This is a genomic window from Arthrobacter halodurans, from assembly GCF_041877255.1.
GTDB lineage: Bacteria > Actinomycetota > Actinomycetes > Actinomycetales > Micrococcaceae > Arthrobacter_N > Arthrobacter_N halodurans.
The window spans coordinates 169,284-224,526 of record NZ_JBHDLJ010000006.1 but is presented as its reverse complement, the minus strand read 5'-3'; the positions used below and the strand labels follow the sequence as shown (position 1 = coordinate 224,526).

Sequence of the window (55,243 nt, the reverse complement as noted above, 5' to 3'; positions counted from 1 at the left end):
CGCGATCCCCGCGGCAGGCCGTGGCACGACGCCGGGGCACGCCGAGACCAAGACGTGACGCGCGGGCCGTGGCGGGGAGACGGACCGGGGGCGCCGCCGGGCCCGCCGGGCCCGCCGGGCCCGCCGTCCGGCCCTTCCCGGGAGGCGCCGGACGCACCGCTCCCCGCCCGCCGGCCCACGCCGTCGGGCTGGGTTCGCCGTGCTCAGGCCACGCGCACCTGGCCGTAGGGGATCCGCTCGTCGACCAGTGCCTGGGCGTGGTGCGAACCGACCCCCCGAACCAGGACGCCGAATTCGTGCTCGGACACGGACTCGAGGAACGCGGGCCGCAGGGCGTGCGCGGTGTGCTCGTCCAGCGTGGCCAGGTACTGCTCGTAGGCGACAGGAAGTGCTTCCATGCCTCAAGCGTAGGACCGCCGCCGACCGGGGAGAAGACCCCCAACAACCCGGCGCCCCGTGGTTAGAGGTCCGCCAGCACGGCTCCCGGATTCTCGATGGCATCGGCCACGTAGCGCAGGAATCCGCCGGCGGTGCCACCGTCGCACACGCGGTGGTCGAACGTCAGGGTCAGCTCGGTGACCTTGCGCACGGCCAGCTGCCCGTCGACAACCCACGGGCGGTCGATGATGCGCCCGACGCCGAGAATCGCCGCCTCGGGGTAGTTGATGATCGCGGCCGATCCGTCGACCCCGAACACTCCGTAGTTGTTCAGCGTGAACGTGCCGCTCGTGAGTTCCTGCGGCGTGGCCTTGCCGTCGCGGACGACGCCGGTGAGCCGCTTCAGCTCCGCGTCGAGCCCACGCGCGCTCAGCTTGTTGGCCTCGCGGATGCTCGGAACCATGAGGCCGCGGTCGGTCTGCGCCGCGAAGCCCAGATTGACGCCGTCGAACGCGACGATCTCCTGGCTGCCGTCGGCCGCGGTCTCCACGCGGGTGTTCAGCTCCGGGTATTTCGCGAGGCCGGCGAGCACAAAGCGCGCGATGAAGGCCAGCAGCCCGGGCGTGCCGGCCGGGTCCGCCGCCTTGAGCGCCGCGCGCAGGTCCAGCAGCGCGGTGGCGTCGACGTCGACCCACACGGTCGCCTCGGGGATCTCCGAACGGGACCGGGTCATCGCCTGGGCGATGGTCTTGCGCACGCCCTTGAGCGGGGTGCGCGCTGCGACGCCGAGTCCGGAGCGGGCGTCCGCCGGACCGGCGAACGCGGCCGGGGACGTCCCGGCGGAAGCCGGGGAAGGGGACGACGACGCAACCGCCGACTGCGGGGCCGGCGGCTCGGGGGCCCGCACCGCCCCGTTCGAGGAGCCGGAGATCAGCTCCTCGACGTCCCGGCGCAGCACCATGCCGCCGGCGCCGGAACCGGACACCGAGCCGACGTCGATGCCGCGTTCACGCGCGAGCTTGCGCACGATCGGGGACACGACGAGCGGAGCGGCGCCTGGGCGGCGCACCGGGGATTCGCCCGTGCGGACAGCCGCGGGGGGCGGTGTCGCGGCGGGCGGTGTCGCGGCGGGCGGCGTCGCGGCGGGCGACGCCGGCTGCGCGGCGGGCGGCGTCGCGGCCGGGACCGCCGACGCGCGGCCCTTCGGGCGCCGGGTGCGTCCCGTGGCGCCGGACCCGCCGGGGGTGCCGTAGCCGATCAGCACGTTGCCCGATCCCGACTCCGCCACCTCGACGGGCGGCGGGGTCGCGCCGGCGCGCTCCTCCTCGCGGTAGCTCACCGCGGTCTCGGCGGGTCCGCCGTCGGCGGCGTCACCCGGCTCGCCCATCCCGTCGGCGACGGAGATCAACGGCTTGCCGACGTCCATGGTGTCCCCCGCCGCCCCGAAGAGCTGGTGGACGACCCCGGCGAACGGGCTGGGCACCTCCACCATGGACTTGGCGGTCTCCACCTCGGCGATCGGCTGGTCGACGGCGACGGTCTGGCCGACCTCGACCAGCCATGCCACCAGCTCGGCCTCGGTCAGGCCCTCCCCCAGATCCGGGAGCAGGAATGTCTTCACGGCCACGGTCAGTCCTCCCACTGCAGTTCGTCGACGGCGTCGAGGATTCGGTCGACGCTCGGCAGGAAGTGGTGCTCCAGCTTCGGCGCCGGGAACGGCACGTCGAAGCCGGTGACCCGCAGGACGGGCGCCGCCAGCGAGTGGAAGCACCGCTCCTGGACCCGGGCGACGATCTCGCTCGCCACGGAGGCGAAGCCCGGCGTCTCGGCGACGACGACGGCGCGGCCGGTCTTGCGCACCGAGGCGCAGACCGTCTCGTCGTCGAACGGCACGATGCTGCGCACGTCGATGACCTCGATCGAGCGCCCCTCCTCGGCGGCCGCGGCGGCCGCGGCGAGCGCGGTCGGCACGGACGGACCGTAGGCGATCAGCGTCGCGTCGGTGCCGCTGCGGGCGACGGCCGCGCGCCCCTCGGTCGCCGCGGCCTCCCCGGCGTCGTACTCGGAGCGCAGGACGTCCAGGTCCAGGGACTCCTTGGACCAGTAGAGCTTCTTCGGCTCCATGAACAGGACCGGGTCGTCGGAGTCGATGGCCTCGCGGAGCATCCGGTAGGCGTCGGCGACCGTGGCCGGCGTGAAGACCTTCAGGCCGGGAGTGTGGGCGTAGTACGACTCCGAGGAGTCGCAGTGGTGCTCGACGCCGCCGATGCCGCCCGCGTACGGGACACGGATGACCATGGGCATCTTCACGGCGCCGCGGGTGCGGTTATGCATCTTCGCCACGTGCGAGAAGATCTGCTCCAGGGCCGGGTAGGCGAAGGCGTCGAACTGCATCTCGACGACGGGGCGCATCCCGTTCATCGCCATGCCGATCGCCATGCCGACGATGCCGGACTCGGCCAGCGGCGTGTCGAAGCAGCGCGTCTCGCCGAAGCGCGCCGTCAGGCCGTCCGTGACGCGGAAGACGCCGCCCAGGGTGCCGATGTCCTCGCCGAAGAGGACGACGGCGGGGTCGGCCGCCAGCGCGTCGGCCAGCGCGGTGTTCAGGGATTTGGCGAACGTCGTCGGGCGCGGTCCCGGCGCGGTCTCGGCCCCGCGCGCCGCCGCGCGGGCGGTGGCGGCGCTGACGTTGCCGTTGGCCACGGACGAGGTGGTGACGTGGGGGCTCATTTGGCGGCCTCCTCTCGGGAGAGTTCCTCGGCGAGCCGTGCGGACTGCTCGGCCAGCTGGGGGGTCGGGGTGTTGAAGACGAAGCGGAAGAGGTCCAGCGGATCGACCTCGACGTCCTCGTTGAGTCCGTCGCGCAGACGGGTGGCGACGTCCTCGGCCGCGGCCGCGATGCGTGCCGTCTCGGCGTCGTCGAGCAGGCCCTGGTCCTGCAGGTAGGTCTTCATCCGTGCCAGCGGATCCTTCGCCATCCAGGCCTGGACCTCCGCATCCTCGCGGTAGCGCGTGGCGTCGTCGGCGTTGGTGTGCGCCTGCATGCGGTAGGTGTGCGCCTCGACCAGCAACGGGCCGGAGCCCGCGCGGGCCAGCTCGACAGCGCGGCCGAGGACCGCCATGAGGGCCACCAGGTCGTTGCCGTCGACGCGTTCCCCGGCCATGCCGTAGCCGACGGCCTTGTGGGCCAGCGAGGGCGCGACGGACTGCTGCGCCAGCGGCACCGAGATCGCGTACTGGTTGTTCTGCACGAAGAAGACCACGGGGAGGTTGAAGACGGCGGCGAAGTTCAGGGCCTCGTGGAAGTCGCCCTCGCTGGTCGCGCCGTCGCCGCACATGGCGAGGACCACGGTGTCCTCGCCGCGCAGCTTGGCCGCGTGCGCGACCCCGACCGCGTGCAGGAGCTGGGTGGTCAGCGGGGTGCACTGGATGCCGACCTTGTACTTGGCCGGATCGTAGCCGCCGTGCCAGTCGCCGCGGAACAGGACCATGGTCTCCACCGGGTCGACGCCCTTGGACATCACGGCGACGGAGTCGCGGTAGGTGGGGAACATCCAGTCGCCCTCGCCCAGGCAGAGGGCGGCCGCCACCTGGCACGCCTCCTGGCCGTGGCTGGAGGGGTACACGGCCATGCGGCCCTGCCGCACCAACGCCGAGTTCTGGTCATTGACGCGGCGGCCGACGACCAGCTGCTCGTAGCCGCGCAGCAGCGCCTCGTCCGAGGGCAGCGGGTACTCGTGGCCGGGGGCCGTGCCCTGGTCCTCGACCGCGCGGCGCCGGCCGGACTCGTCCACGATCTGGATCTGCCCCCGCGCGGGGAGGAGGTAGTCCTCGACCGTGATGCCGAAGTTCCGGCAGGCCTCGTCGACCGCGGTACCGTGTGCGTGCGCGGCGTGGTGGGCGCGGGTGTGCGCCTGTCGGGCGACGCCGTCGGCGGCGGACGCCGCCGGCGTCCCCGGGTCCCGTGTCTGCTCCGGCTGGGTCATGATGATCCCCTCTATGCGTGGCTTCCGGCCGTGGCGTGACTCAAGCCACACTCCACGGCAATTCTCGCCTCAAGTATGCTGAAAACGCACGGTTCGTATCCAGCTTTCGGCCGAATCGTGGATATTTGAGAATCCACGGCCTATTCTGGTGGACGAAACGATATTGTGAGCCGGGCAACACCGCGAACGCGTGGACGCCCCTTGCGAAAGGACCCCATGGAAGCGACTCCCGTGCCGCTGGACGACGTCGACCAGCGCATCATCGCGGAGTTGACGCGCGACGGGCGCCAGTCGGTCACCACGGTGGCGCAGAACGTGCACGTCTCCCGCGCGCACGCGTATTCGCGGATCAATCGGCTGCAGGAGGAGGGGGTCATCACGCGCTACACGGCGGTGGTGGACCCGGTGCGCGCCGGGCTCCGCTCGTCCGCGTACGTCACGCTGAAGCTGCGCCAGCACTCGTGGCGGGAGCTGCGCGAGCGGCTGGCCGCGATCCCGGAGGTGCACCACATCGGGCTCGTGGGCGGGAACTTCGACGTCATCCTGCTGGTGCGCGCGCGGGACAACGTGGACCTGCGCCGGGTGATCTTCGACAAGCTGCAATCGATGCCCGGTGTCCTGGACACGCAGACGTTCCTGATCTTCGAGGACGTCGACACCCGCTGATCCACCCACCACCACCGCGCCGCCGGACGGGTCCGGCGGCGCCTCCTGATGGCGTCTGGCGCGCTGACCGGGCTGGAACGGCTCGCGCCGCGACCCCCATATGGCCCTCTTCCCGGCCGGTCGGCCAGACCGCCGCGGTGGCGCGCCGCGAGGCGCGTCGACCGCGTCCGACCATGCTACCGACCCGGCGCGGACCGGTGGGCCACGCGTCGGGGCTCCCCCGATTGTGACGCCCGCGCGGGTTACGTGGCGGCGCCGCGGAAGACGGGCTTCCGCTTCTCCTGGAACGCCTTGAACCCCTCGGCGTAGTCCGCGCTGCCGCAGAGCTCGGCCTGGGCGGCGTTCTCCTCCGCCATCGACTCCCACAGCCCCAGCCGGCGGTCGCGGATGGCCGCCACCAGCTCCTTGGAGGCCACGAAGGCGCCGGTGGCGCCGGACGCGGCTCGCGCCACGATGGCCCGCGTGGACTCCAGCAGTTCGTCGGCGGGCATTGCGCGGCTGAACAGCCCCGACCGCACGGCCTCGGCGCCGCCCATGAGCTCGGCGGTGTAGATCAGGTCCAGGGTCCGGTGCGCCCCGAGCCGCTCGGTGAACAGCCAGTGCCCGCCCGAGTCGAGGGTCGCGCCGAGGTTCGCGAACGGCGAGCCGATCTTGGCGTTGTCCGCCACGTAGACGACGTCGGTCGCGATGGCCAGCCCGAGGCCGACACCGAGGCACGCCCCCTGGACGGCGGCGAAGGTGGGCGCGGGGAACGCCGACATCTTGCGCAGCAGCGGTTCCACCAGCCCGCCGAGGTATCCCTGGACGTCGTCGTCCGCGGGCACGACCCCGGAGATGTCCCGGCCGGCGCAGAAGCCGCGCCCCTCGCCGCGCAGCAGCAGCGCCCGGACCTCGCCGCGCGCGGCGGCCGCCGCGGCGTCGTCGTACGCCGACGCGAGACCCGCCAGCGCGGCCTCGTCGAGCGCGTTCATCTTCTCGGGCGCGTTGAGCACCACCTCGGCGACGCCGTCGGCGATCTTCAGGTCGATCATGGGTTCCTTCCGGGGAATCGGCGACGCGGCCTAGGCGTCGAAATCGACGGACACGGCGTCGCTGGTGGGGTGGGACTGGCAGGTCAGCACGAATCCGGCGGCGACCTCGTCCGGCTCCAGGGCGTAGTTCTCGTCCATCTCCACGGTGCCGGAGACCAGTTTGGCGCGGCAGGTGCCGCAGACGCCGCCGGCGCACGCGAACGGGACGTCCGGGCGGACGCGCAGCGCCGCGTTGAGGATCGTCTCGCGGGCCGACACCGGGCTCTTGACCTGGCCCTGCAGCCCGTCGAGGCGGAATTCGATCTCGAAGTTCTGCCCGCCGGCGTCTTCGACGACGGGGCGTCCGACGTGGCCCTCGGGACGCGTCGGCTGCCCGGTGGTGAAGAGCTCGAAGCGCACCTTCTCCGGGTCCACGTCCTGGGCGGCGAGGTTGTCGCGCACCAGCTGCACCAGCTCGAAGGGGCCGCAGAGGAACCACTCGTCGACCTGGTCGGTCCGGATGACGGACCCCAGCAGGGTGGTCAGCTTCTCGGAGTCGATCCGTCCGGACAGCAGCGGCGAGATGCGCTGCTCGCGGGACAGGACGTGGTGCAGCGCGAACCGCGCGGGGTAGCGGTCCTTCAGGTCCGCCAGCTCCTCGAGGAACATGACGTCCATGGCGGCCTTGTTGGCGTAGACCAGATCGAAGTGCACGTTCTCGTTCGCGGCCAGCACCGTCCGCGCGATCGCCAGGACCGGCGTGATGCCGGAGCCCGCGGCGACCGCGACGAAGACGTGGTCGCGGTCCGTGTCGATGGAGCCGGGGTCGTTCAGGCCCGTCATCTTGTGCTTGGAGATGAATGCGCCGGAGGGGCTCATGACGTCCATCTCTTCGCCGGCCGCCAGGCTCTCGTTCGCCCACGTGGAGAACAGGCCGCCGAGGTCCCGCTTGATGGCGACCTTGATCTCGCCGGGCCGCGGCTCGGCGCAGATGGAGTAGCTGCGCCGGACCTCGTGGAGGTTTCCCTCCGCGTCGGCGAGCTCCTTGCGGAGCGCCACGTACTGCCCCGGGAGGTAGTCGTACTCGCCCTCGAGGTCGGAGGGCACCGCGAACGTGACCTCGATGGCGTCGGCGGTGAGCCGACGGACCTCGGACACCTTCAGCGTGTGGAACGCCGCGCGGCGCCGCGCCTCCGGGACGGCCGCGTCGCCGTCGGACGGGGCGCCGGGGGTTGCCGCGGTCGCGAATGCGCTGGTTTCTGTCATGAGAGCACCTTGAAGTAGTCGAAGGGTTCCAGGCAGTCCCGGCACTGGTACAGCGCCTTGCAGGAGGTGGAACCGAAGCGGGAGAGTTCTCGGGTGTTGAGCGAATGGCAACGGGGGCACTTGACCGTGAGGCCGAGGGTCACCGGGCCGCGGTGCCCCTTGCCCGTGGGCGGCGCGATCCCGTATTCCTCGAGCTTGGCCTTCCCGGACTCGCTCATCCAGTCGGTCGTCCAGGCCGGCGAGAGCACGAGGTTCACGCGGACCCGGCCGAAGCCGGCCTCGCCGAAGGCCTTCTCCAGGTCCTCCCGGATGGCGTCCATCGCCGGGCAGCCCGAGTAGGTGGGCGTGATGGTGACGACGACGCCGTCCTCGCCCTCCGCCTCGACCCCGCGGAGGATGCCGAGGTCCTCGATGGTGAGGACGGGAATCTCCGGATCGGTGACACTCGAGGCGATGCGGAGCAGTTCCGACGCGGTGGCGGACACGGTGACCCCTACCAGCTCGCGCCGGGGTGCTTGCGGGCGAGGACCTGCATCTCGGCCAGGATGAAGCCGAGGTGCTCGGAGTGCTCGCCCAGGCGGCCACCGCACATCGCGAACGGGACCGTCGGGATCTCGAGGCCCGCCTCGTCCAGGACGGCCGAGAACTCGCGCTCCCACTCGTCCCTGAGCGTCGAGGGGGCTACGCCGGCGTCGCCGAGCTCCGCGTGCAGCGGCTCGTCGAGGAAGATCTCCTCGACGAACGGCCACAGCGTGGTCAGCGCGTGGCGCATGCGCCGGGCCGACTCCTCGGTGCCCTGGCCGAGCCGCAGCGTCCACTGGATGGCGTGGTCGCGGTGGTAGTCGACCTCCTTGACCGCCTTCGCACTGATGGCCGCGATGGTGGCGTCGCTGGAATCCAGCAGGCGGGTGTAGAGCAGGTGCTGGTAGATGGAGACGATGAGCTCCCGCGCGATGGTGGCCGCGAAGTCCCCGTTCGGCTGCTCGACGATGTGCAGCGAGCGGAAGTCCTCCTCCTCGCGCCAATACGCGAGGTCGTCCTCCGACTTGTCCCACGCCAGGCCGGCGTAGCTGAGGAACGACCGGGCGTGCCCGAGCTGGTCCAGGGCGATGTTGCCCAGGGCGATGTCCTCCTCCAGTTCCGGACCGCGGGAGATCCAGTGGGAGAGACGCTGCGCCAGGATCAGCGCGTCGTCGCCGAGGCGGACGGCGTAGCGCGCCACGGCGTCCGAGGGCCGGTCCTGCTGGAGCTGGATGTCCTCGGGACGCAGCGCGTTGCCCGGGGTGACGCGGGTGGCCGAGGCGGACGCGTCGCCGAAGCTGTCCAGGCTGTGGTCGGCGGCGTGGCCCCCGTGGGAACCGTGCAGGTCGGTCTCTGGCGCGCTCACAGGTGCTTCACCCCTTCGCTCTTCTTGTAGTAGGTCGCGTGGCGGTAGTCCTTGCCCTGCGGGGACTCGAAGAACTGGTCCTTGGCGTCGGGGTCCGACGAGACGATGTCCGTGGAGGCCACGACCCACAGGGAGACGCCCTCGTTGCGGCGCGTGTAGAGGTCGCGGGCGTTGCGCACGGCCATCTGCGCGTCGGGCGCGTGCAGGGAACCGGCGTGCACGTGGGACAGGCCGCGCGAGGAGCGCACGAAGACCTCCCAGAGCGGCCAGCCGCCCGCGGCGGCCCCGTCGGTGGCGTTCGGGCCCGTGGGGTTCTGCGCCATGGCTAGGCCACCTCCGTCTTGCGTGCCATCTTCTCGGCGTAGGCCGCCGCGGCCTCGCGCACCCAGGCGCCCTCGCTGTGCGCGACCCGGCGCCGTTCGAGGCGCTGGGCGTTGCAAGGGCCGTTGCCGGCGATGACCGCCTTGAACTCGACCCAGTCGAGTTCCTTGTGGATCCACTTGCCGGTCTCCTCGTCGAAGCGCAGCTCAGGATCCGGCAGGGTGAGGCCGAGGACCTTGACCTGCTCGGCGATCATGCCGACGAAGCGCTGGCGGAGCTCGTCGTTGGAGAAGCGCTTGATGTTCCACAGCATGGACTGCGAGGAGTGGGGGGAATCGCTGTCCGGCGGGCCGAACATCATCAGCGCCGGATCGTAGAAGCGGTTGATGGCGTCCTGCGCCATCTTCTTCTGCGCCTCGGTGCCGTGGGCGAGTTCGAGCAGGATCTCGAAGCCCTGCCGCTGGTGGAAGGACTCCTCCTTGCAGACGCGGACCATGGCCCGGCCGTACGGGCCGTAGGAGGCGCGGCAGAGCGGAACCTGGTTCGCGATGGCGGCGCCGTCGACGAGCCAGCCGATCGCGCCCATGTCGGCCCAGGAGCGGGCCGGGTAGTTGAAGATCGAGGAGTACTTGGCCTTGCCCGACAGCAGCTGCTCGTTGAGCACGTCCCGCGGGGTGCCGAGCGTCTCGGCCGCCGAGTAGAGGTAGAGACCGTGTCCGGCCTCGTCCTGCACCTTCGCCATGAGGATGGCCTTGCGCTTCAGCGAGGGGGCGCGGGTGATCCAGTTCGCCTCCGGCTGCATGCCGATGATCTCCGAATGCGCGTGCTGGGAGATCTGGCGCGTGAGGGTCTTGCGGTATCCCTCCGGCATCCAGTCGCGCGGCTCGATGCGCGAATCCTGGGCGATGACCGCGTCGAAGCGGGCCTGGCCCTCCTGCTCCTCGGGAGTCAGGACGGCGGCAAGATGCCCGCCGGCGTCGTTCTGTGCACCCATCGTGCTCACCTCACTGTGACAAGTTTGAATTACTGACCGTTCGTTCAGGATATGCGGTGGCGCCGCCGCAGTCAACACCCGCGGACACCCGGAGGCGCTGGTCCTTGACAGGCAATCTAGTTAGACACACAATCTAGTTATGCAGACATCGCGGCAATCCCCGGACGAGGGCCCCGGGCGGCGCGGGCCGTGGCCCAGCGACTGGCTGCGCGCCGCGCTGGGCCTGTGCGCGCTGCGCGCGCTCGAGGCCGGTCCCTCCTACGGCTACGCGATCATCGCCGAGCTGGAACGGGCGGGCCTCGGCACGGTCAAGGGCGGGACGCTGTACCCGCTCCTGACCCGCTTCGAGTCCGCCGGGCTCGTGCGGACGCGGTGGGAGGCCGGCGACGGCGGTCCCGGACGCAAGTACTTCGCGCTGACCGACGCCGGGCGCGCCGAGCTCGACGCCCAACGCGGCCGCTGGGGCGGGTTCGCCGCCACCACCACCCACTACCTGGACCCCACGCGGGACGGGAACGACGACGGGAGAACACCATGAACGGCACCGCGCACGGCAAGTGGTTCGACGAATTCGTCCTGGAGCTGCGGCTCCGCGACGTCCCGGGCGACGCGATCGGGGACGCGGCGGCGTCGGTCCGCGAGTTCGTCGCGGACTCCGGCCAGGCGCCGGCCGAGGCCTTCGGTCCGGCCCGCGACTACGCCGCGAGCCTGGACCTGCCGCGGAAAGCGGGGCCGGCGCTGGACGCGGCGGCCGTGGCGGGCTCGGTGGTCGGCCTGCTGGCGTTCCTGGTCCTGGTCTCGACGTTCGTCCCCCTCGCCCGCGGCGAACAGCTGCACTTCTCGGGTCCCCAGGTGCTCCTGCTGCTGGTGCCCGTCGCGGCGGCGGCCGCCCTTCCGGCGTACCTCAACGCCCTGTTGCGCAACCGGTGGGTGCTGGCGGGCGTCCTCTCCGTGGCGGCAGCCGCCGGCGTCCTGTCCAGCGTCGTCGCGCCGGGTCCGGGGGACTCCGCCTGGCTCTCGCTCCCGTCGGCAACGGTGGCCGCCATGGCCGGTGCGGTGCTGCTGGCCACGGCGGTCAGCGGCACGGTGGCCACGCTGCGCGACGCCGGGGACCCGCTGGTGGATCCGATGACCGGCCCGACGCCGGGCCGCGGCGCCACGGCGCTGGCCGTGGCCGGCCACTGGGTCCTGCCGGTCGGTGCGGTGTTCTTCTGGTTCATCGCGCTGGCGCTGCGGTAGTCGCGGGGACACCTCCGAGGCGTCCCGGAGTGCGGAACCCCCGGCACCCCGCGCACGACGGCGGCCGCGCCCTTCGCTCGAGGGACGCGGCCGCCGTCGTGCGCGCCTGGGTGTCTGGGTGCCTGGGGCCCCGGATCACGGGGCCCGCCGCGGGACCACGAACTACAGGACCTTGGAAAGGAACTCCTGCGTGCGCGCCTGGCGCGGGTTGCCGAACAGCTCCGCGGGGGAACCCTCCTCGCAGATCACGCCGTCGGCCATGAAGAGCACGCGGTCGCCGACCTCGCGGGCGAAGCCCATCTCGTGCGTCACGAGCACCATGGTCATGCCTTCCTCGGCCAGATCGCGGATGACCTGCAGCACCTCGCCGACCATTTCCGGGTCCAACGCGGACGTGGCCTCGTCGAAGAGCATGATGCCGGGGTTCATCGCCAGCGCCCGGGCGATCGCGACGCGCTGCTTCTGGCCTCCCGACAGCGACGCCGGACGGGCGTCGGCCTTCTCGGCCAGGCCGACACGCTGCAGCAGTTCGAGCGCCTGCTTCCTCGCCTCCGCCTTGGTGGCCTTCTTCAGCTCCACGGGCGCCAGCATGATGTTCTCCGCGACGGTCATGTGCGGGAACAGGTTGAAGTGCTGGAACACCATGCCGATGCTGCGGCGGACCTGGTTGATGTCCACCGTGGGGTCGGCCAGGTCGAAGCCGTCGACCACCACGTGGCCGGCGGTGATGTCCTCCAGCTTGTTCAGGCAGCGCAGGAAGGTGGACTTGCCGGACCCGGAGGGCCCGATCACGCAGACCACCTCCCCCTCGGCCACGTCGGCGTCGATGCCCTTGAGCACCTCGTTGGGACCGAAGGACTTGTGCAGTCCCCGGACCGTGATCTTGCTGGGCTTCGTGCCAGCGGCCGGGCCCGGGGCGGGGCTCGGCGGTGTCGCCTGGGAATCGCTCACTTGTTGAACCTCCGGTCTACGGCATTGGCCAGCTTGGTCAGCAGCATGATCGCCACGAAGTAGATGACCGCCACGATGAACAGCGTCTCGGTGATCCGGAAGTTCGCGGCGTAGATCTGCTGCCCCTGGTAGAGCAGCTCGGCGAAGCCGATGGCGAGCAGCAGCGAGCTGTCCTTGAGCATGATGATCAGCTGGTTGATGAGCGAGGGCGTCATCATCTTGAAGGCCTGCGGCACCACGACCTTCTGCATGGACTTGCCGTAGCCCAGGCCCAGGCTGCGGCTGGCCTCGAGTTGTCCGGGGTCCACGGACTGGATGGATCCGCGCACGATCTCGGTGATGTAGGCGGCGGAATTCAGCGACAGCGTCAGCACCGCGGCCACCCAGATGTTGATGGGCTGGCCCGTCAGCTGCGGGATGCCGAAGTAGAAGAAGAAGGCCCAGACCAGCAGCGGCGTGCCGCGGAAGATGTTCACGAACGTCGTCGCGATGCCCCGCAGCACGACATTGCGGGAGACCTTGAAGAAGCCGAAGACCAGGCCCAGCACCATCGCCAGCGCGAAGGAGATCGCCGTGACCAGCAGCGTGTTCCCGAGGCCCTTCATCAGCGCCGGCATGGAGCTGGTGAGCAGGTCCAGGAACGTGGACGGCTGCGCGGCCGCCGGATCCGCGAGGTACTCGTCCAGGATCCGCTGGTACTCCCCGCTGGCCTTCAGCTCGGCCAGCCCGTCGTTGAACGCCGCGAGCAACTCGGGGTTCTGCCCCTTGTCCACCGCGAAGCCGTACGACCCGCCCGGCACCTTGTCCGTGACGGTCTTCAGGCCGTTGTTCTGGGCGATGCCGTACGCCAGCACCGGGTAGTCGTCGAAGACGGCGACGGCGTTGCCGGACTTCACCAGCTCGTACATCGTCGCGGACTGGTCAAGGGAGTTGACCGTGAAGCCGTACTGCTCGGCGATGGACTTCGCGTAGGCCTCGCCCTCGGAGCCGGTCTTGGCGGTGACCGTCTTCCCGGCGAGGTCCTCGTAGCCCCGGGTCTCGTCGTCGTTCTCGTCGACGGCCATCTGCACTCCGGACTCGAAGTACGGCTCGGAGAAGTCGTAGATCTCCTGGCGTTCGTCCGTGATGGACATGCCGGCGATGACGCCGTCGACCTGGCCGGAGGACAGCGCCTGGAGCGCCGCGTTGAAGCCCAGCGAGCGGATCTCGACGTCGAAGCCCTGGCTCTCGCCGATGGCCCGGATCAGGTCCATGTCGATGCCGGTCATCTCGCCGGAGGAGTCGCGGAACTCGAACGGCGCGAACGTGGTGTCCGTGCCGATGACGTAGGTTTCACCCTCCGCCGATGCCGGGAGCCCGGCCGGTTGGGCCGCTGCGCCCGTGGCGCCGAACAGCAGCGCGGCAACGGCCGCGAGGGCGGCCACCACCGCCCCGGTCCGACGCCGCAGGCCGCGCGCCTGGGTCTGTGTCTGCAAGGTGTTTGCCCTTCTGGTGGTGGCGCGGCCGCCGTTGGCCCGCGCCGGGTTCCCCTCGAGACTAGGCGCTGGGCCGGGTCCGCGGAAAAGCGGCGGCGGGCACGACGGCCTACGGAAGACTGACGCGCCCGGGCAGCCGGAAGTCCCCGTGCCGCACGGAGCGCATCCCGGCGGGGCCCCGCACGGCCGCCGCGCCGGCGTCGTCGAACTCGAAACGCAGCGTCTCGCCGTATCCGCCGAAGCCGTTGGGGTCCACGGAGCGCAGCGTCGTGCCGTCCACGCGTTCGAGCGGCACGAGGTGCTCCGGATCCAGGCCGCCGACGAGCGGGATCGCGAACAGCTTCCCGCCCAGCTCAACGATGTCCTGCGTCCCCCACAGCCCGGAGAAGCGGCCCTCGAAGCGCCGCAGTTCCTCCGCCGAGGCTCCCGCGTACGACGCCGGCGCGTCCCGCGCGGCGAGGCCGGCCAGGGCGAACAGCGCCTCGCCCCACGCCGCCGCCGGACCGTCCACCGCGTTCGTCAGGACGCTCAGCACCACGCCCGTGTCCGGCACGGCCCAGGTGCGGGTGCTGTGCCCCGGATACCCGCCGCTGTGTCCCAGAGTCGCCGCACCGTGGACCTCCTCCAGGATCAGGCCCAGTCCGTAGGCGCGCCCCGGGATGCCCGATTCCTCGACGCGCCGGCGCATGCGGCGCTTCCCGGCCTCGCTCAGCAACGCGCCGGTCACGCCGCCGCCCTGCGCCGCGGGCCGATGGGCGGACGGCAGAGGCGCGGACGGCAGGTGCGCGGAGAAGAAGCGGACCATGTCCGTCGCCGTGGAGTAGAAGCCGGTCGCGGCCGCCAGGGCGCCGGTGTCGATGTGGTCGATCGGGACGCGCTGCCCGAGCCCGTACGGCTCGCCGCCGGCCGCGAGCGACGCGTACCCGGACGCGAGCTCGGCCGCACGCGCGTCGAGCTCCGGGCCGGTGTCCGCCAAGCCGAGCGGCTCGAGCACGCGGCTCCGCAGGTGCTCGTGGTACCCGCGGCCGGTGACCGCCTCGATGACCAGGCCGAGGAGCCCGTAGCCCACGTTCGTGTACTTGAAGCGCTCGTTGCGCTCTACCACCCGTCCGGCCCGGGCCATGTCCACGAGCTCCGCGCGATCGGGGAAGGGACGGGCCAACGACCAGAAGTCCGAGTCCGCACCGTCGCGCACGACGCCGGCGGAGTGCGAGAGCAGCTCGCCGACCGTAGCCTCCGCCAGATCCGATCCGGCGAGTTCGGGCAGGTGCGCGGAGAGCTCGTCGTCCAGGCGCAGGGCCTTGTCCTCGACCAGCTGCATCACGGCGGTGGCCGTGAACGACTTCGAATGCGACGCGACGCGGAAGAGGTGGCGATCGGTCATCGGGGTACGGTCACCCAGGTCGGCGAATCCCCCGCTGAACGATCCGAGCGGCGCGCCGTCGACCGCGACGGCGACCTGGAAGCCGGGCTGGCGCCCGAACGCCCGCTGGAACTCCAGGTAGCGCGGGGCGTAGCGCAGCACGGACTCCCACGGCGCCGCCGCGGGGTTTGCCGTGTCCGCACCGGGGGCGGACGGGTTCGGGGCGGACATGGAAGAGATGGAGGTGGTGGGCATGGGTCCATCCTGCCATCCGCGTTTCGGGCGGGTTCCCGGCCCCGGCGCGGTGCGGACCGGCCCGCCGACGGCCGGGCATGCCGACGGCGAACACCCGGCGCGGACCGGCCCGCATGCAGTTGAATGGTGCCCATGAGCGAAACCACCGCACACCGCCAGCCTTCCGAGGGCCCGCGCCCGCCCGTCGCCCGGAAGCTGCCGGTCGAGCGCACGCACCACGGCGACACCTTCGTCGACGACTACGAGTGGCTCCGCGACAAGGAGAGCCCCGAGGTCGTGGCGCACCTGCGCGCCGAGCACGAGTACATGGAGGCGGTCACCGCCCACCAACAGCCGCTGCGCGAGGCGATCTTCGCGGAGATCAAGGAGCGCACCGAGGAGACCGACCTCTCCGTGCCGGCCCGCAAGCGGGGCTGGTGGTACTTCACCCGGACCGAGGAGGGCAAGCAGTACGCCATCCACTGCCGCGTCGCCGCCCGCGACACCGGCGACGCCGCGGCGGACTGGACGCCGCCCGTGGTCCAGGCCGGCCGTAAGTTCCAGGGCGAGCAGATCCTGCTGGACGGCAACGCCGAGGCCGAGGGGAAGCCGTTCTTCGCGCTCGGCGGCATGGCCGTGACCGAGGACGGAAAGCTGCTCGCCTACGCGGAGGACAACGCCGGCGACGAGCGCTTCTCGCTGCGCTTCAAGGACCTGGACACGGGCCGGCTGCTCAGGGAGTCCATCGAGAACGTCTTCTACGGGCTGGCCTTTTCGCCCGACGGGAAGCGCGTCTACTACACCGTCGTCGACGACTCCTGGCGCCCGCACCAGATCAAGGTCCACGTGTTGGGCACGGACCCGGCGGGCGACGCCGTTGTGATCCAGGAGGACGACCCGGGCATGTGGCTCGGCTTCGACCTCTCCCCCGACCGGCGCGAGCTCATGATCGGGATCGGCAACTCCGAGTACAGCGAGACGCACTCCCTGGACCTCGTGGATCCCGCCGCCGCCCCCCGCCTGCTGCTGTCCCGGGACGAGCGCATCCTGCACGGCATGGATCCCGTGCTCATCGACGGCGAGCGCGCCTACCTCGTGACCCACAACCGCGAGGCCGTCAACAACATGGTCTCGCTGGTGCGCGGCGAGGAGTTCGCCAAGCCGCTGGCCCGGCAGCGGTGGGACACCGTCGTCGAACACCGGGACGACGTCAAGGTGGAGGGCACGGCGGTCACCTCGACGCACGTGGCCCTGTCCGTGCGCAAGGACACCACCGAGCGGGTCCAGGTCCTGCCCATCGCGGGGCTGGGCACGCCGGCCCAGGCCGCGGCGACCGAGCCCGCCTTCGACGAGGAGCTCTACACCTGCTCGCTGGCCAACGCGGAATTCGATGCGCCGATGATCCGCCTGAGCTACACGAGCTACCTGGTGCCGCCGCGCGTCTACGACTACGCGCTGTCCGACGGCGCGCTCAGCCTGCGCAAGGAGACCGCCGTCAAGGGCGGCTACGACCCGGCGAACTACGTCGCGGAGCGGGAGTGGGCCCGCGCCGCCGACGGGACGCGGATCCCGGTCAGCATCGTGCGCCGGCGTGAGGTCGCGCGCGACGGAACCAATCCGGCGCTCGTCTACGGCTACGGCAGCTACGAGATCAGCATGGACCCGGGCTTCGCCATCCCCCGGCTGAGCCTGCTGGACCGAGGCGTGGTGTTCGCCGTCGCGCACGTCCGCGGTGGCGGCGAGCTGGGCCGTCCCTGGTACGACGACGGCAAGAAGCTGGCGAAGAAGAACACCTTCACCGACTTCGTGTCGGTCACGGAGCACCTGGTGGCCGCGGGCTGGGCCGACCCGCGGCGTGTCGCCGCCATGGGCGGCTCCGCCGGCGGGCTGCTGATGGGCGCGGTCGCGAACCTCGCCCCCCACCTGTACCGCGCCGTTGTCGCGCAGGTGCCGTTCGTGGACGCGCTGACCACGATCCTGGACCCGGAGCTGCCGCTGTCCGCCCTGGAATGGGAGGAGTGGGGCAACCCGATCACGGACCCCGAGGTATACCGGTACATGAAGTCGTACGCGCCCTACGAGAACATCGCGGAGCTGCCCTACCCGAAGATCGCCGCGGTCACGAGCTTCAACGACACGCGCGTCCTCTACGTGGAGCCGGCCAAGTGGGTGCAGAAGCTGCGCGAGAGCAACACCGGCTCGGAGCCCGTCGTCATGAAGATCGAGATGGACGGCGGCCACGGCGGGGCCTCGGGTCGCTACGAGGGGTGGAAGGACCGCGCCTGGGACTACGCCTTCGTCCTCGACGCGCTGGGGGCCACCCAGCGGATCTAGCCGGAGGATCCGGGGCGCCGTGGACGCGGGCTGCGGGTCGGCGCGTGGCGGAGGCCGAGGACGACGGCGGGGCGGGAGCGGGATGCTCCCGCCCCGCCGTCGCCGCGTCCGCTGCGGGACCCGTCGCCGCACCTCGGGAGGCCGTCCCTTCCCACCCGTCCGGGCCGCGTCACACGGCGTCCACGGGCCACGATTCGCTTGACTTTCGTGACCGAACCGGATTACCTAATGAACATTCGGTAAAGAACAGTGAAGGGCATCACATGACCGACATCGACGTCGATTCCTCCGCCATGACGGCCTCCCCGGATCGGACCGCCGGACCGGCGACCGAGTACGCCCACCCGCTCCTCGAGAACGACTTCGCGTCCGAATGGATGGGCATCGAGGTGGTCCGGGTCGCCGACGGGCACGCCACCATCACCATGACGCTGCGCCGCGAGATGCTCAACGGTTTCGGGATCGCCCACGGCGGCATGATCTTCGCCTTCGCAGACACCGCGTTCGCGCTGTCCTGCAACCCGCACACGGGGTCGGCCGACAGCATGACCGTCGCCGCCGGCGTGGACATCACCTTCCTCAAGCCCGGCATCCCGGGCCGGACCCTGACGGCCGTGGCCGACCGTCGCCAGCAGGCAGGGCGCAGCGGCCTCTACGACATCCAGATCCTTCAATCCGTCCCCGGCGCCGACGACGAGGTCATCGCCGAGTTCCGCGGGCGCTCCCGCACCGTTCCCCGGCGCTGATCCCGTCGCCGAACCCCCTCCCCCGCCCAGCTACCCGAAGAGGCCGACGATGACCGAGACCCTAGCCCGCACCGAACTGCCCAACCCGCTCGACCCCGAAGAGACGATGAGCCGGGACGAGATCGAATCGATCCAGTTGGCCCGCCTGCAGGAGACCGTCGCCTACGCCTACGACCGCGTGCCGCTGTACAAGGAGAAGTACGACACCGCCGGCGTGCACCCCTCGGACCTCAAGGAACTTTCCGACCTCGGCAACTTCCCGTTCACGGAGAAGGAGGACCTGCGCAGGACCTACCCGTTCGGCATGTTCGCCGTGCCGCAGCACGAGGTCGCCCGCATCCACGCGTCCTCCGGCACCACCGGGCGCCCCACCGTGGTGGGCTACACCAAGCAGGACCTCGAGGACTGGGCGAAGCTCGGCGCGCGCTGCCTGCGCCTCTCCGGCGTCAAGCCGGGCTGGAAGGTACACAACGCCTACGGCTACGGCCTGTTCACGGGCGGCATGGGCGCCCACGCGGCCGCCGAGCACCTCGGCACCACCGTGATCCCGATGTCCGGCGGCCAGACCGAGAAGCAGATCCAGATGATCCAGGACTTCGCCCCGGACGCCATCCTCTGCACCCCGACCTACCTGTTGACCATCGCCGACGCCATGCAGCGCCAGGGCATCGACCCGCGCACCACCTCGCTCAAGGTCGCCGTCCTCGGTGCGGAGCCGTGGACCGAGGAGATGCGCCACGAGCTTGAGGTCACGATGAACATCGACGCGTGCGACATCTACGGACTGTCCGAGGTCATGGGGCCCGGCGTCGCCGGCGAATCCAACGAGTCCAAGGACGGCAGCCACATCTGGGAGGACCACTTCCGCCCGGAGATCATCGACGCGTTCGACGAGACCCGCGTGCTCGGCGACGGCGAGCCGGGCGAGCTGGTCTTCACCTCGCTGACCAAGAAGGCGCTGCCGGTCATCCGCTACCGCACGCACGACCTCACGCGCCTGCTGCCGGGCACCGCCCGCCCGGGGCATCGCCGCATGGGCCGCATCACGGGCCGCAGCGACGACATGATCATCCTGCGCGGCGTGAACCTGTTCCCGTCGCAGATCGAGGAACTCGCGCTCAAGGTCGCCGGGCTGTCCCCGCACTTCCTGCTCGAGATCACGCGCCCGAACCGCATGGACGAGCTGGCGGTGAAAATCGAGCGCCGCGAGGACTGCGACACCGGACGCGCCGAGGAGGCCGGACGCGAGCTGCAGAAGTCCATCAAGATCAACATCGGCTCGTCCTGCCGGATCGACGTCGTCGATCCGGGCACGCTGGCCCGTTCCTCGGGCAAGCTCCGGCGCATCTACGACCTGCGGGACAAGTAGTCCCCCGGGGGCCGTGAAAGAATCGATCCCATGCCCAAAACCGCTGTGAAACCCACCGGCGCCAAGCGCGGCCGTCCCGGCTACGACCAGGAGTCCGTGCTGGACATCGCCGTGCAGGTCTTCAACAAGCACGGCTACGACGCGACGTCGATGGGCACGCTGGCGGACAACCTCGGCATCAGCAAGTCCGCGATCTACCACCACGTGCCCTCCAAGGGGGACCTCCTGCGCCTCGCGCTGGACGAGGCGCTTGTTCCGCTCGAGGCCATCGCCGAGGACGAGCGTGCGCAGCGGGGCACCGCGGAGGAGCGGCTCGAGTTCATTCTCCGCTCGACCATCCGCGTGCTGATCCGCCGCCAGGCCTATGTGACCCTGCTGCTGCGCCTGCGCGGGAACACGGAGATCGAGCGGAATGCGCTGGAACGCCGGCGCGCTGTCGACCGCCACGTCACCCACCTGGTGACGCAGGCCCAGCAGGAGGGGACGCTGCGCCAGGACATCGACCCCCGGACCACCACGCGGCTGCTGTTCGGCGCCATCAACTCGATGGTCGAGTGGTACCGGCCGGACGGCCCCGTCAGCGCCGAGCAGGTCGAGGAGAACGCTATCGCGATGATGTTGGACGGTCTCCACACGCGCAACGGCTGAGGCACCGGCGGACGGGGGCCGGTCCGACGTCCGCGCCGGGTCGAGGCCGTCGGGGCGATACCATCGAGACTGCGCCGTCGCCGGCGCCGACCCCCGCCGCAGCACGCGGCCCGAACCCCGTTGGATAGGCAGAACCCCCTTGGACCAGCTTTTCTTGGACCTCTTCGGACAGCAGCCCGGAGGCTCGAGCGCCACGATCGTGGCCCTCAGCGCGCTGAGCTCGCTGCTGACCGGCGTCGCGCTGCTGCTATTGGCCCGGCGCAACGACCTGGGGTGGTGGGTAAAGGTCCTCGCCGTGTTCGCCGGCCCGCTCGTCACCGCGCTGCTCTTCGGCTACGACGGGCTCGTCGGGGCGCTCCCGGCGATGGCGGTGGCCGCCTACGGGCTCTGGCGCTTCAGCAAGTACCCCGCCTTCGGCCGCTTCGGCCGCGTCGTCGCCGTCCGCGGCGCCACGCCCGCGTCCGTGGCCTGGGGGTTCGGCCTGACGGCCGTCCTCACCGCGCTCAACCTCGGCCCGCTGCTGTGGAGCGGCCTGGTGTTCGGGGGCGGCACCTCTTCGATCTGGTTGAACGCTTTCTTCGGGGCGATGATAACGGCCGCGCTGGTGGGCATCGCGAACGGGTTCCGCTGGGCCTGGCTCGCCGTGGCCGCGTCGTCGGTCGGCTACGTGGCCGTCTTCTTCGCGAGCGCCCCGGCGCGGGCCACGCTCGGCGTCCTGGTCCTGCAGTTCGGGGCGGCGCTCTACGGCTGGTGGTCCTGGCGCCAGGCCCCCGCCGAGGCCGACGCGGAACCCGCCGAGACGTATCCCCCGCACCCCTACGCGGAGTAGGCGCCCTCACGCCTCAACCCTGCCCGCACGCTCCCCGACTTCAGCGCGCCATCGGCCGCCCAGAGGCTGCACATCCCGGGGAGCATCCACCCTGCCCGCACCCTCCCCGACTTCAGCGCGCCATCGGCCGCCCAGAGGCTGCACATCCCGGGGAGCATCCACCCTGCCCGCACCCTCCCCGACTTCAGCGCGCCATCAACCGCCCAGAGGCTGCACATCCCGGGGAGCGTCGCGGGTGCGCGCGACACACGCGACACGCGCACCGTCAACCGAAAGTGACGGGCGTCGCATTCGTGACCGCTACGTGTCGGGCGACACTGCCCGGTAACCCATTCGTCGGGTATTTTGGGCCCACCACGGCGTTTTCCACCGTCGCGCGCTGCACTGCGCCGCCGTGGCCTGTGACGGGTTTTTTCAAAGGCGAAAGAGGTCACCCAGTGACGCAGACAGTTACGGCTCCCGACGACACCGAGGAATCCGGCGCTCTCAAGTCCGCCGGCCACGTCATCGTGGACACGCTCGTCGCCCACGGCGTCGAGCGCACCTACATCGTCCCGGGCGAGAGCTACCTCGACGTCCTGGACGGACTGCACGACTCCTCCATCCAGACCGTGGTCTGCCGGCACGAGGGCGGCGCCGCCTACATGGCCGAGGCCGACGGCAAGATGAACGCGATCCCGGGCATCGCGATGGTCACCCGCGGGCCGGGCGCGGCCAACGCGCACGTCGGACTGCACACCGCCTGGCAGGACTCGACCCCGATGGTGCTCTTCGTTGGGCTCATCCCGTTCGAGCACCGCGACCGCGAGGCGTTCCAGGAGTTCGACCCCAAGGCATGGTTCGGCTCCGGGGCGAAGCGCGTCATGGTGCTCGACCACGCTGAGCGCGCGTCCGAAATCGTCGCCGAAGCCATGTTCGCCGCCGTCAGCGGCCGCCCGGGACCCGTCGTCGTCGGCCTCCCCGAGGACATCATCAAGCACCAGATCGACGCCACCCTCCACCCGCGGATCCCCGTGGCCACCGGCGGCATGACCGTGACCGACTGGAAGTCCCTCAACGAGGCCCTCCGCGAGGCCGACAAGCCGCTCTTCATCACCGGCGGCAACGACTGGTCCCCCGAGGGCGCCGCCGCGTTCACCCAGTGGCTGGAGGAGCACGACCTCCCGGCGGCCGCCGAGTGGCGCACCGAGGGAACCGTGCCGTTCGGCTCCCCGTCGTACGTCGGCCCCATCGGCTACGGCCGCCCGAAGCCGACCTACGACATGCTCGAGGAGACGGATCTGCTGGTCTTCATCGGCACTGTGCCGGGAGACGTCATCACCGACGGCTTCACGGCGCGACAGAACTGGGACAAGAAGAACTTCCTGGTCACCATCGATCCCTCGCTGCGCGGGCGATCGGGTCCGGTCTCCCATCAGATCGTGGCCAAGCCCGACGTCTTCGTCCGCGACCTGATCCGCATGGACCTGCCGGTCAAGACGTCCTGGAAGGAATGGACGGCCCGCATGCGCGGCGAGCAGGAGCGGTTCGCGGAGCTCCCGTCCTCCCAGCCGGGTGCCGGTCAGGCGCGGATGGCGACACTCATGGCCAACCTGGTCCGCGGGCTGCCCGAGGACGCCATGGTGACCTTCGGCGCCGGCGAGCACACCAACTGGGCCCACCGCTACTTCCCGACCAACGGATACGCGTCGATGATCAGCGCCCGCAACGGGTCGATGGGCTACTCCATCCCGTCGGCGGTCGCCGCGTCGCTGAACCATCCGGGCCGCCGCGTGGTGACCATCGCCGGCGACGGCGAGTTCCTCATGAACGGCCAGGAGCTGGCGACCGCGGCGCAGTACGGGGCCACCCCGCTGGTGATCGTTATGGACAACCAGGAGTACGGCACCATCCGCACCCACCAAGAGCGCGACTACCCGCGGCGGGTGGCCGGGACACAGCTGAAGAACCCCGACTTCGCGCTGATGGCGCAGGCCTTTGGCGGTTTCGGCGTGCGCGTCGAGGCCGACGCCGACGTCCCCGCGGCGCTCGAGGCCGCCCTGCGGGCCATCGACGAGGACAAGACGTTCGCCCTGGTGCACCTCATCGTGGAGCAGCGCGTCCGCGCCTACTGACGGGCCGACGGCGCCACCTCACGTCGGCCGGCGGCCCGCCCATCTGGCGTCGGACCGCCGGTCCGCGCCACGCGGCCACGCACAACGGGCCCGGAACGCGTCGCAGGCGACGTGGTCCGGGCCCGTTCGGCCGTTGGCCGGCGCCGTTGTGGCGCCGGCCGGCCGCTGCTAGGCCGTGGCGGGCCAGTTCCGGTAGATGGTGTCTTCCTTCTCGACCAGCGTCAGGACGTCGTACGTCGCGACGATCTCGCCGTCCTGGTTGTTGATGACGGCGTCCCAGCACACCTCGCCGTACTCGTCCGTCACGCGCGGCGTGATCCGCTTGGCGGTTAGCGTGATGCGCACCGAGTCGCCGGCGGGGACCGGGGTGATGAAGCGGAGGTTCTCCAGGCCGTAGTTGGCCAGCACGGGCCCCGGCGCGGGCTCGACGAACAGTCCGGCGCCCCACGCCACCAGCAGGTAGCCGTGGGCGACCGTTCCGGGGAAGAAGGGGTTGGCCTCGGCGGCTGCCGGGTCGACGTGCGCGTAGAACGTGTCGCCGGTCTCGCGCGCGAAGGCGGCGATGTCCTCCTGCGTCACCCGGCGCAGCGGCGAGGCGAAGCCGTCGCCGATCCGCAGCTCGGCCAGGGACTTGCGGAACGGGTGGACGGCGCCCTCGACGCCACCGAACTCCGCGTCGCCCGCCAGGTTGCGGTCCGCCCCGGTGTGCCAGACGCCGGTCACGGCCGTCAGCATGTTCGGGGAGCCCTGGACGGCGGTGCGCTGCATGTGGTGCTTGACGGAGCGGATGCCGCCGAGCTCCTCGCCGCCGCCGGCGCGGCCCGGGCCACCGTGGACGAGGTGCGGCACCGGGGAGCCGTGCCCGGTCGAGCTGCGCGCCGTCTCGCGGTTGAGGATGTGCACGCGGCCGTGGTGGCCGGCGATCCCGGTGGTCAGGACGCGTGCGGTCTCGCCGTCGTTCGTGCAGACCGTCGCCACCAGCGAGCCGGAGCCCTTGGCGGCCAGCCGAATGGCGTCGTCCAGGTCGGTGTAGCCGATGACGGATGCGACGGGGCCGAAAGCCTCGCGGCTATGGACCGACTCGTTTTCGACGTCGTCCCAGGTCAGCAACAACGGCGACATGAAGGCGCCCGCTTCGACGACCTTCTCCTCGCCGGACGCCGTCCGGACGACGGGGGCGTCGAGCGTGCCGTAGGCAAGCTCGCCGCCGGCGGCCAGCATCTCCTCGACGGCGCCGCGCACGTCGCGCAGCTGCTCCAGCGACGCCAGCGCGCCCATGGTGACGCCCTCGCCGCGCGGGTCTCCAAGGACGACCCGCTGGTCGATCCGCTCGCCGACCGCCCGGACGACGTCGTCCACCAGGGCCCGGGGCACGATGGTGCGGCGAATGGCGGTGCACTTCTGGCCGGCCTTGACGGTGATCTCCGTGGTGACGGCCTTGACGAAGGCGTCGAACTCGGGCGTGCCGGGAACTGCGTCGGGGCCCAGGATGGCGGCGTTGAGCGAATCGGTCTCCGCGGTGAAGCGCACGCCGCCCTCGAGGACGTTGCGGTGGGACTTCAGCGCGCGGGCCGTGGAGGCGGAGCCAGTGAAGGAGACCATGTCGCGGTAGTCGAGCACGTCGAGCAGGGTCCGCGCGGAGCCGGAGATCAGCTGCAGCGAGCCCTCCGGGAGGATGCCCGACTCCGCCATCAGCCGCACGACGGCCTCGGTCACGTAGCCGGTGGGGGTCGCGGGCTTGACGATCGTCGGGACGCCGGCGATGAAGGCGGGGGCGAACTTCTCCAGCATGCCCCAGACGGGGAAGTTGAAGGCGTTGATCTGCGCGGCGACGCCGGGGATGCGCGTGTAGATGTGCTCGCCGGCGAAGGACCCGTCCTTGGAGAGGACCTCCATGGCGCCGTCCACGATGACGTTGGAGTTCGGCAGCTCGCGGCGCCCCTTCGAGGAGAACGTGAAGAGCACGCCGATACCGCCGTCGATGTCCACCATCGAATCGATCTTGGTGGCGCCGGTCCTGAACGAGAGCTGGTAGAGCTCCTCGCGGCGGCCGTTCAGGAACTGCGCGAGCTCCTTAAGCATCAGGGCGCGCTCGTGGATGGTGGACCCTCCGAGCGCGGCTTGGCCCACCGTGCGGCCGTACTCGACGACGGCCGCGAGATCGAGGCCCTCCGTACTGACGCTGGCCAGCTCCTCGCCGGTGTTCGCGTCGAGGACCAGCGTGGAGCCGTCGCCGCTCGCGGGGGTCCACCAGCCCCCCTGGACGTAGCTGGGAACAAGCTCCGCGGTCTGCGTTGTCATCGTCGACAAGTCCTTCCTGAACGATCGGTCAGTAATCATCCCACCCTAACAGGGGCGGGCGCCGCAGGACACCCCCAGGGAACCGCGGGGCACCACGGCGGCGAAAGTCATTGACATTCCTCAATCAGTCATGGTGAAATGGTCCCCGTCCGCAGGATCGACCCGAGGAGGACCCGATGAGTGCCACGACCGCCACCCGCGCCCGCGCCATCAGCACCACCCTCCCCAGGAGTCCATCCCCGCATGAAAACACCGCCTGACACCCACGACCCCGATTTCCCCGACCCCGCCGCCCGCCCGCGCCGCGGCAGATCCGGCGGGGCCGGCCGCGCCTTAAACGACGACGACGCGCGGCTCCCGGATCGCACCGCGGACGACGATGCCGCTTGGGCCGGCAGCACCTCGAACGACGACGCCCGGCTCCCCGGCCGCTTCCCCGATCCACCGGCTGGCCCGGGTAACCGGCGAGTGGCGGACCGCCCCGCCGACTGGAACGTCCTCGACGACGGCCTGGCCGAGAACCAGCGCTGGTCCACCTGGCCGTCGGTGGAGAAGCTGCTGCGCGGGCCTGCGCCGTACCCGGAGTTCGTCATCGAGGACGCCGGGGCGATCGACACCGACCTCGGCGTCCTGAAGACCGGCAAGGAGGCCGACGTCTTCCTGATCGAGCGCGCCACCGCCGAGCACGGGGCGGTGCTGGCGGCGAAGCGCTACCGCTCCCCGGAGCAGCGGCTTTTCCACCGCTCGTCCGCCTACACGGAGGGCCGCTCGGTCCGCCGCTCCCGCGACGCCCGCGCGCTCAAGGGCGGCACGACCTACGGCCGCGCCGTGGAGGCCTCCCGCTGGGCCGCCTCCGAGTGGGCCTACCTGCGGATGGCGTTCGACGCCGGGGCGCCCGTCCCGTACCCCGTCCAGCTCTGCGGCACGGAGATCCTCATGGAGTTCATCGCCGACCCCGCGGTCCCGGGCGCGGCGGCGCCGCGGCTGCACCAGCTGCATCCGGGGCCGGAGCGGCTGTCGGCGTACTGGGAGCAGGTCGTCGACGCCATGGACGCCTTCGCCCGCCTGGGCTTCGCCCACGGCGACCTGTCGCCGTACAACGTGCTCGGCGCCGGCGACCGGATCGTGGTCATCGACCTGCCGCAGTTCGTGGACCTGGCCGGCAATTCGCGGGGCATGGAGCTGCTCGCCCGCGACTGCCGGAACATGTGCGGCTGGTTCTCCTCGCGGGGCATGCCGGTGGACGCGGATGAGTTGTTCGCCCGGCTCGTGGCCTCCGCCTGGTAGCCGGACCGGCGGGGTGGCGCCCGGCCGGGCCCGCCTAGCCCCGCTTCGCCAGGAGCTCCCGCTCCTCCGCGGCCGTCAGCCCGGCGCGCGGGGCGCCGTCGTCGAGCGCGGCCTCGTGCCCGACGATGTCCGCGAAGGTCGCCGCCAGCGGCCGGCGGACCAGGCCCCAACGGACGGCCCGCTGATCGGAGCGCCGGGCGAACCCCGCGTACTCCTCCCCCGCCGGGAGAACCAGCGGCAGGGACCGCGGACCGGCCCAGGGCGCGACGCCGTCGTCGGCCATGGCGGCGAGCGGGTAGGGGACCGTCGCGCCGTCGTACCCGGCGGCGCTGGCGGCGCTGGCGAGCACGTCGCCCAGCGGCATCTCCGCGCCGACGGCGTTCACCGGGCCGCTGCGGCCGGCGAGCCCGGCCTCCAGGATGAACGCGGCCAGGTCCCGGACGTCGACGATCTGGACGTAGCGCTGGTCGCCGGTGTCGCTGGGCACGAGCACGGGTCCGCGCCCGGCGGCGAACCGCAGCGGCCAGTAGGTGCTGCGCCCGGACGGGTCTCCGGGGCCGCCGATGAGCCCCGGCCGGACGAGCAGCACGGCGTTGCCGCGGCTGGCGACCGTCAGCCACTCGCACCCGACCTTCGCCTCTCCGTACTTCTCGTCGCTATACGGGGCGTCGGACTCCAGGGCGGGCAGCAGGAGGTCGCTCTCGGCGGCTCCCGGCCGGGCGTGGCTGGCGTAGACGGAGCACGAGGAGACGAAGACCCAGTGTTCCGCCGCGGGCGAGAGCGCCTCGACGGCCGCGCGCGCGTGGGCGGGGAAGCGCGTCAGCTCCACGACCAGGTCCCACCGTTCCCCGGCCACCCCGGCGTACGCGTCGGCCGCGTCCCGGTCGGCGACGACGGACCGCGCACCCTCGGGAAACGCGCCCGACGCGCCGCGCGCCAGGCAGGTCACCGCGTGGCCGCCGTCGAGGGCCTGCCGCGCCAGGGTCCCGCCGAGCCACTGTGTCCCGCCGAGGATGAGGATTTTCGCCATGCTGTCCAGCCAACTCCCCCGGCCCTCGTTCTGGCAAGTCGCGTCCGCGGAAGGCGCGGCCGAGGACCCAGCGCTCGCACGGCCGAGGGCCCAGCGCTGGCGCGGCCGGCGGTTCAGCGCTGGCGCAGCCGGTGGTTCAGCCCGGCGCGGACCTGCGGCCACTCCGCGGCGAGGATCGAGTAGACGCAGGTGTCGCGCAGGCTGCCGTCGGCCGTGCGCGTGTGCGAGCGCAGGACGCCGTCGAGTTTGGCGCCCAGCCGTTCGATCGCCGCGCGCGACTGGTGGTTCATCCAGTGCGTGCGGAACTCGACCGCGGGACAGCCGAGCACGTCGAAGGCATGGCCGAGGAGCAGGAGCTTCGCCTCGGCGTTGGTGCCCGTCCCGCTCGCCGACGCGCGGTTCCACGTGGAGCCGATCTCCACGCGCGGCAGCTCCGCGTCGATGTTCATGTACGTCGTCATGCCCAGGAGGACGCCGTCGGAGAGCCTGCGCAACGCGAACGGCGCCATGGAGCCGGAGTCGCGCAGGGCCAGGCGCCGCGCGATCTCCGCGGCCATGTCGGCCGGCGCGGGGACCGCGGTGTACCAGAGGTTCCACAGCTCGCCGTCGCGGACCGCGTCCACGAGCCCGTCGTGGTGCTCCGCGTCCAGCGGCTCCAGCCGGACCAGGCGGCCGGCGAGGGTCACGGGCCCGATGCCCGCCATGGCCTAGGACTCCCGCCGGGCGTCGACGGTTTCGGTGTACTGCAGCCGCGCGGGCACGCGGTCCGCGATCGCCGCCAGGGCCCGGTCGCCCCCGCGGAACCAGCCGGACACGAGGCTGACCACGAAACCGTCCCGCCCTATCACGGTGCAGGCCCGGCGGGCGGCCCCCTCCTTCGCGGGCGCCTCCCAGGCGACCCCGGCGATGTCCTCCCAGCCGAAGGCGTGCACCGTGCCGCCGCCCGCCATGCACAGGCCGCCCTCCCCGATGCTCAGGCGCGCGTCCCGCGGGACCCCCATCGCCACCGCCCCCGCGATGCCCCGGCGGTACTCCGTCCCCGGTCCGACGTCGGCCGGGCGGTGGGCCGGGCGCGGATAGAGCACGCCGTCGGCATCGTCTCCCTCGGGGAGCGACTCCTCCGGCAGGCCCACCAGGAGCGACCATTCCAGGTCCGCCAGGACCAGCTCCATATCCCGGGCAGTGACGGAACCGATGGCGGCCAGGAGGCGGTCGTGGGGAGGCTGGAACGCCACGCCGATCCGTCGCAGGGCCTCGTCGCGGGCCTCCCACAGCGGAAGCTGGGGGTCGTCGCCGGCCTCCTCGAACGCGGCCAGGACGTCGGCCAGCTCGTCGGCGGTGACACCGCGGTCGCGGAGGTCGCGGAGCGTGGACAGGATCTCGCGCGCGACCACGACGGCGTTGGCCGGCTTGAGCTCGCAGGTGACCACTGCCAGCGCCCGCTCCGGCGTGACCGCGACACATCCGAAATCAAGATCGTAGACCAGGCCCCGCCCGCGCCGCAGCGTCGCCCGCACCCGGTCCCCCAACACCGTGCCGAGCACCGCGACGGCGCCGACGAGCGGCGACCCGTCGCCCGGCAGCGAGAAGGAGAGCACCAGCCCGTCCCCGCCGGAGACGTACTCCGCGGGAAGGGCCTGCGGCGCGGTCGGCGTCGTCTCCCATCCGTCGCGCGTTCCCTCGGGCAGGGGTAGCCGCAGCCCCTCGGGCGGCGGCCCGGAGAGGACCAGTGCGGAGTTGCCCCGCGTGAAGAAGCGCGCGGCGAACTCCGCCACCTCCCCGCGCGTCAGGCGCTCCGCGAACACCGGCTCTGCCGCGGCCAGCCCCAGACCCCGGAGCCCGTAGCGTGTGCCGAGCGCCTCGGCGAGGTGCGGCGGCACCGCCAGCGAGCCCTCCGCCTCCAACACCCTGAGTTCGGTGGCCAGCAGTTCCGGGGCGACGTCGCCCGCGGCGATGGCGCCCAGCGATCCGCAGAGATCCTCGAGGGTCGCCGCCACGGCCTCGGGACGCCCCGTCGCGGAGAAGGTGGTGAGCCCGAGCTCGACCTGCCCGTTGTGCTCGTGTTTGATCGCGGGCAGCCTGGAGTACGCGAGGTGCTCGATCAGGTGCGTGATGCCCGTCGTCGCGAAAGACTCGTCCCGGACGCCCACGCGAAAGTACAGGTGCGCCTCGAGCCTGCCCGGGGTGTCGGCCCAGTAGACGGGCACGCCGTCCACTTCGGTGCGGTGGATCTGCGGGGGCGCGGTCGACGTCATGGTCTCTCCTGGGGATTGGCCCGAAGGCCGGCGTTCGGTGAGGTCAGCCTAGCGTTCCGCCCCGTCGGCCAGGAGGCGGCGCACCGCGGCGAGTTGCGCGCTCGTGCAGCCCTGCCCCAGCAGGAACTCCTCGACGGCGAGGCCGTCGGCGAACTCGGCGAGGGCCGCGACGCGTTCCCTGAGCACCGGCTCGAACTCCGGCGCGGGCAGGTACCGCTCGTAGGGGTGCTTGACGGGGCTGACCCGGTGCCAGTCGTTGATCCCGCGAGCCCCGGCGTCGTACTGGGCTTCCACCAGGTCGCGCCGGTCCGCCAGCAGCAGCAGGAGCGTGACCATCAGCCCCGTGCGGTCCCGGCCCGCCGAACAGTGCATGATCACCTTCCCCTCCGCGGCGGCCAACGCCCGGACCACCGCCGCCACCTTGTCCGGGAAGAAGCGCAGGTTGTGGGGGTAGAACCGAGGATGGCTCAGGTAGGGGGCGGCCAGCTCCATGAACTCCGCATGGTTCTGGTCCTCGGTGGGTCGGTGCACCACCGTGATGCCGGCGAGGGCCGCGTCGGGCACCGCCGGGTCGGTGGGGCGCCGGGACCGCTCGTCGGCATTGCGCAGGTCGATCACGGTGCGCACGCCGTCGTCGTACGCCTGCCGCCACCCGCGCTCCGTGAGCCACTCGCTGCGGCCCATGCGGTAGAGGCCGCCGAGCACGTGCCGCGCGTTGACCGCGCCCTCCCACTCCACCTGTCGCATGACACCACTGTGCCACGCGCGGCCGCCGCGTGTCCCGCGTGGCGGGGGCCTCCCGCCGCCCCGCGGAACGCGCCCCGGGTTGCGGGGCTTTCCGGCCGCCGGGAGGACCCACAACCCGGGAAGCGTCCGGCGGCCGGGCGTCCGTGTGTGGTCCTAACTCCAGTCGAAGAAGCCCTGGCCGGTCTTGCGGCCGAGCTCGCCGCGGGCGACCTTGTCCCTGAGGATCCGCGGGGGCGCGAAGCGGTCCCCGAGCGTGGAGTGCAGGTACTCCGCGATGCCCAGGCGCACGTCCAGGCCCACGATGTCCGTGGTCCGCAGCGGGCCGGTCGGGTGCTTGTAGCCCAGGACCATCGCGTTGTCGATGTCCTCGGCGGACGCGACGCCCTCTTCGACCATGCGCATCGCCTCGAGCGCGATCGCGACCCCGAGCCGGGAGGACGCGAAGCCGGGCGCGTCGTTGACCACGACGGCGGTCTTGCCCAGCGCCGCGACCCAGCCGCGGGCGGCGTCGGCGAGCTCGGGGCCTGTCCGCTTCCCGAGGACGACCTCGATGAGCGTGGACGCCGGGACCGGGTTGAAGAAGTGCAGGCCCAGGAAGTTCGCGGGCCGCGCGAGCTCGGCCGCGAGCCCGTCCACGGACAGCGAGGACGTGTTCGAGGCCAGGAACGCGTCCGCGGCCAGGCGCTCCTCGACCCCGCGCAGGGCCGCGACCTTCAGGTCCCAGTCCTCCGGGACGGCCTCGATGACCAGCTGGCGGTCCGCGAAGGCGGCGTGGTCCACGCCAACCTGGAGGCGCGAGGCCATCTCGTCGAGGTTCGCGTCCGAGGCCCCCCGTTCGATCGATTTCGCGGCCGCGGACTCGACGCGTTCGCGGGCGGCCTCGGCGGAGGCCTCGTCGCGCTCGACGACGACGACGTGGGAGCCGTTGAGCAGGAACGCGTGCGCGATGCCGGCGCCCATCCGCCCGCCGCCGAGCACGCCGACGCGGGCGGGAAGACCCGCGGGAAGGGTGGAGTCGGTCATTTACTTCTTCTTTCGGTCGAGGAAGGCCTGCATGCGCTCGAACTTGGCGTCGGACTCGAAAAGCATGCCCTGGGCCAGGGTGTCGATGACGGGGTGGGCCTCGCGGGGGGTGTGGAACACGGTCTTGGTGATCCGCACCGCCAGCGGGTCCTGCGCGGCGATCCGGTCCGCGAGCGCGTGCGCGGCGCCCAGCAGCTCCGGGGGCTCGACGAGCTCGGTCACGAGCCCCGCGGCGAGGCAGTCCGCGCCGGTGAGGACCTTCCCGGCGAGCAGGATCTCCTTGGCCAGCGGCTCGCCGACCAGCTCGCGCAGCCGCCAGGTCGCCCCGGCCGCGGCGAGGATCCCGAGCCCGGTCTCCGGGTTGCCCATCCGCAGCCCGGGGGTCCCGATCCGGAAGTCCGCCGCGTACGCGAGCTCCGCACCGCCGCCCAGGGCGTAGCCGTCCAGCGCGGCGATGACCGGCATCGGCAGCTTCGCGACGCGGTCGAAGACGCGCGAGTTGATCCCGGCGAGGGCGTCGTCGCGGCGGCGCTCGCGCAGCTGGGCGATGTCCGCGCCGGACGCGAAGACGCCCTTGATCCCCGTCCGGGCGGCCCCGGCGCCCGGGTCCGAGGCGGTGCCGGCGAGGATGAGGATCTTCGGGGTCCGCTCCAGGTGCGCGCACACCCGGTGGAGCTCGTCGACCATCTCCTGGTCGATCGCGTTGCGCACCTCGGGCCGGTGCAGCCGGACCGCGATCCGGTCCGCGGACTCCTCGAGCAGCAGCGTGGCGAAGCCCGCCGGGTCCAGGCGCGGGCCCCCGCCACCGGGGGACGCCGCGCCGGAGGGGATCCCGTCGCCGTCGCCGGTGCCGGCGACGTGGTCCGCGGCCATCTAGACGCCCTCGATCAGCAGGGCCGAGCCCTGGCCCACGCCCACGCACATCGTCGCGAGCCCGAGCCTGCGGACCCCGGGAGCGGTCTCGCGCTCCAAGCGCCCGAGCAGGGTGATGACCAGGCGCGAGCCCGAGGAGCCCAGCGGGTGCCCCAGGCTGATCGCGCCGCCGTCGCGGTTCACGATCTCCGGGTCCAGGCCGAGCTCGCGCATCGAGGCCAGGGACTGCGAGGCGAAGGCCTCGTTCAGCTCGACCGCGGCGAGCTCGTCCACGCCCACGCCGGTCCGCTCGAGGACCTTCCGGGACGCGGGCACGGGTCCGATGCCCATGATCTCCTGCGCGACGCCGGCGGACGCGCCGTCCAGGATCCGCGCGCGCGGGACGAGCCCGTACCGCTCGATGGCCGCCTCGGAGGCGACGACGATCGCCGAGGCGCCGTCGTTCAGGGTCGAGGCGTTGCCCGCGGTGACCACGGACCCGCCGGCCACGACCGGGCGCAGCCCGGCCAGGACCTCCAGGGTCGTGCCCGGGCGCGGGCCCTCGTCGGTGTCCACGACGGTGTCGCCCTTGCGCCCGCGCACGGTGACCGGGACGATCTCCCCGGCGAAGCGGCCAGCCGCGATCGCGGCCAGCGCGCGCTCGTGGGAGCGCACGGCGAACGCGTCGCAGTCCTGCCGCGAGACGTTGTAGACGCGCGCGACCTCCTCGGCGGTCTCGGGCATCGAGAACGTGGCCTTGCCGTCCCGGGAGAGCTCCCCGGAGAGGAACGCGGGATTCGGGAAGCGCCAGCCGATCGAGGTGTCGTGCACGGCGCCGGGCTTCGCGAAGGCCGTGGACGGCTTCTCCATCACCCACGGCGCGCGGGACATCGACTCCACGCCGCCGGCGACCACGATCTCCGCCGCGCCGGCCTTGATCATGTGGGAGGCCATCGTGATCGCGCTCATGCCCGAGGCGCAGAGCCGGTTCACGGTGATGCCCGGGACGGTGTCGGGGAACCCGGCCAGCAGCCAGGCCATCCGGGCGACGTTGCGGTTCTCCTCCCCGGCGCCGTTCGCGTTGCCGAAGATGACCTCCTCGACCAGGGACGGGTCGATGCCCGCGCGCTCGACGGCGGCGCGGATGGTCAGCGCGGCGAGGTCGTCCGGGCGGACCGTGCTCAGGGCACCCCCGTAGCGTCCGACGGGGGTGCGGGCTCCGCCCACCAGGAATGCCTCGGCCATGGAAACTCCTTCGTTTGATGCTCGGGACGCGGTGGGCCGGGCGCGCGGACGCGCCCATTTACCGACCAATCGTTCACTAAGAGATTCCCACCGCGGGGCCGCCCGGTCAACCCTGCCCGACACGAGGCGGCGGGTCCGGTTAACACGCGGACCCTCCCGGGGCCCGTTTGACAGGCCGGGCGGCGCCTCCGTACCGTCGTGGGCTGACCGATTCCGGGGCCATGCCGCCGGATCGTGGGCCGTCACCGCGGGATTCCCCGAATCCGCGGGCACCGGGCCGACGCACGCTGAACAGTTCAGGGAAGGCACCCTTGCCACCGGAAAACAGCAAACACTCCACCACGCCGCGCGACGGAGGCACCTCCGCGGGCATCGACCACCGCGAGGACATCGGACCCGACATGGCGACGCCGTCCGGGCGCAGCGAGGTCCGCAGGGCGACCGCCGCCTCGGCCATGGGCAACGCGACCGAGTGGTTCGACTACGGCGTCTACGCCGTGGCCATCACCTACATCACCGCCCACTTCTTCCCCTCCGAAGGCGGCACCCTCTACGCGCTCGCCACGTTCGCGATCTCCTTCCTGGTCCGCCCGCTCGGCGGCCTGGTCTGGGGCCCGCTCGGTGACCGGCTGGGGCGCAAGACGATCCTCGCCGCGACGATCCTGCTGATGTCGGCTGCCACCTTCGCCATCGGCATCCTGCCGACCTTCGACCAGATCGGCCTCTGGGCTCCGGTCCTGCTGGTGCTCCTGCGCATGGTGCAGGGGTTCTCCACCGGCGGCGAGTACGGCGGCGCCGCGACCTTCATGGCCGAGTACTCGCCCGACAAGCGGCGCGGCTTCTTCGGCTCGTTCCTGGAGTTCGGAACCCTGGGCGGCTTCGCCCTCGGCACCGCCGTCATGCTCGGGTTCCAGGTCGCGCTCTCCGACGAGGCAATGATGTCTTGGGGCTGGCGCGTGCCGTTCATGCTCGCGCTGCCCATGGGTCTGATCGGCCTGTACCTGCGGTCCCGGCTGGAGGACACGCCCGTGTTCCAGGAACTCGAGGAACGCGGGGAGGTGGCGCAGGGCGGCAATCTCGGGTCGCTGCTGCGCGGGTACTGGCGGCCCATGCTCGTCATGTCCGGGCTCGTCATCGCCCTGAACGTCGTGAACTACACGCTCCTGAGCTACATGCCCACCTACCTCGAGACGCAGCTGGGCCTGCCCTCCGAGGCCTCGCTAGCCGTGATCCTCATCGGCGAACTGGCCATGATGGCGGTCATCCCCTTCGCGGGCGGCCTGTCCGACCGGGTCGGGCGCAAGCCGCTCTGGTACGCCTCCGTCGTCGGGCTGTTCGTGCTCGCGCTGCCCATGTTCTGGCTCATGGGACAGAGCTTCGCGTTGGCGATCGTCGGCTTCGCGGTGCTCGGGCTGCTTTACATCCCGCAACTAGCGACGATCACGGCGACCTTCCCGGCCATGTTCCCGTCGCAGGTGCGCTTCGCGGGGTTCGCGATCACCTACAACGTGGCCACCGCGCTGTTCGGCGGGACCGCGGCGCTGGTCAACGAGGCGGTCATCGCCGACACCGGCTTCCTGCTGTTCCCCGCCGTGTACATGATGGCGGCCTGCGTGATCGGCTTCGTTGCGGTGCGCTTCCTCCCCGAGACGGCCGGCGCGTCGCTGCGCGGGACGGAGATCCCCGACGCGGCCGCCACCGGCATCCTCGCTGGGCCCGCGTCGCCTGCCGTCGCGGGCCGGCACGGCAACGGGGCACGCACGCGGGTCTAGCCATCGCCCGCACGACGCCGGCGCCGCGGGGTTGCGTCGCGCGGGTCCCGTCGCGTGGTGCGCGGCGGCACCCACGCCGTCGCGCACGACGCGAGGGTGGCTACGGCGTCGCGTCGGGCCCGCCGGTCGGAGGCTCCCCGGTGACCCGCCGCTCATCGACGGTGTGCAGCGGCGCCGGCGAACCGCCCACACGGGACTCGGCCTCGCTCTTCAGGGACCGGGCCAGCCGGTCCAGTTCCCCCTGGGGGTCCTCGGTCGCGCGGCCGAGGAGTCCCTCCAGCGGGCCGCTGAACTCCCGGGTGAGCACCGCCGTGCAGCCGAACCCCGTCTCGGCGAGGGTGAAGGTCAGCACCTCCGTGTACATCCCCAGCGGGGCCCCCGATTCCCAGCGCAGCAGCCGGCGGTTGGCCGCGGCGGTGATCCGCAGGTTCTCGTCGCGACCGCCGTCGTCGGCGACCATCCGGATCCCCTGACCGTCGGAGACGTCGCCCTCGACGTCCCGGACGCCGGTGACCCACGACGGATACCTCGCGCCGTCGACCAGCACGCCCCAGACCGTGTCCGCGGTGGCGTCGATGTCCTGCCGCGTTTCGAAGGATTCCATGCCGGGAGCCTACCGGCAGCTAAGATGCTGGGCATGCAAACCAGCGCCACAGCCGACGTCGCCGCCGCCTCGACCGCCCTGCGGGGGAGGGTCGAATCCATGCACGGCATGGACTTCCTGCGGGCCGTCATCGCGGGAGACCTGCCCGAATCCCCGCTGATCGCGTCGCTGGGCGTGCGCACCGTCGCGGCCGCCGAGGGCGAGGTGACGCTGAGCACGGTCCCGCAGCCGCAGCACTTCAACACCATCGGCACCGGCCACGGCGGTTTCCTCGCGACCCTGCTCGACACTGCGCTCGGCCTGGCCGTGGACACGCTGACCCCCGCCGGCACCGTGTGGACCACGACCGACCTGCACGTGCGCTTCCGCCGCCCGATGACGGCGGACTCCGGAACCGTCACGGCCGTCGGCCGCGTGGACCATCACGGACGCTCGACGTCGGTGTGCAGCGGAGAGGTGTGTGACGGTGAGGGCCGGGTGCTCGCGACCGCCACGGCGTCGCTCTTCGCGCTGCGGCAACCCCCCGCCTGAGCCCGCAAAGCGCGCCGGCGGCCGCGGCACCGGCACGACCGCGGGGCAGCCGGGGTCCTGCGCTCCGCGGTCTGGTCCTGCGCTCCGCGGTCTGGTTAGGCGTAGAAGGAGTTGGCGGGCTTGTTGCCGCGCACCCTCCGCCAGCCGATCCACAGCGCGAGCGCGATCACCGGAATCGACGCCACCGTGTAGAGCCCCAGCGGGAAGACCTCGCCGGTCTCCGGGTCGCTCATGCTGTCGAACGCGATCAGCACCGTGATGATCGCCAGCGCCGCCAGTCCGGCCAGGCTGGTCCACGGGGCTCCCGGCATCGGCAGCGAGGAGACCTTGCCCTTCCTCCGGCGCAGCATCAGCTGGCAGGCGAAGATCGATCCCCAGGTGAAGATCACGCCAATCGAGGCGGTGTTCAGCGCCAGGTCGAACGCGTAGGTTCCGCCGAGCCCGATGTTCAGCAGGATGCCCGCGAGATACACGGCGCCGACGGCCAGGATCGCCGCGTAGGGGACGTAGCGCGAGTTCATCTTCGCGAGCCAGCGCGGCGCGTGGCCGTTGTTCGCCATGGCGCGGAACACGCGCCCGATCGAGTACAGCCCGGAGTTGCAGGAGCTCAGCGCCGCGGTGATGACCACGAAATTCATGACGTCGCCGATCCACGCCCAGCCGAGCTGGTCGAACACGGTGACGAACGGGCTCTCCCCGGCCTTGAACTGGTCCCAGGGCAGCAGCATCGCCAGCAGCGAGACGGAGCCGACGTAGAACACGACGATCCGGACCACGACGGCGCGGATGGCCCGCGGGACCTCACGGGCCGGATCCTCCATCTCGCCCGCGGTGATGCCCACGAGCTCGATGGCGTTGTACGCGAAGATCACCGCGTTCAGGACCAGGATGCTGATGAAGAATCCGCGCGGGAACATGCCGCCGTCGCTGGCGAACAGGTTGGCAACGGAGGCCGTGGAGTCCCCGATGCGGGTGTTCATCACCACCATGACAATGCCAGTGATGAGGAACAGCACGATCGCCGCGACCTTGAGGGCCGAGGCCCAGAACTCGAACTCGCCGAACGCCTTGGCACTGAACAGGTTCACGGCGACCAGGAGCGCCAGCGCGCACACGGCCGACACCTCGACCGGCACCCCGGGGAAGAAGAACTGGAAGTACAGGCCGATCGCGATGAGCTCCGCGATGCCCGTCATGACCCAGTTGAGCACGTACATCCAGCCGGAGAGGAACGCGCCCTTGGGGCCGAACAGCTCGCCCGCGTAGCTGACGAAGGATCCGGAGCTCTGCCGGTACATGATCAGCTCGCCGAGGGCGCGCATCAGGAAGTACGCGATGACGCCCGCGATGGCGTAGGAGAAGATCAGCGCGGGGCCGGTGGAGGCCAGCCGGCCGCCGGCGCCCATGAAGAGCCCGACGCCGATCGCCCCGCCCATGGCGATCATCTGCACGTGGCGCCGCGTCAGGGTCTTCTTGTAGCCCTCGGCGGTGACCTCGGCCTCCGCCGTCGTGGGGTGGTGGTGCTGCCGTTCGTGCACGCCGTCGCCGTCGCGCGCGGTGCGCTGGGCATCGGTGGCCGTGGCGTGGTGGGGGTCGGTCACGCGGGCTCCTTCTGGGTTCCGGGCGCGTGGGTGTACAGCCGGGGGTTCGTGGGGACGAGACAGTGTACGCCCGCGCACCCCCCGGGTGGCGAATCCCCCAGCTCAGCGAGGGGTGGGACGCCCGGTCGTCGCGGAGTACCGTGTGCGCATGGGACACACTCTGCAGATCGCCGTCGACGCGAAGGACCCCCACGCCCAGGCGGACTGGTGGGCCGAAACCCTGGGCTGGAGCGTGGAGCCGACGGACGAGGCGTTCGTCCGCAGGATGGTGGCCGAGGGGCACGCGTCCGCGTCGGACACCACGGAGCACCACGGGCGGCTGGTCTGGCGGAAGGGCGCGGCCATCTGCCCCACGGAGCAGCTGGGCCTCACCCCGCGCCAGCGCGTCCTGTTCCAGGCGGTGCCGGAGGCGAAGACGGTCAAGAACCGCGTGCACTGGGACCTGAATCTGGAGGGCGGCGACAAGGACGCGCTGCGCGCGGCACTCGAGTCCCGCGGCGCCACGTTCCTGTACCAGGCCAGCGAGGGCCCGTTCGCCTGGTACACCATGGCCGACCCCGAGGGCAACGAATTCTGCTTCGGCTAGCCGACGCCGCGGCTATCATCGACAGGTGAGCGACGCAGACACCCTTCCCGCACAGGTATCCGACATCTTCGACCCGACCCGCTGGCGCGTGGTCGAGGGGTTCGGCTTCGAGGACATGACCTACCACCGCCAGGTGGAGCGCGACGCCGGCGGAGCGATCGTCCGGGACCTGCCGACCGTCCGGATCGCCTTCGACCGCCCGGAGGTGCGCAACGCGTTCCGGCCCGGGACCGTCGACGAGCTCTACCGGGCCCTGGACCATGCCCGCATGACCCCCGACGTGGCCACCGTGCTGCTGACCGGGAACGGCCCCTCCCCCAAGGACGGCGGACACAGCTTCTGCTCCGGCGGGGACCAGCGCATCCGCGGGCGCGACGGCTACCGCTACGCCGGCGGCGACACGGCCGAGACCATCGACCCGGCCCGCGCCGGAAGGCTGCACATCCTCGAGGTGCAGCGCCTCATGCGCACCATGCCCAAGGTCGTCGTCGCCGTCGTCAACGGCTGGGCCGCGGGGGGCGGGCACTCCCTGCACGTCGTCTCGGACCTGACCATCGCCTCGCGCGAACACGGCAGGTTCAAGCAGACCGACGCCACGGTGGGGTCCTTCGACGCCGGGTACGGGTCCGCGCTGCTGGCGCGGCAGGTCGGGCAGAAGACCGCGCGCGAGATCTTCTTCCTGGCCCGCGAGTACTCGGCAGAGGACATGGTCCGCAAGGGCGCCGTGAACGAGGCCGTGGAGCACTCCCGCCTGGAGGAGGTCGCGCTGGAGTACGCGGCGGACATCGCGCGGCAGTCGCCGCAGGCGATCAGGATGCTGAAGTTCGCGTTCAACCTGGCCGACGACGGCCTGGCCGGCCAGCAGGTCTTCGCCGGGGAGGCCACCCGGCTGGCGTACATGACCGACGAGGCCGTCGAGGGCCGGGACGCGTTCCTCCAGAAGCGCGATCCGGACTGGTCCAACCACCCCTACTACTTCTAGCCCGCCCGGCCGCGGACCCGCGGTCCCGGCAGGGCGCGGGAAGGCGCCGCCGTGAGCATCGACACCACCCTGGGGGCGCTGGCCGCGGCCCTGAACGAGGAGGGCCCCGCCGTCGAGATCCTGCACGACGACGGCCCCGCGGGCCATCGCGTCGTCGTGCCGCAAGACGCTCCGGACGGCACGGCCGCCGTCGTGCGGACCTCCGGGTCCACCGGCACGCCGAAGCGCACCGCGCTGCCCGTCGAGGCGCTCGCCGCGAGCGCGATGGCCACGGCGCTGGAACTGAAGATGGAGGGCCAGTGGCTGCTGGCGCTCCCGCTGCACTACGTCGCCGGGCTGTCCGTGCTCAGCCGCAGTCTCTACGCCGGGACGCGGCCGTGGGCCATGGACCCGGCCCGCTCTTTCACGGCCGAGGCGTTCACGGACGCCGCGGCCGAACTCACCGACCGCGTCCGGCTGACGTCCCTGGTGCCGACCCAGCTGCAGCGGCTGCTCACGGCGCCCACCGGCGAGACCCTCTCCGCGTTGCGGCGGTTCGACGCGATCCTGCTGGGCGGCGGGAGGGCGCCGGATGCCCTGCTCGCGCAGGCGCGCGCGCACGGCCTGCGCGTCACCCTCACGTACGGCATGAGCGAGACCTGCGGCGGCTGCGTCTACGACGGCCGGCCCCTGCCCGGCGTCAGCGCGCGCGAGGAGGGCGGGCGCCTGTGGCTCGGCGGCGACGTCGTGGCCTCGGGCTACCTCGGCGACCCCGAGCTGACGGCCGAGCGCTTCCGCACCGACGCGGCGGGAACGCGCTGGTTCCGCACGGACGACCTCGGCGGCGTGGCCGGCGGCCTCGTGACGGTGCGGGGCCGCGCGGACGACGTCGTGATCACGGGAGGGGTCAAGGTCTCCGCGGGCGCCGTCCAACTCTGCGTCGAATCCGTGCCCGGCGTCGAGGCCGCGCTCGTGGTGGGGGTGCCCGATGCCGAGTGGGGCGCCGTCGTCGCCGCGGCGATCGTCGGAGGCGCCGCGGAGGACGCCGTCGCCGCGGCCGTGCGCGCCGAGCTCGGCCCCGCCGCCGTGCCGCGGCGGATCGCGCGGCTCGCCGCGATGCCGCTGCTGCCCAACGGCAAGCCGGACCGCATGGCCGTGGCGGCACTCCTGGCCGGGTAGCCGCGGATTTCCCCGCGGGCGGCGGCAGGGGGAGAATGGGACGCCGAGACCGTCCCGACCGAGAGGAACAACCGTGGCCACCGCCGCCCAATGGCTCGCAGGAGCCCGCCTGCGCACGCTGCCCATGGCCGTGGCCCCCGTGATCATCGGCACCGCCGCGGCCTTCGAGGTGGACGGCACGCTCCGCTGGGGACGCGCACTGCTCGCCGCCGCCGTGGCGCTGCTGCTGCAGGTCGGCGTCAACTACGCCAACGACTACTCCGACGGCGTGCGCGGGACCGACGACGAACGCGTGGGCCCGCTGCGGCTCACCGGATCCGGCGCCGCGAAGCCGGGGCACGTGCGCGCCGCGGCCCTGGGGTGCTTCGGCGCGGCCGTCGTCGCGGGCGGCGTCCTGATCCTCGTCTCCGGCGCCTGGCCGCTGATCCTCGTCGGCATCGCCGCCGTCGCCGCGGCGTGGGGCTACACCGGCGGCCGGCGCCCCTACGGCTACCTGGGACTCGGGGAGCTGTTCGTGTTCCTGTTCTTCGGGCTGGTGGCGACGCTCGGCACGACGTTCACGCAGGTGCTGCAGCTCAGCGGCCCCGCCTGGGTCGGCGCCTGCGGCACGGGACTGATTGCCACGGCCCTGCTGATGGCCAACAACGTGCGCGACATCCCGACGGACCGCGAGGCGGGCAAGCTCACCCTGGCCGTGCGGATCGGCGACGACGCGGCGCGGGCCAGCTACGTACTGATGCTGACCCTGGCCCTGGTGCTGCCGCTGGTGCTCGTGGAGGACTATCCGTGGCTGATGCTGGTGCTGCTCGTCGCGCCGCTGTGCGTCATGCCGTCGTGGACCATGCTGAAGGGGCGGGAACGCCAGGCCCTCATCCCCGTGCTCAAGCAGACCGGCATCGTGAACCTGATCTACAGCGCGCTGTTCGCGGCGGGCCTCGGGGTCACCGTCATGATGCGCCAGTAGGTCCGGCGGCTACGGCAGCCGGTCCTCGGCCGCCTCGTCGTCGAGCTCGACCGCTCCCTTGCGCCGGGGTCCCCGGCCGGACACCTTCTCCTTCAGGTCCTCCCCGGCGCCGAGACGCAGGCGGTTGAAGAAGAGGTACGTCACGCAGAAGGCCACGACGGCGGCGACCACGGCGGCCAGCCAGTAGTTCCAGCCAAGCCCCCAGACGAGCGGAACGAAGACGACGAAGAACAGGGCGAGCCGCAGAACGGTGTACTTGAAAAACTGCACCCCTTCATTCTACGGCGGCGGAACGCCGCAACCGATCTTCACTAGACTGTGTGCATGGTCAAGAACTTCATCGTGGCGGCCCTCGTGGCGCTCGCCGTCACGATCTACGCGCTCATCGAGTGCATCCGCACGCCGTCGTCCGACGTGCGCAGCATCTCCAAGCCGGCCTGGATCCTGGCCATCGTCCTGGTGCCGCTGGTCGGCGCGGTCCTGTGGTTCTGGCTGGGGCGGCCGCGTTCGGCCCGCCCGGCCGGCCCCGCGCGTCCCGGATCGCGCCCGTCGCGTCCGTCATCGCCCGACGACGACGCCGACTTCCTGCGCGAGCTCGAGCGCCAGCGGCGGAAGAAGGCCCGCGAGGACGAGGAGCGCCGCCGCGAACGCGAACTCCGCGCGCTGGAGGACCAACTGGAGGGCAAGTCCACACCGGCCGAGGAGCCCGAGGCGTCCGGCGAGCCCGCGGGGACCCGGGATGCGGTCGACGGCGCGGACGACGACGCCCAGACGCTCAAGGACCTCGAGGACCGGCTCCGCGACGATCGCGACGAGCCCAACGACCCGCCGGCACCGCCGGAGACCAGGGCTCCCGAGAAGTAGGCCGGGCGCCCGAGGAAGCGGCCGCGGCGCCGCAGCCCCACCACGCACGGCGACGGCACCCTTCCGGCTGCCGCACCGGGCGCTGGCCGCGGAAAGAGGCTCCTAGACCCCGGCGTAGGAGTGCAGGCCGTTGAAGTAGATGTTCACGACCGTGAAGTTGAAGACGATGCACAGATAGCCGATGATGCTCAGCCAGGCCGAGCGCGTGCCCGTCCAGCCGCGCGTGGCCCGCGCGTGCAGGTACCCGGCGTAGACCACCCAGATGACGAAGCTCCAGACCTCCTTGGTGTCCCAGCCCCAGTAGCGTCCCCACGCGGCTTCGGCCCACACGGCGCCGGCCATGACGGTGAACGTCCACATGACGAAGGCGACGGCGTTGATCCGGTACGCGAAGTTCTCCAGCGCGCCCGCGCTGGGGACCAGCCGGAGGAACGGGAGCTTGTCCGGCTTCCCCGCCGCGAGGCGCGTTTGGCGCTCGTGCTGGACCAGCTGCAGGGCGCTCATCGCGAACGTGATCGTGAACAGGGCCGACGCCAGCACGGCAATGGACACGTGGATGACCAGCCATGGGCTCTGGAGCGCCGGCACCAGGTGGGCCACCGGCGTCGGGAAGCCCATGGTCGCCGCGCAGAGCATCAGCGTCACGAGGCCGATCACGAACGTGCCCATGAAGCGCAGGTCCTTGCGCAGCAGCACCAGCAGGAAGACGACGGCGACGACGAGCGCCCCGGTGCTCAGGAACTCGTACATGTTGCCCCACGGGACGCGGGCGGCGGCGATACCGCGCGTGACGACGGCGACGGCGTGGATGGCCGCGGCGAGCCACGTCAGGGAGACCGCGATGCGCGCGGCGGACCGCTTGCCGGAGCCCGGCGCGTAGTCCATGGACTCGTTGACGAGCGGGGATCCGTCGCCGGGGCCGGCGGCGGCGCGGTGGCCTGCGGTCGGGGCCGGAACGGACCCGCCCGCGGCGTGCGGCAAAGCCCCGACGTGCGCGAGCTGCTCGGCCTCGGCAGCCAGCACGGACGACTCGATCTCGCGGATCGTCCTGCTGGACTTGGCCAGGTCCCAGGCGAACGCGATGAACGCCACGGCGTAGGCCATCGCGGCCAGCAGCATGAACAGGTCGCTGTAGGCACCCAGGTCTTCGTTGATGGACGGCATGATTCCTCGGTCTCCTAGACTTCCGGCCGGTCGGTGCCTGGCCATTCCCGCTCAAGGAGCGTGCGCAGCTCCCGGGCTTCCACCGAGACCCGCGGATCCTCGCCGCGGGCCAGAAGCCCGTACTCGATGATACGGCCGCCACCTGTGGAGCCGGTGGTCGCGGGGGCGACCTTCACCCACACCCGGCGGCGCGGGGTGAACAGGGAGACCCCCAGCCCCAGCAACGCGAGCGCGGCGAAGATGGCGACCGGGACCTTGCCCGGGTCGTGGTGCACGTCCAGTGCCACGTAGCGCTTGAGCCCGTCGAACGAGATCGAGCCCTTGCCCTGCGGCAACTCCAGGGTCTGCCCCGCGTTCAGCACCAGGCCGCCGGCGTCGAGCGTGCGGCTGTTCAACTCGGTCAGGCCCTCGGTGTCCAGCACGTAGACGTTCTGGGGCTCGCCCTCGTCCAGGCCGAGGTCGCCGACGTAGGAGTTCAGCTGGAGCTGCGGCTCGGCCGGGCTGGGGTCCATCGAGATGCCGATCCCGTTGGCCACGCCCGCGGTGGGCAGGAACAGGCCGACGAATCCGAGCTGGTCCGGCCGCGCGTCGGGGGCCTTCAGGACCACGAGGGACGTGTAGACGGCGTCCTGCGGCACGCCGACCACGGGACCCTGGAACGCGATGTCGCCATTCCCGTCCTTGACCGTCACGACGGGCGCGTAGCCGTTGCCCACGAGGTAGACGTCGGAGCCGCCGATGCGCAGGGGGTGGTTGACCTTGAGCTCCTGCTGGACGGGCTCCGCCCCCGGGGAATCCTTCGTGGTGACGCTCGCGGTGAAGTCGATGGGCTGCCCGAAGTGGGTCGTCGACTCGCGGTCGAACTCGACCTCGAACTTGTCCAGGACCACCGAGAACGGCGTCAGGCCGTCCTCGTCGAACGCGGTCCCGGGTGAGAACGAATCGTAGGAGACCAGGGTGTTGACGAAGGACTCGCCCTCCACGACCAGCCGCTGCCCGTTGTAGCCGAACGCCCCGCCGATGGCGACCGACGCGAGCAGCCCGATCAGCGAGGTGTGGAAGACCAGGTTCCCGACCTCGCGGACGTAGCCGCGCTCCGCGCCGACGGACGGCGATCCGCCCCCGGGCCGCTCCTGGACGCGGTAGCCGCGCTTCTTCAGCAGGGCGGCCGAGCGGGAGACGACGGCGTCCGACGTCGGCCCGCCGTCGGACTCGTCGGCCAGGGCGATCGTGCCGTGCTCGGGCATGCGGGACAGCCGGGCGGGCGTGCGCGGCGGCGGCGTGCGGACCGCCTGCCAATGCTTCTTGGCCCGCGGGATGACGCAGCCGATCAGCGACGCGAAGAGCAGCAGGTAGATCGCCGAGAACCAGACGGACGAGTAGACGTCGAAGAGCTGGAAGCGGTCGAGCCAGGGACCCACCGTGGGGTTGCTGTCCAGGTACTGGCTGACCAGGGCCGGGTTGACCGGGCGCTGCGGGAACAGCGAGCCGGGGACCGCCGCGACCGCCAGGAGCAGCAGGAGGAACAGCGCGGTCTTCATGCTGGTCAGCTGCGTCCAGGCCCAGCGGACCATGCCGAGCGGGCCGAGCGCCGGCAGCACGACGTCGTCGGACCCGCCCCGCGCGGGGCCGGGCTTCTCGGGGGTCTTTGTCGTGTCGATCAAATGGGCAACCTCACCTCGTTGGCGAACCAGTCCTGCAGTTGCGTCACCCACGCGCCCCAGAGGCCCGTGGCCATCAGGACGCCCAGCAGGATGAGCATGATGCCGCCGGCGCGCATGACGGTGCGCTGGTGGCGGCGGAAGAAGGCGAGCGTCCCCATGCCCCGGCGGAGCGCGACGGCGATGAGCAGGAACGGGAGCCCCAGCCCGAGGCAGTAGGCGAACGTCAGCGCCCCCGCCTTCGCGGGGTCGGGGTTCGCTCCGCTGCTCAGGGCCAGGACGGCGGCGAGGGTCGGGCCGATGCATGGTGCCCAGCCGAGTCCGAACGTGACGCCGAGGACGGGCGCTCCCCAGAGGCCGGCGGGGGGGCGGGCGTGGATCTTCCGGTCGCTCTGGAACCAGCCGAATCCCCCCATGAAGACGAATCCCATGAGGATCACGACCGCGCCGAGCGCCTGGGTCACCCACGCGCCCTGGAAGCGCATCCAGATCGAGAGCTGTGCGAAGAGCACGCCGGCCAGCATGAAGACCGCGGTGAATCCGAGGACGAAGAGTCCGATTCCGGCCACCATCCTGCCCCGCCGCTGCTCGGCGAGGTCCGCGCCGGTCAGGCCGGTGACGTACCCGAGGTAGCCGGGCACCAGGGGGAGAACGCACGGGGAGAGGAAGGAGACGAGTCCCGCGAGGACCGCCACGGGGACGGCGAGGAGCATCGAGCCGTCCTGGACCACCTCCGCGAAGGGATTGGCCTGTGCGGCGACGCCCAGCAGAGCTGTGGGAAGGACGGCACTCACGCCGTCTCGGCGACCCGGTCGGCGATGAGCGTCTTGAGCGTGCTCTTCTCGGCGACGCCGAGGATCCTGGCGGCGACCCGGCCCCGCTTGTCGATCACCAGGGTCGTCGGGACGGCCTGCGGCGGCACGAAGTCGGTCATTGCCAGGAGGATGGCCCCGTCGCGGTCCGGCATCGACGGGTAGTCGATCCCGAAGGTGCGCTCGAAGGCGGCCGCGGTCGCCTGCTCGTCGCGCACGTTGACGCCGACGAACCGGACCTCGTCCGCGAACTCCGCGTTGAGCTCCGCGAGGTGCGGTGCCTCGACGCGGCAGGGCGCGCAGGCGGCGTACCAGAAGTTCAGGACGGTCACCTGACCGACCCAATCCGCGGAATCCACCGCGTCGCCGTCGTACGTCGTCCCGGACACGCGGACCGCCTCGCCGCGGGAGTCCTGGGCGTACTCCTCGACCGAGCCGTCGCCGGCGATGTAGTTCTTGTTGTTGCCCGCCCTCGCCTGCGCCGCCAGGGGATCCTCGGCGGCGGAGCAGGCGGCCAGCGGCACGGCCGCGGCCAGCACGACGGCGTAGCGCAGCAGGGCGCGGCGGTCCGGGCGGGGAACGGGGGACGGCAGGGGCATGGGATCAGGCTCCGGGGGTGTTCGCTGCGTTGGCCAGGAGGTCGGCGCAGGGTTCGGTGTAGCGCACGGCGACCAGTCGCTCCCCCTCGAAGTCGAGGCTGGTCACCGAGGCCAGGGTGCATTCGCGGTGTCGCGGGTCGTGCCAGAGCGGCTTGTTCTCGGCCGCGCGGCGGGTCACCCAGATGGGCAGCTGGTGCGCCACGAGGATGGCCTCGGCCCCGCGGCCACCGATCTCGACGGCGGCGTCGCGGTGCTCGCGCACGGCGGCCATGACGCGCGCGACCTGCTCGGCGTAGGGCTCGCCCCACGACGGCCTGAGGGGGTTCAGCAGATAGGGCCAGTGCTTGGGCTCGCGGAGCCGGCTCTTGATGTCGGACAGACCCTCGAAGTGGTTGGCGGCCTCGATGATGCGCGGTTCCGTGACGATCTCGAGGTCCAGCGCGGCGGCCGTCGGAGCGGCGGTCTCCTGCGCACGCGTCAGCGGGGACGCCGCAAGGTGCACGATCCGCGCACCGGCTGCCCGGCGCGCGGCGAAGTGATCGGCGACGCGATCGGCCATGGCGCGCCCCAGCTCCGACAGGTGGAACTCGGGCAGGCGGCCGTAGAGCACCCTGTCCGGGTTGTGCACTTCCCCGTGGCGGAGTAGGTGGACCGTCGCAGTAGGCATGATTCCAGTGTCTCAAACGAAGCGGCGGGCACCTAAAACTGCCGGGTGACACCCCTCACCTGAACTTTTGGTTAAAAGTTCAAGAAAAGGGTAGATATATGCTTTTGCATGCTTTACCGTTGAGTTAACGGGATCGAACCCCGGCCACGCACCACCGAAACCCAGCGCATCAGGAGCAACCGTGAACAACACCGCAGGCACCACCACCACCGTCGTCCCCGAGGGCATGACCGCCGGCGTCTGGACCCTGGACCCGTCCCACTCCGAGGTCGGCTTCTCCGTCCGCCACGCGGGCATCAGCAAGGTCCGCGGGCACTTCACCGAGGTCGAGTCCACCCTCCACATCGGCGATTCCCTCGAGGCCTCCAGCCTGAAGGCGACCATCCAGGCCGCGTCCTTCGACTCCCGCGACGCCAACCGCGACGCCCACGTGAAGGGGCCGGACTTCTTCGACGTCGAGCAGTTCCCGACGCTGACCTTCGCGGCAACCGGCGTCAAGGCCGACGACGGGGACTACGTCCTCACGGGCGATCTGACGATCCGCGGCATCACGAAGACCGTCGACTTCGAGGTGGAGTACGCGGGCACCGTCGTCGACCCCTTCGGCGCCACCCGCTCCGGCTTCTCCGGCAAGACCGTCATCTCCCGCAAGGAGTTCGGCCTCACCTGGAACGCCGCACTCGAGGCTGGCGGCGTGCTGGTGGGCGACAAGGTGACCATCACCCTCGACGTCGCCTTCGTGAAGGCCTCCTAGCCCGACCCGTCGGCTCCGCCTCCGAGGCGGGACCGACGGAACTCGTCAACCGCGGCCGCGCCGCCGGTGAGTCCCGCGACTCCCCGGCGGCGCGGCTTTCGCGTGCGGGTTGGGGGGCGGGTCGAACGGCTGGGCCCTGCGCCGGCTCCCTGCGGAGGCGCGCGAAATCAGCCTTCCTGATGATGCCCCGGGCGGGGGCGGTGCCGTTATCGTGAGAACCAAGCCATCCGACGAGCCAGGAGGAACCATGAGCACCCCCGACGACACCCCGCAGGTCCCCGAGCCGCCGAAGTACGGCGAGCGCCTGCCCGAGGGGCAAACCGGCCAGCCTGACGCCGGGGGGCAGCAGGGCCAGTCCCCCTACGGCCAGCCCCCGCAGCAAGGCCAGGCCCCCTACGGCCAGCCCCCGCAACAGCAGGGCTACGGGCAGTACGGCCAGCCTCCGCAGCAGGGCCAGTCCCCCTACGGCCAGCCCCCGCAGCAGCAGGGCTACGGGCAGTACGGCCAGCCTCCGCAGCAGGGCCAGTCCCCCTACGGCCAGCCCGGACAGGCGCCGTACGGCTACCCGCAGCAGATGTCCGGTGACACCGGTTTCGGGGGCCCCCAAGGCCAGCCCGCTCGCCCGAAGGAGCTGAACATCTCGTTCTGGCTGATCATGGCCGCCGGCGCGCTGACACTGGTGAGCGGGTTGAGTGTCCTGCTCTTCCCCGACGCGGTCGAGTCGATGATCAACGACGCCATGCAGGATCCAGCCACGCGGGACGCGCTGCAGCAATCCGGGATCGATTCGGCCGGGCTGGTCTCCACGATCGCCACCCTGACCGTCGCGTTCTCGGTGGTCTCGGCGGCCATCTACGCGCTGATCGCGTTCTTCATCCGCAAGGGCAGCAACGGGGCGCGCATTACCGGAACGATCTTCGCCGCGATTTCCCTGCTGGGACTGCTTGCGGGCGGCCTGGGCGCCGTGACGATCCTCCTCGGCGTGGCCGGCATCGTGTTCGCATGGCTGAAGCCCTCCAGCGCCTATATCGCCGCGCGCAAGGCGCAGAAGGCCGGCGGCTACGCCAGGTAGCCGCACTCGGGCCCAAGCTCGCGTCATCCCGCGCGGCAAGACGCACGGCACGGCACGACGACATGTCACGACGGCGGCCGCGCGGACCCAGGTCCGCGCGGCCGCCGTCGTCTGCCACCCAGCGGGCGTGGACGGGACGACACGCCGGTCGCTAGGGCCCCGGCGGTCCGCCCTGACCGGCATGGCCGGCGTGGTAGGCCAGGATCTGGAGTTCGCGGGCCATGTCGACCTTGCGCACCTGGACCCCGGGCGGTACCTGCAGCACCACGGGGGCGAAGTTCAGGATGTTCCTCACCCCGGCGGCCACCACCCTCTCGCACAGGGCTTGAGCCGCCGCTCCCGGCACCGCGAGCACCGCCATGTTGACGGCATCGGCCGGCAGCAGCGTCTCGAGCTCGCCGGCGTCCCGCACGTCCAGGTCGGCGAACCTCCGGCCAATCAGTTCCGGCGATTGGTCCAGAAGCGCCACGAGGCGGAACCCGTTGCCCCGGAAGCCGCCATAGCCCGCGAGCGCGCGGCCGAGATTACCGGCGCCGACGATGGCGACGCGCCAGTCGCGGTCCAGGCCCAGGGTCCCGGAGATGAATCCGGCAAGTACGCCCACCTCGTAGCCGACACCGCGCCGCCCGAACGTGCCGAGCAGCGACAGGTCCTTGCGGAGGATCGCGGAGTTCACGCCGGAGGCCTCCGCCAGCACCTCCGAGGACACCGTTTCCGTGCCCTCCGCCGCCAGCGAGTCCAGCACCCGCAGGTAGAGCGTGAGCCGTCCCAGCGTCGCCTCGGGCAGGACCTTGTCGGCGGCCCTCACGACGTGAGCAGTCTTTCGAGGCGGACGGGATCGACGACCCAGAAGTCCCGCGGCACGCCATCGACCAGCAGGACGGGGATCTCCTCGGCGTGGCGCGCCAGCAGGGCGGGGTCCTCGTCGATGCGCCGCTCCGCCCACGCCACGCCGAGCCTCCCGGCGACTTCGGACACCGTCTGGCGGGCCGTGGCGCAGAGGTGGCAGCCCTCGCGGGTCAGCAGTTCGACGCGCGGCGGCCCCGGGTGGTGAGTCTCTGCGTCGGGGTCCATGGCATTAATCTACCGCCGCGAAGCGCGCGCGCCCGCCCCGCGCGACGGCGCGCGAACGGTGAGCTGGGTCACCCCCGGAGTTGCCCTAGACTGTGGCCATGCCCCAGCCGACCACAGGCCGCGCCGCCCCGCGCCCCGCACCCGTCGCCGAGGCCGCGTTCTTCGACGTCGACAACACCATGATGCGCGGGGCCAGTCTCTTTGCCGTGGCCCGCAAGCTGCACGCACGGGGGGCGTTCAGCTTCCGCCAGGGCGCGTCCATCGCCCTGAAGCAGGCGCGGTTCATCCTGCGGGGGGAGAACCTCGGCGATATCCACAAGGCCCGTGACGAGGCGCTGGCCCTGGCGGCCGGCTTCCTGGTCGACGACATGACGGCGTTGGGGGACGAGGTCTACGACGAGTTCATCGCCTCGAAGATCTATCCCGGCACGCGGGCGCTGGGGGAACAGCACCTGCGCGCCGGACGCCGCGTCTGGCTCGTGACGGCAACCCCGCTGGAGGTCGCGTCCGTCATCTCGAGCAGGCTGGGCCTCACGGGGGCGCTCGGGACCGTCGTCGAGCAGGACGCCGGCGTGTACACGGGACGGCTGGTCGGCGAGATCCTGCACGGGCCGGCGAAGGCGGTGGCCGTCCGCGAACTGGCGTTGCGCGAGGGGTTGGACCTGCGGCGCTGCTGGGCCTACAGCGATTCCTTCAACGACGTCCCGCTGCTGGAGGCAGTCGGCCACCCCGTCGCCATCAACCCGGACGCCCGGCTCCGCGCCCACGCGGTGCGGAACGCCTGGCCGGTCTACGACTTCCGCACCGGCCGCCGCGCCGCGACCTTGGGACTGAAGGCGGCGACGGTCTCCGGGGCTGCCTACGGACTCTGGCGGACGCTGGCGACCCTGCGGCGCCGCTGACCCGCGCGCCCCGAACACCACGGGGCCCGCCGCGCCGCGGCACCACCGGGCATTCCGTCCCGCGCCGCCCCTCGACCACCGGCGCGGACGCGCTGGGATGGCCAGGGGCCACGCACAACGACGGCGGGGCCGCACCCAGAGGTGCGGCCCCGCCGTCGTGCGGCTCGCCAGAAGACGAGCGCGCGCTACTTCTTGTTGCGGCGCTGGTGGCGGGTCTTGCGAAGCAGTTTGCGGTGCTTCTTCTTCGCCATACGCTTGCGGCGCTTCTTGATAACAGAGCCCATTGGTTCCTCACAGACTGGTGGTTGGTGACTTGATTCCGGCCGCGATCGACCGGCGACAGCCCACGCGGACGTTAAAACGTTCCCTAACAGATTACCTGTTCATCGGACGTGCTCGCACCACCGCCCCTAGGCGGTCTCCGAGGCACCCTCGACCCGCGCCGTCCGCAGGTAATCCTCGACGGCGCCCTCCGGCACCCGGTAGGAGCGGCCGAAACGGACGGCCGGCAGCTCCCCAGAGTGCACCAGCCTGTAAACCGTCATCTTCGATACGCGCATGACATCGGCGACTTCCGCCACCGTCATGAAGTGCGCGCTCGCGAAGTTTGCTGCGTCGTTCATCCCCAATATTCTCCTGTACTCCCCCAACGCGGATAATCCCCAAGCGGCCCGGCGCCCGCGATGCGGGTCCGTGCCGTCCGCTTTCAAGTCTAGTTGCTGGTGATACGAATGTGAAAGACGCCCGGACCCGCTGTGACGGCGGCGCCGGGCCGTCCCCGGTGTCGGGCCATCCCCGGCGTCGGGCTCAGCCGCGGTCCGCCCGCACCGCCGCCGCGAGCGCGGCGAGGGCGACCTCCGTGGCCTCCCAGCCCAGGCACGCGTCCGTCACGGATTGTCCGTACACGAGGTCCCGGCTCGGGTCCGTGGTGCCCGGATCGAGCCGCTGCGCGCCGGGGACCAGGAAGCTCTCCACCATCACTCCCGCGATGGCGCGTTCGCCGCCCGCGATCCGGGACGCCAGCTCGGTGAGCACCTCGGCCTGGCGGACGTGCGACTTGCCCGAATTGGCGTGGCTGGCATCCACGACGACCCGCGGGTTGACGCCGCTGGCCGCGAGGGCGGAGCCGGCGGCCGCGACGTCGGCCGCCGAGTAGTTGGGTCCCCCCGCCCCGCCGCGGAGGATCAGGTGCGCGTCGGGGTTTCCGGACGTGGCGACGAGGCTCGCGCGCCCGTCCTCGTCGATCCCGAGGAAGGCCTGCGGCGCCGCGGCCGCCAGGCATGCGTCCACCGCCACCCGCAGGCCGCCGTCCGTCCCGTTCTTGAATCCCACGGGCATCGACAGGCCCGACGCAAGCTGGCGGTGGATTTGGCTCTCCGTGGTGCGGGCCCCGATGGCGCCCCACGACACGAGGTCCGCGAGGTACTGCGGGCTGATCGGCTCCAGGAACTCCGTGGCCGCGGGCAGACCCAGCTTTCCGACGTCGCGGAGGAACCCCCGGGCGGCGCGCAGGCCGGCGGCGATATCGTGTCCCCCGTCCAGGCCCGGATCGTTGACGAGGCCCTTCCAGCCGACGGTCGTCCTGGGCTTCTCGAAGTAGGTGCGCATCACCACGAGCAGTTCGCCCCGGTGGCGCGCCGCGGCGTCCGCGAGCCGGCGGGCGTAGTCGAGCCCGGCGGCGGGGTCGTGGATGGAGCACGGCCCCACCACCACCAGGAGGCGGGGATCGACGCCGTCGAGCACGGCGCGGATCTCCTGCCGCGCCCGCCCGACGCGGTACTGCAACTCGTCCCCGGCCGGGAGCTCGGACACGACGTCGGCGGGGCTGGGGAGTTCGGAGAACCCGGACACCCGCTCGTTGCTGTTGGGGACGGGGCGGCGGTTGGTTTCGATGCTCACGGTGGGCCTTTCGGGGTTCGGTGCTCCGGCGGGCCGTGGCCGGGAGGACCGTCACCGGGTACCCCGGCCGCCTTCAGCGCCGCCTGGAAATGGCAAAGGACCGGGAGCGTGTGCTCCGGTCCTTGTGTCGGCTCTGAAGGTGGGTAGGCGCTATCAGCTAGACGCGGGCCCCTCCAGAGCCGACGAAAAATACGCATACCAACGGTGTGTCATGGCCCCGACGCTACCGTCCCGCCGTCCGCAACGCACGTCCGCGACGCCCTGTGACGCCGCCCGCACCGCCCCTCTCTCGCCGCGCGGGCGCATCCCCCTCTCTCCCCGGGCATGCCGGCCCTACCCCTGCCGGCGCAGCCCGGTGTAGTCACGGGCGAAGTGCACCAGCGGATCGTCCCCGGCGCCCGCGCCGCGCCCCATGGCCACGACCTCCCCCACCACGAGACGGTGCGTCGCAACGGTCACCGCCCGCACGGTGCGCACCTCGAACCAGGCCAGGGCGCCCTCGACGACGGCGGAGCCGGAGACGGGCGCGCGGCGGAACGGCACCTGGTTGAGCAGACCGACCACGGGGTTGCCGGGACTGGCGAGCCAACTCGCAATCCCCCGCTGATCCCGGGCCAGGAGCGACAGCGTCCACGCGCCGGCCGCCTCCACGGCCTCGCAGGCCCTCCCCTCCTCGTACAGGCTGACGAGCAGGGTGGGCGGATCGTGGGACACGTCCAGGTACCCCGTCACGGTGGCCGCAACGTCGTGCCCGCGGTGGCGGGCAGCGACCACCGCGACGCCGGAGGCGATGTCCGCGGCGAGGCCGCGGTACACCTCGCGGTCGGCCTCGCCGGGACCGTCGGACCCCACGAGGTGGGCATGCGGCGCATCGGGGATCTCCATGACCCCATGCTCGCAGAGGCCGCGGTCGCGCGCGGCGTGTGCCGCTAGATGACGCCGAGGGCGAGCATCGCATCGGCGACCTTGACGAAGCCCGCGATGTTGGCCCCGGCAACGTAGTTGCCGGGCTGGCCGTACTCCTCCGCCGTCCGCGCGCAGGTGTCGTGGATGCCCACCATGATTTCGCCCAGCCGGCGTTCGGTGTGCTCGAAACTCCAGGAGTCGCGGCTGGCGTTCTGCTGCATCTCGAGGGCGGAGGTCGCCACGCCGCCGGCGTTGGCCGCCTTCCCCGGGCCGAACAGCACGCCCGCCTCCTGGAAGATGGCCGTCGCCTCGGCGGTGCATGGCATGTTCGCGCCCTCGGCCACGGCCACAACGCCGCGCTCGACGAGGCGCCCAGCCGACTTCGCGTCGAGTTCGTTCTGGGTGGCCGACGGGAGCGCGACGGTCGCGTCCACGTCCCACACGTTGCCGCCCGCGACGTAGGCGACGCCCCGGCCGCGGCGCTCGGCGTACTCGCTGATGCGTCCGCGCTCGGTCTCCTTGATGGTGCGGAGCAGCCCGACGTCGATGCCTGACTCGTCGACGACGTAGCCGGAGGAATCGGAGGCCGCGACGACGGTCGCGCCGAGCGACTGGGCCTTG

Annotated in this window: 56 protein-coding genes (1 of these 56 running past the window's edge); 20 read left to right on the top strand and 36 right to left on the bottom strand. The window is 71.7% G+C overall.

Annotated features, from left to right (window positions below; translation table 11 throughout):
- Positions 1–203: 203 nt before the first annotated feature.
- The 4 genes from ACETWP_RS09845 to pdhA all read right to left on the bottom strand — a co-directional run bounded on the left by ACETWP_RS09845 (position 204) and on the right by pdhA (position 4,364).
- Positions 204–398 carry a hypothetical protein gene (locus ACETWP_RS09845; RefSeq protein WP_373972056.1) on the bottom strand — a complete coding sequence of 65 codons (195 nt, stop codon included), beginning with the start codon at positions 396–398 and terminating at the stop codon, positions 204–206.
- 62 nt (positions 399–460) lie between these two features.
- A complete protein-coding gene (locus tag ACETWP_RS09840) occupies positions 461–2,005 on the bottom strand; it encodes a dihydrolipoamide acetyltransferase family protein (protein WP_373972055.1) in 1,545 nt (514 codons plus the stop codon).
- A gap of 2 nt (positions 2,006–2,007) precedes the next feature.
- On the bottom strand, positions 2,008–3,108 hold the full coding sequence (locus ACETWP_RS09835; RefSeq protein ID WP_373972054.1) for an alpha-ketoacid dehydrogenase subunit beta: 1,101 nt from the start codon (positions 3,106–3,108) through the stop codon (positions 2,008–2,010).
- Positions 3,105–4,364, bottom strand: coding sequence for a pyruvate dehydrogenase (acetyl-transferring) E1 component subunit alpha (pdhA, locus tag ACETWP_RS09830; protein ID WP_373972053.1), 1,260 nt, complete (start codon positions 4,362–4,364; stop codon positions 3,105–3,107). Before pdhA ends, ACETWP_RS09835 begins: the two co-directional genes overlap by 4 nt.
- A 216-nt stretch (positions 4,365–4,580) precedes the next feature.
- Between pdhA and ACETWP_RS09825 the strand changes: the two genes are divergently transcribed.
- The gene (locus ACETWP_RS09825) at positions 4,581–5,030 is read left to right on the top strand and encodes an Lrp/AsnC family transcriptional regulator (protein WP_373972052.1); all 450 of its coding nucleotides are present in this window, start codon (positions 4,581–4,583) and stop codon (positions 5,028–5,030) included.
- Between the two features lie 242 nt (positions 5,031–5,272).
- Here the strand turns inward: ACETWP_RS09825 and ACETWP_RS09820 are convergent, their stop codons facing one another.
- Genes ACETWP_RS09820 through paaA form a run of 6 tightly spaced genes read right to left on the bottom strand, consistent with a single transcriptional unit; the run spans position 5,273 to position 10,008 of the window.
- Positions 5,273–6,061, bottom strand: a complete 789-nt coding sequence (locus ACETWP_RS09820) for an enoyl-CoA hydratase/isomerase family protein (protein WP_373972051.1) — start codon at positions 6,059–6,061, stop codon at positions 5,273–5,275.
- A gap of 30 nt (positions 6,062–6,091) precedes the next feature.
- On the bottom strand, positions 6,092–7,306 hold the full coding sequence (gene paaE / locus ACETWP_RS09815; protein ID WP_373972050.1) for a 1,2-phenylacetyl-CoA epoxidase subunit PaaE: 1,215 nt from the start codon (positions 7,304–7,306) through the stop codon (positions 6,092–6,094).
- Complete coding sequence (gene paaD, locus ACETWP_RS09810) at positions 7,303–7,791, bottom strand: 1,2-phenylacetyl-CoA epoxidase subunit PaaD (RefSeq protein ID WP_373972049.1); 489 nt, start codon at positions 7,789–7,791, stop codon at positions 7,303–7,305. Before paaD ends, paaE begins: the two co-directional genes overlap by 4 nt.
- A gap of 8 nt (positions 7,792–7,799) precedes the next feature.
- Entirely contained in the window at positions 7,800–8,693 is an 894-nt protein-coding gene (gene paaC / locus ACETWP_RS09805) for a 1,2-phenylacetyl-CoA epoxidase subunit PaaC (RefSeq protein ID WP_373972048.1), read from the bottom strand.
- Positions 8,690–9,016, bottom strand: a complete 327-nt coding sequence (gene paaB / locus ACETWP_RS09800) for a 1,2-phenylacetyl-CoA epoxidase subunit PaaB (protein WP_373972047.1) — start codon at positions 9,014–9,016, stop codon at positions 8,690–8,692. Before paaB ends, paaC begins: the two co-directional genes overlap by 4 nt.
- A gap of 2 nt (positions 9,017–9,018) precedes the next feature.
- The gene (paaA, locus tag ACETWP_RS09795; RefSeq protein ID WP_373972046.1) at positions 9,019–10,008 is read right to left on the bottom strand and encodes a 1,2-phenylacetyl-CoA epoxidase subunit PaaA; all 990 of its coding nucleotides are present in this window, start codon (positions 10,006–10,008) and stop codon (positions 9,019–9,021) included.
- Positions 10,009–10,147: 139 nt separating this feature from the next.
- Between paaA and ACETWP_RS09790 the strand changes: the two genes are divergently transcribed.
- Together ACETWP_RS09790 and ACETWP_RS09785 are read left to right on the top strand one after the other, a co-directional pair.
- Positions 10,148–10,546 carry a PadR family transcriptional regulator gene (locus ACETWP_RS09790; protein ID WP_373972045.1) on the top strand — a complete coding sequence of 133 codons (399 nt, stop codon included), beginning with the start codon at positions 10,148–10,150 and terminating at the stop codon, positions 10,544–10,546.
- The gene (locus ACETWP_RS09785; protein WP_373972044.1) at positions 10,543–11,247 is read left to right on the top strand and encodes a hypothetical protein; all 705 of its coding nucleotides are present in this window, start codon (positions 10,543–10,545) and stop codon (positions 11,245–11,247) included. The genes ACETWP_RS09790 and ACETWP_RS09785 overlap by 4 nt, the downstream gene beginning before the upstream one ends.
- A gap of 162 nt (positions 11,248–11,409) precedes the next feature.
- Here the strand turns inward: ACETWP_RS09785 and ACETWP_RS09780 are convergent, their stop codons facing one another.
- The 3 genes from ACETWP_RS09780 to ACETWP_RS09770 all read right to left on the bottom strand — a co-directional run bounded on the left by ACETWP_RS09780 (position 11,410) and on the right by ACETWP_RS09770 (position 15,291).
- A complete protein-coding gene (locus tag ACETWP_RS09780) occupies positions 11,410–12,129 on the bottom strand; it encodes an amino acid ABC transporter ATP-binding protein (RefSeq protein WP_373972071.1) in 720 nt (239 codons plus the stop codon).
- A gap of 65 nt (positions 12,130–12,194) precedes the next feature.
- Positions 12,195–13,673 carry an amino acid ABC transporter substrate-binding protein/permease gene (locus ACETWP_RS09775; RefSeq protein WP_373972043.1) on the bottom strand — a complete coding sequence of 493 codons (1,479 nt, stop codon included), beginning with the start codon at positions 13,671–13,673 and terminating at the stop codon, positions 12,195–12,197.
- A 109-nt stretch (positions 13,674–13,782) separates the two neighbouring features.
- Complete coding sequence (locus ACETWP_RS09770) at positions 13,783–15,291, bottom strand: serine hydrolase domain-containing protein (RefSeq protein WP_373972042.1); 1,509 nt, start codon at positions 15,289–15,291, stop codon at positions 13,783–13,785.
- Between the two features lie 132 nt (positions 15,292–15,423).
- Between ACETWP_RS09770 and ACETWP_RS09765 the strand changes: the two genes are divergently transcribed.
- From ACETWP_RS09765 to ACETWP_RS09740, 6 genes are all read left to right on the top strand, one after another.
- Positions 15,424–17,604 carry a S9 family peptidase gene (locus tag ACETWP_RS09765; protein ID WP_373972041.1) on the top strand — a complete coding sequence of 727 codons (2,181 nt, stop codon included), beginning with the start codon at positions 15,424–15,426 and terminating at the stop codon, positions 17,602–17,604.
- 293 nt (positions 17,605–17,897) lie between these two features.
- Positions 17,898–18,350, top strand: coding sequence for a hydroxyphenylacetyl-CoA thioesterase PaaI (gene paaI / locus ACETWP_RS09760; RefSeq protein ID WP_373972070.1), 453 nt, complete (start codon positions 17,898–17,900; stop codon positions 18,348–18,350).
- A 49-nt stretch (positions 18,351–18,399) separates the two neighbouring features.
- Positions 18,400–19,719: a phenylacetate--CoA ligase family protein gene (locus tag ACETWP_RS09755; protein ID WP_373972040.1), complete on the top strand. Its 1,320-nt coding sequence runs from the start codon at positions 18,400–18,402 to the stop codon at positions 19,717–19,719.
- 30 nt (positions 19,720–19,749) lie between these two features.
- Positions 19,750–20,367, top strand: a complete 618-nt coding sequence (locus tag ACETWP_RS09750; RefSeq protein WP_373972039.1) for a TetR/AcrR family transcriptional regulator — start codon at positions 19,750–19,752, stop codon at positions 20,365–20,367.
- 139 nt (positions 20,368–20,506) lie between these two features.
- The gene (locus tag ACETWP_RS09745; RefSeq protein WP_373972038.1) at positions 20,507–21,196 is read left to right on the top strand and encodes a nicotinamide mononucleotide transporter; all 690 of its coding nucleotides are present in this window, start codon (positions 20,507–20,509) and stop codon (positions 21,194–21,196) included.
- 437 nt (positions 21,197–21,633) lie between these two features.
- Positions 21,634–23,310, top strand: coding sequence for a thiamine pyrophosphate-dependent enzyme (locus ACETWP_RS09740; RefSeq protein ID WP_373972037.1), 1,677 nt, complete (start codon positions 21,634–21,636; stop codon positions 23,308–23,310).
- Between the two features lie 168 nt (positions 23,311–23,478).
- Here the strand turns inward: ACETWP_RS09740 and paaZ are convergent, their stop codons facing one another.
- Positions 23,479–25,611, bottom strand: a complete 2,133-nt coding sequence (paaZ, locus tag ACETWP_RS09735; RefSeq protein ID WP_373972036.1) for a phenylacetic acid degradation bifunctional protein PaaZ — start codon at positions 25,609–25,611, stop codon at positions 23,479–23,481.
- Between the two features lie 243 nt (positions 25,612–25,854).
- On the opposite strand from paaZ, the gene ACETWP_RS09730 reads away from it, so the two are divergent.
- A complete protein-coding gene (locus ACETWP_RS09730) occupies positions 25,855–26,898 on the top strand; it encodes a serine protein kinase RIO (protein WP_373972035.1) in 1,044 nt (347 codons plus the stop codon).
- A gap of 34 nt (positions 26,899–26,932) precedes the next feature.
- Here ACETWP_RS09730 and ACETWP_RS09725 read toward each other — a convergent pair whose 3' ends face one another.
- From ACETWP_RS09725 to ACETWP_RS09695, 7 genes are all read right to left on the bottom strand, one after another.
- Entirely contained in the window at positions 26,933–27,928 is a 996-nt protein-coding gene (locus ACETWP_RS09725; RefSeq protein ID WP_373972034.1) for an NAD-dependent epimerase/dehydratase family protein, read from the bottom strand.
- Between the two features lie 113 nt (positions 27,929–28,041).
- Positions 28,042–28,632 (bottom strand): GNAT family N-acetyltransferase, encoded by a 591-nt coding sequence (locus tag ACETWP_RS09720; protein ID WP_373972033.1) that lies wholly within the window; start codon positions 28,630–28,632, stop codon positions 28,042–28,044.
- Between the two features lie 3 nt (positions 28,633–28,635).
- Complete coding sequence (locus ACETWP_RS09715) at positions 28,636–30,183, bottom strand: insulinase family protein (protein ID WP_373972032.1); 1,548 nt, start codon at positions 30,181–30,183, stop codon at positions 28,636–28,638.
- A 48-nt stretch (positions 30,184–30,231) separates the two neighbouring features.
- Positions 30,232–30,930, bottom strand: a complete 699-nt coding sequence (locus ACETWP_RS09710; RefSeq protein WP_373972031.1) for a tyrosine-protein phosphatase — start codon at positions 30,928–30,930, stop codon at positions 30,232–30,234.
- A gap of 153 nt (positions 30,931–31,083) precedes the next feature.
- Positions 31,084–31,953 carry a 3-hydroxyacyl-CoA dehydrogenase family protein gene (locus ACETWP_RS09705; protein ID WP_373972030.1) on the bottom strand — a complete coding sequence of 290 codons (870 nt, stop codon included), beginning with the start codon at positions 31,951–31,953 and terminating at the stop codon, positions 31,084–31,086.
- Complete coding sequence (locus ACETWP_RS09700) at positions 31,954–32,826, bottom strand: enoyl-CoA hydratase/isomerase family protein (protein WP_373972029.1); 873 nt, start codon at positions 32,824–32,826, stop codon at positions 31,954–31,956. It abuts the gene before it with no gap.
- Positions 32,827–34,050, bottom strand: coding sequence for a thiolase family protein (locus ACETWP_RS09695; protein WP_373972028.1), 1,224 nt, complete (start codon positions 34,048–34,050; stop codon positions 32,827–32,829).
- Between the two features lie 311 nt (positions 34,051–34,361).
- On the opposite strand from ACETWP_RS09695, the gene ACETWP_RS09690 reads away from it, so the two are divergent.
- Positions 34,362–35,822: an MFS transporter gene (locus ACETWP_RS09690; protein WP_373972027.1), complete on the top strand. Its 1,461-nt coding sequence runs from the start codon at positions 34,362–34,364 to the stop codon at positions 35,820–35,822.
- A 100-nt stretch (positions 35,823–35,922) separates the two neighbouring features.
- On the opposite strand, the gene ACETWP_RS09685 is transcribed toward ACETWP_RS09690, so the two are convergent.
- Positions 35,923–36,426 carry an SRPBCC family protein gene (locus tag ACETWP_RS09685; RefSeq protein WP_373972026.1) on the bottom strand — a complete coding sequence of 168 codons (504 nt, stop codon included), beginning with the start codon at positions 36,424–36,426 and terminating at the stop codon, positions 35,923–35,925.
- A gap of 33 nt (positions 36,427–36,459) precedes the next feature.
- Between ACETWP_RS09685 and ACETWP_RS09680 the strand changes: the two genes are divergently transcribed.
- Positions 36,460–36,957 carry a PaaI family thioesterase gene (locus ACETWP_RS09680; RefSeq protein WP_373972025.1) on the top strand — a complete coding sequence of 166 codons (498 nt, stop codon included), beginning with the start codon at positions 36,460–36,462 and terminating at the stop codon, positions 36,955–36,957.
- Between the two features lie 95 nt (positions 36,958–37,052).
- Here the strand turns inward: ACETWP_RS09680 and ACETWP_RS09675 are convergent, their stop codons facing one another.
- Positions 37,053–38,495: an amino acid permease gene (locus ACETWP_RS09675; protein ID WP_373972069.1), complete on the bottom strand. Its 1,443-nt coding sequence runs from the start codon at positions 38,493–38,495 to the stop codon at positions 37,053–37,055.
- A gap of 211 nt (positions 38,496–38,706) precedes the next feature.
- Between ACETWP_RS09675 and ACETWP_RS09670 the strand changes: the two genes are divergently transcribed.
- The 4 genes from ACETWP_RS09670 (at position 38,707) to ACETWP_RS09655 (ending at position 42,248) form a co-directional block, all read left to right on the top strand.
- Positions 38,707–39,144: a VOC family protein gene (locus tag ACETWP_RS09670; RefSeq protein ID WP_373972024.1), complete on the top strand. Its 438-nt coding sequence runs from the start codon at positions 38,707–38,709 to the stop codon at positions 39,142–39,144.
- Between the two features lie 25 nt (positions 39,145–39,169).
- Entirely contained in the window at positions 39,170–40,126 is a 957-nt protein-coding gene (locus tag ACETWP_RS09665) for a 1,4-dihydroxy-2-naphthoyl-CoA synthase (RefSeq protein WP_373972023.1), read from the top strand.
- Between the two features lie 51 nt (positions 40,127–40,177).
- Positions 40,178–41,284 carry an AMP-binding protein gene (locus ACETWP_RS09660; protein WP_373972022.1) on the top strand — a complete coding sequence of 369 codons (1,107 nt, stop codon included), beginning with the start codon at positions 40,178–40,180 and terminating at the stop codon, positions 41,282–41,284.
- 73 nt (positions 41,285–41,357) lie between these two features.
- Positions 41,358–42,248: a 1,4-dihydroxy-2-naphthoate polyprenyltransferase gene (locus ACETWP_RS09655; protein ID WP_373972021.1), complete on the top strand. Its 891-nt coding sequence runs from the start codon at positions 41,358–41,360 to the stop codon at positions 42,246–42,248.
- 9 nt (positions 42,249–42,257) lie between these two features.
- On the opposite strand, the gene ACETWP_RS09650 is transcribed toward ACETWP_RS09655, so the two are convergent.
- On the bottom strand, positions 42,258–42,518 hold the full coding sequence (locus ACETWP_RS09650; protein ID WP_373972020.1) for a DUF4229 domain-containing protein: 261 nt from the start codon (positions 42,516–42,518) through the stop codon (positions 42,258–42,260).
- 54 nt (positions 42,519–42,572) lie between these two features.
- On the opposite strand from ACETWP_RS09650, the gene ACETWP_RS09645 reads away from it, so the two are divergent.
- Positions 42,573–43,112: a PLD nuclease N-terminal domain-containing protein gene (locus ACETWP_RS09645; RefSeq protein ID WP_373972019.1), complete on the top strand. Its 540-nt coding sequence runs from the start codon at positions 42,573–42,575 to the stop codon at positions 43,110–43,112.
- Between the two features lie 102 nt (positions 43,113–43,214).
- Here the strand turns inward: ACETWP_RS09645 and ccsB are convergent, their stop codons facing one another.
- From ccsB to ACETWP_RS09620, 5 genes are all read right to left on the bottom strand, one after another.
- Positions 43,215–44,276, bottom strand: coding sequence for a c-type cytochrome biogenesis protein CcsB (gene ccsB / locus ACETWP_RS09640; protein WP_373972018.1), 1,062 nt, complete (start codon positions 44,274–44,276; stop codon positions 43,215–43,217).
- 14 nt (positions 44,277–44,290) lie between these two features.
- Positions 44,291–45,850: a cytochrome c biogenesis protein ResB gene (gene resB, locus ACETWP_RS09635; RefSeq protein ID WP_373972068.1), complete on the bottom strand. Its 1,560-nt coding sequence runs from the start codon at positions 45,848–45,850 to the stop codon at positions 44,291–44,293.
- Between the two features lie 86 nt (positions 45,851–45,936).
- A complete protein-coding gene (locus ACETWP_RS09630) occupies positions 45,937–46,650 on the bottom strand; it encodes a cytochrome c biogenesis CcdA family protein (RefSeq protein WP_373972067.1) in 714 nt (237 codons plus the stop codon).
- Between the two features lie 77 nt (positions 46,651–46,727).
- Positions 46,728–47,348, bottom strand: coding sequence for a TlpA family protein disulfide reductase (locus tag ACETWP_RS09625; RefSeq protein WP_373972017.1), 621 nt, complete (start codon positions 47,346–47,348; stop codon positions 46,728–46,730).
- A 4-nt stretch (positions 47,349–47,352) separates the two neighbouring features.
- A complete protein-coding gene (locus ACETWP_RS09620) occupies positions 47,353–48,015 on the bottom strand; it encodes a histidine phosphatase family protein (protein WP_373972016.1) in 663 nt (220 codons plus the stop codon).
- 226 nt (positions 48,016–48,241) lie between these two features.
- On the opposite strand from ACETWP_RS09620, the gene ACETWP_RS09615 reads away from it, so the two are divergent.
- Both ACETWP_RS09615 and ACETWP_RS09610 read left to right on the top strand, forming a co-directional pair.
- Positions 48,242–48,769, top strand: a complete 528-nt coding sequence (locus ACETWP_RS09615) for a YceI family protein (protein WP_373972066.1) — start codon at positions 48,242–48,244, stop codon at positions 48,767–48,769.
- Positions 48,770–49,016: 247 nt separating this feature from the next.
- Positions 49,017–49,841 carry a hypothetical protein gene (locus ACETWP_RS09610; protein ID WP_373972015.1) on the top strand — a complete coding sequence of 275 codons (825 nt, stop codon included), beginning with the start codon at positions 49,017–49,019 and terminating at the stop codon, positions 49,839–49,841.
- A gap of 151 nt (positions 49,842–49,992) precedes the next feature.
- Here ACETWP_RS09610 and ACETWP_RS09605 read toward each other — a convergent pair whose 3' ends face one another.
- Positions 49,993–50,649: a redox-sensing transcriptional repressor Rex gene (locus tag ACETWP_RS09605; RefSeq protein WP_373972014.1), complete on the bottom strand. Its 657-nt coding sequence runs from the start codon at positions 50,647–50,649 to the stop codon at positions 49,993–49,995.
- Entirely contained in the window at positions 50,646–50,915 is a 270-nt protein-coding gene (locus tag ACETWP_RS09600) for a glutaredoxin family protein (RefSeq protein WP_373972013.1), read from the bottom strand. Before ACETWP_RS09600 ends, ACETWP_RS09605 begins: the two co-directional genes overlap by 4 nt.
- A 98-nt stretch (positions 50,916–51,013) precedes the next feature.
- Between ACETWP_RS09600 and ACETWP_RS09595 the strand changes: the two genes are divergently transcribed.
- Positions 51,014–51,817, top strand: a complete 804-nt coding sequence (locus tag ACETWP_RS09595; RefSeq protein WP_373972012.1) for an HAD family hydrolase — start codon at positions 51,014–51,016, stop codon at positions 51,815–51,817.
- A 185-nt stretch (positions 51,818–52,002) separates the two neighbouring features.
- Here ACETWP_RS09595 and ACETWP_RS09590 read toward each other — a convergent pair whose 3' ends face one another.
- The 5 genes from ACETWP_RS09590 to gdhA all read right to left on the bottom strand — a co-directional run.
- Positions 52,003–52,101, bottom strand: a complete 99-nt coding sequence (locus ACETWP_RS09590; RefSeq protein WP_003792170.1) for a 30S ribosomal protein bS22 — start codon at positions 52,099–52,101, stop codon at positions 52,003–52,005.
- Between the two features lie 126 nt (positions 52,102–52,227).
- Positions 52,228–52,440 carry a helix-turn-helix domain-containing protein gene (locus ACETWP_RS09585; RefSeq protein ID WP_373972011.1) on the bottom strand — a complete coding sequence of 71 codons (213 nt, stop codon included), beginning with the start codon at positions 52,438–52,440 and terminating at the stop codon, positions 52,228–52,230.
- Between the two features lie 184 nt (positions 52,441–52,624).
- Positions 52,625–53,716 (bottom strand): 3-deoxy-7-phosphoheptulonate synthase, encoded by a 1,092-nt coding sequence (locus tag ACETWP_RS09580; protein WP_373972010.1) that lies wholly within the window; start codon positions 53,714–53,716, stop codon positions 52,625–52,627.
- Between the two features lie 333 nt (positions 53,717–54,049).
- The gene (locus ACETWP_RS09575; protein WP_373972009.1) at positions 54,050–54,601 is read right to left on the bottom strand and encodes a flavin reductase family protein; all 552 of its coding nucleotides are present in this window, start codon (positions 54,599–54,601) and stop codon (positions 54,050–54,052) included.
- Between the two features lie 44 nt (positions 54,602–54,645).
- Positions 54,646–55,243 carry the end of an NADP-specific glutamate dehydrogenase gene (gdhA, locus tag ACETWP_RS09570; RefSeq protein ID WP_373972008.1) on the bottom strand. It continues 743 nt past the right edge of the window, so only the last 598 of its 1,341 coding nucleotides appear in the window; its start codon lies beyond the right edge, outside the window — the gene reads right to left on this strand; it ends in the stop codon at positions 54,646–54,648.

Coding starts and splice junctions, on each gene's coding strand:
- ACETWP_RS09845 (WP_373972056.1), bottom strand. CDS start 398: ATGGAAGCACTTCCTGTCGCCTACGAGCAGTACCTGGCCACGCTGGAC.
- ACETWP_RS09835 (WP_373972054.1), bottom strand. CDS start 3,108: ATGAGCCCCCACGTCACCACCTCGTCCGTGGCCAACGGCAACGTCAGC.
- pdhA (WP_373972053.1), bottom strand. CDS start 4,364: ATGACCCAGCCGGAGCAGACACGGGACCCGGGGACGCCGGCGGCGTCC.
- ACETWP_RS09825 (WP_373972052.1), top strand. CDS start 4,581: ATGGAAGCGACTCCCGTGCCGCTGGACGACGTCGACCAGCGCATCATC.
- ACETWP_RS09820 (WP_373972051.1), bottom strand. CDS start 6,061: ATGATCGACCTGAAGATCGCCGACGGCGTCGCCGAGGTGGTGCTCAAC.
- paaE (WP_373972050.1), bottom strand. CDS start 7,306: ATGACAGAAACCAGCGCATTCGCGACCGCGGCAACCCCCGGCGCCCCG.
- paaB (WP_373972047.1), bottom strand. CDS start 9,016: ATGGCGCAGAACCCCACGGGCCCGAACGCCACCGACGGGGCCGCCGCG.
- paaA (WP_373972046.1), bottom strand. CDS start 10,008: ATGGGTGCACAGAACGACGCCGGCGGGCATCTTGCCGCCGTCCTGACT.
- ACETWP_RS09790 (WP_373972045.1), top strand. CDS start 10,148: ATGCAGACATCGCGGCAATCCCCGGACGAGGGCCCCGGGCGGCGCGGG.
- ACETWP_RS09785 (WP_373972044.1), top strand. CDS start 10,543: ATGAACGGCACCGCGCACGGCAAGTGGTTCGACGAATTCGTCCTGGAG.
- ACETWP_RS09770 (WP_373972042.1), bottom strand. CDS start 15,291: ATGCCCACCACCTCCATCTCTTCCATGTCCGCCCCGAACCCGTCCGCC.
- ACETWP_RS09765 (WP_373972041.1), top strand. CDS start 15,424: ATGAGCGAAACCACCGCACACCGCCAGCCTTCCGAGGGCCCGCGCCCG.
- paaI (WP_373972070.1), top strand. CDS start 17,898: ATGACGGCCTCCCCGGATCGGACCGCCGGACCGGCGACCGAGTACGCC.
- ACETWP_RS09755 (WP_373972040.1), top strand. CDS start 18,400: ATGACCGAGACCCTAGCCCGCACCGAACTGCCCAACCCGCTCGACCCC.
- ACETWP_RS09750 (WP_373972039.1), top strand. CDS start 19,750: ATGCCCAAAACCGCTGTGAAACCCACCGGCGCCAAGCGCGGCCGTCCC.
- paaZ (WP_373972036.1), bottom strand. CDS start 25,611: ATGACAACGCAGACCGCGGAGCTTGTTCCCAGCTACGTCCAGGGGGGC.
- ACETWP_RS09730 (WP_373972035.1), top strand. CDS start 25,855: ATGAAAACACCGCCTGACACCCACGACCCCGATTTCCCCGACCCCGCC.
- ACETWP_RS09725 (WP_373972034.1), bottom strand. CDS start 27,928: ATGGCGAAAATCCTCATCCTCGGCGGGACACAGTGGCTCGGCGGGACC.
- ACETWP_RS09720 (WP_373972033.1), bottom strand. CDS start 28,632: ATGGCGGGCATCGGGCCCGTGACCCTCGCCGGCCGCCTGGTCCGGCTG.
- ACETWP_RS09715 (WP_373972032.1), bottom strand. CDS start 30,183: ATGACGTCGACCGCGCCCCCGCAGATCCACCGCACCGAAGTGGACGGC.
- ACETWP_RS09710 (WP_373972031.1), bottom strand. CDS start 30,930: ATGCGACAGGTGGAGTGGGAGGGCGCGGTCAACGCGCGGCACGTGCTC.
- ACETWP_RS09705 (WP_373972030.1), bottom strand. CDS start 31,953: ATGACCGACTCCACCCTTCCCGCGGGTCTTCCCGCCCGCGTCGGCGTG.
- ACETWP_RS09700 (WP_373972029.1), bottom strand. CDS start 32,826: ATGGCCGCGGACCACGTCGCCGGCACCGGCGACGGCGACGGGATCCCC.
- ACETWP_RS09695 (WP_373972028.1), bottom strand. CDS start 34,050: ATGGCCGAGGCATTCCTGGTGGGCGGAGCCCGCACCCCCGTCGGACGC.
- ACETWP_RS09685 (WP_373972026.1), bottom strand. CDS start 36,426: ATGGAATCCTTCGAAACGCGGCAGGACATCGACGCCACCGCGGACACG.
- ACETWP_RS09680 (WP_373972025.1), top strand. CDS start 36,460: ATGCAAACCAGCGCCACAGCCGACGTCGCCGCCGCCTCGACCGCCCTG.
- ACETWP_RS09670 (WP_373972024.1), top strand. CDS start 38,707: ATGGGACACACTCTGCAGATCGCCGTCGACGCGAAGGACCCCCACGCC.
- ACETWP_RS09645 (WP_373972019.1), top strand. CDS start 42,573: ATGGTCAAGAACTTCATCGTGGCGGCCCTCGTGGCGCTCGCCGTCACG.
- ccsB (WP_373972018.1), bottom strand. CDS start 44,276: ATGCCGTCCATCAACGAAGACCTGGGTGCCTACAGCGACCTGTTCATG.
- resB (WP_373972068.1), bottom strand. CDS start 45,850: ATGGTCCGCTGGGCCTGGACGCAGCTGACCAGCATGAAGACCGCGCTG.
- ACETWP_RS09630 (WP_373972067.1), bottom strand. CDS start 46,650: ATGCTCCTCGCCGTCCCCGTGGCGGTCCTCGCGGGACTCGTCTCCTTC.
- ACETWP_RS09625 (WP_373972017.1), bottom strand. CDS start 47,348: ATGCCCCTGCCGTCCCCCGTTCCCCGCCCGGACCGCCGCGCCCTGCTG.
- ACETWP_RS09620 (WP_373972016.1), bottom strand. CDS start 48,015: ATGCCTACTGCGACGGTCCACCTACTCCGCCACGGGGAAGTGCACAAC.
- ACETWP_RS09615 (WP_373972066.1), top strand. CDS start 48,242: ATGACCGCCGGCGTCTGGACCCTGGACCCGTCCCACTCCGAGGTCGGC.
- ACETWP_RS09610 (WP_373972015.1), top strand. CDS start 49,017: ATGAGCACCCCCGACGACACCCCGCAGGTCCCCGAGCCGCCGAAGTAC.
- ACETWP_RS09600 (WP_373972013.1), bottom strand. CDS start 50,915: ATGGACCCCGACGCAGAGACTCACCACCCGGGGCCGCCGCGCGTCGAA.
- ACETWP_RS09595 (WP_373972012.1), top strand. CDS start 51,014: ATGCCCCAGCCGACCACAGGCCGCGCCGCCCCGCGCCCCGCACCCGTC.
- ACETWP_RS09590 (WP_003792170.1), bottom strand. CDS start 52,101: ATGGGCTCTGTTATCAAGAAGCGCCGCAAGCGTATGGCGAAGAAGAAG.
- ACETWP_RS09585 (WP_373972011.1), bottom strand. CDS start 52,440: ATGAACGACGCAGCAAACTTCGCGAGCGCGCACTTCATGACGGTGGCG.
- ACETWP_RS09575 (WP_373972009.1), bottom strand. CDS start 54,601: ATGGAGATCCCCGATGCGCCGCATGCCCACCTCGTGGGGTCCGACGGT.